Raw genomic sequence first — 57,671 nt, 5'->3', positions numbered from 1 at the left:
AAATGCCGGGCATGGACGGCATCGAGCTGACCTGCCAGCTGCGCGACCGGCAGCTGGCGCAAAACCTGATCGTGGTCAGCGCGCGCGATCCGCGCCTGCTGGAGATCATCGAGAGCATGAACTTCGACGACGCCTGCATGGACCTGCTGGGCACGCTGCTCAAGCCGGTGCAGCTGGACGCGCTGGCGATGCTGCTCGACCGCGCCGGCAAGAAGGCGGTGCCCCGGCCGGCCTGCGCGCAGCCGGACCTGCCCACTGCGGACGACCTGGCGCAAGCGGTGGAACGCCAGGAATTCCTGCCCTACTTCCAGCCCAAGGTGACCATCCAGAACGGCCACCTGAAAGGCCTGGAAGCGCTGGCGCGCTGGCAGCACCCGAGCCGCGGGCTGCTGGCGCCGGCGCACTTCATCGACGCCATGGAGGGCACGCCGCTGATGGCGGAGTTCACGCTGAGCATGGTGCGCCAGGTGCTGGACCGGCTGCTGGAGTGGACCCAGAACGGCCTGCCGACGTTGACGGTGTCGATCAACCTGTCGGCCGACAACCTGGCCGAACGCGCCTTCATCGACCGCCTGATGGCGCTGGTGATGGCCTCCGGCGTACCGCCGTCGGCGCTGGTGTGGGAGGTGACCGAGACCAGCGTGATGCGCCAGCTGTCGCAGGCGCTGACCAATATGGGGCGCTTGCGGCTGATGGGCTTCGGCCTGGCGATGGACGATTTCGGCATCGGCTATTCGTCGATGCAGCAGTTCGCGCGCTGCCCCTTCACCGAGCTGAAGATCGACCGCGCCTTCGTCCACGGCGCCTCGCAATGGCCGAACCGCCATGTGGTGCTGAAAAGCGCGCTGGACCTGGGCCAGAGCCTGGGCGTGGCCACCGTGGCCGAGGGTGTGGAAACGCTGGCGGACTGGAAGCTGCTGCGCGAACTGGGCTGCGACATGGCGCAGGGCTACCTGCTGGCCAAGCCGATGCCGGCCGAAGAACTGGTGACCTGGATCAGGCAGGACCGGCGCCGCTTGCGCGCGCTGGCGGAACAACCGTAGTCCAGTAGTTAAAAATAAAATCCGATCGGTGTCATCTCTGGGGGTATCACTATGTTGTCAACATTAACGGTCCGGGCCAAGATCCTCATCCTGCTGGCGGTGGCGGTGCTTGCGCTGGTGGTGGTGGTGCTGATCGCCTTCGCGGGCCTGAAGCAGGAAGGCGCGATGCTCGTGCAGATCGGCAAGAACCGCATGCCTTCGGTGCAGGCGCTGTTGCAGATCAGCGAGGGTCAGACGGCGCTGCGCTCGGCCAGCCGCTCCATCGATACGACGGCGGCCTTCCCGGAGGAGGCGAACGAAGTCGCGCATGAAATCAAGCGCAAGCAGGAGATCTGGGCCAACATCGACAAGGCCTGGAAGACCTACGACGCGCTGCCGCAGGAAACCGAGGAAGCGGCGGTGTGGAAGACCTTTGTCAAGCAGTGGGAGATCTGGAAGGCGCGCGATGTCCTCATCAACGAGCTGGCCGCCCAGATCGTGCGGGCCGACCCCGCCAAGCGCAAGGAACTGTTCATCACCGTGCACAAGACCTTGCAGGAAAACCGCCCCGCCTTCCATGACGCCGAGGAGAGCCTGAACAAGCTGGTGGCGCTCAACATCGGCTACGGCGAAGGCGATGTCAAGGATGCCGACGAAGCGTCCGCCCATTCGCTCAGCCTGATGTACACGGCCTCCGGCGTGGCGCTGGCGTTGCTGGTGGCGCTGGGCCTGTTGATCCTGAACGGCATCATGAAGCAGCTGGGCGGCGATCCGTCCTACGCGGCCGAGATCGTGCGCCTGGTGGCGGACGGCGACCTCAGCGCGGACGTCGCGCTGAAGAACGGCGACACCACCAGCCTGCTGGCGGCGATGAAGGGCATGATCGAAAAACTGTCGCATGTGGTGCAGGAGGTGAACAACGGCGCCGAGTCGCTGGCCAGCGCCTCCGAAGAAGTCAGCGCGACCGCGCAATCGCTGTCGCAGGCGGCCAGCGAGCAGGCCGCCGGCACGGAGGAAACCAGCGCCTCGGTGGAGCAGATGACGGCGTCGATTTCGCAGAACACGGAAAACGCCAAGGTCACCGACGGCATCGCCAGCAAGGCGGCGCTGGAGGCGGCCGAGGGCGGCGAGGCGGTCGAATCGACGGTGGCGGCGATGCGCCAGATCGCGAAAAAAATCGGCATTATCGACGACATCGCTTACCAGACCAACCTGCTGGCGCTGAACGCGGCGATCGAGGCGGCGCGCGCCGGCGAACACGGCAAGGGCTTCGCGGTGGTGGCGGCCGAGGTGCGCAAGCTGGCCGAGCGCAGCCAGGTGGCGGCGCAGGAAATCGAGCAGGTGGCGACCAGCAGCGTGCAGCTGGCGGAAAAAGCCGGCCGCCTGCTGAGCGAAATGGTGCCCAACATCCGCCGCACCTCCAACCTGGTGCAGGAGATCACGGCGGCGTCGGAGGAACAGTCGGCCGGGGTCGGCCAGATCAACTCGGCGGTCACGCAGCTGAGCCAGACCACCCAGCAGAACGCCTCCAGTTCCGAAGAGCTGGCCGCCACCGCCGAAGAGATGAGCGGCCAGGCCGAACAGCTGCAACAGACCATGTCCTTCTTCAAGCTGGCCGGCGCGTCGCGGCCGATCCGCACGGTGGTGACGGCGCGCCAGCCGGGCAAGCCGGGCAAGCCGAAGCCGCGTCCGGCCGGCGGCATGGCCGGCAACCGCCGCATGGCGGAAATGCAGGAACCGGACGAATCGCATTTTGTTAAATTCTGAGCGAGGCAGCGATGAATACTCTGACAGTATCCGAAACCAGGCAACTGGCCGCCGGCGGCCCCGCGCAATACCTCAGTTTCATGCTGGGCCAGGACATGTTCGCGATCGGCATCCTGGCGGTGCGCGAGATTCTTGAGTATGCCGGCGTGACGCCGGTGCCGCAGATGCCGGCCTGTATCAGCGGCGTGATCAACCTGCGCGGCACCGCCGTGCCGGTGCTGGACCTGGCGCGCCGGCTGGAGCGCGAGCCGTCGCCGATCGGCAAGCGCACCTGCATCATCGTGGTCGAAGTCGACAGCGACGAGGGCGCCTTCGTGATCGGCATCCTGGTCGACGCCGTCAATGCGGTGCTCGACATTCCGCCGGCCGACGTCGAGCCGGCGCCCAGCTTCGGCGCCCAGGTGCGCGCCGAAATGCTGCAGGGGATAGGCAAGGTGCAGGGACGCTTCGTGCTGCTGCTGAACGTGCAGCACGTGGTGGCGGCCAGCGAGCTGGCCGCACTGGCTTCGGGCGGCGCGCTGCCGCTGACTTCTTAACGCATACAACCGGGAGTTGCATATGTTTTCCACGATAACAGTCAGGACCAAGATCCTGACGCTGATCGCTGTCGCCGTGCTGGCGCTGTTGCTGGTGATGCTGATTGCCTTCCAGGGCTTGCAAAAAGAAAGCGCCATGTTGTCGGAGATCGGCAAGAACCGCCTGCCGTCGGTGCAGGCGCTGATGACCATCAACGAAGGCAAGACCGCGATCCGTTCGGCCAATCGCGGCGCCGACGTGGTCGCGATGACGCCGGAGGACACGACGGAAATCTCCCAGCAGATCAAGCGCCGCGAGGTGGTCTTCGCCGACATCGACAAGGCCTGGAAGATTTACGACGCCTTGCCGCAGAGCAGCGAGGAGGCGGCGCTGTGGAAGATCTTCGTCAAGCAGTGGGATGGCTGGAAACAGAAGGACGCGCAGTTCGGCGAACAGCTGAAGCAAATCCACGACGCCGATACGGCCAAGCGCAAGGAGTTGTTCCTGGTGCTGCACCGCACGCTGGTCGATAACCGGCCGGCCTTCCGCGAGGTCGAGGAGAGCCTGGACAAACTGGTGGCGATGAACGTCAAATACGGCGCCGACGCCGTGACCGAGGCCGACGCGGCGTCGGCCAGCGCGTCGCGCAGCATGTACGTGGCTTCCGGCGTGGCGCTGGCGCTGCTGGTGGCGCTGGGCATGCTGATCCTGAGCGGCATCCTCAAGCAGCTGGGCGGCGACCCGGGCTATGCGGCCGAGATCGTGCGCCAGGTGGCCGACGGCGACCTGAGCGCCGAGGTCGCGCTCAAGCCCGGCGACACCACCAGCCTGCTGGCGGCGATGAAGGGCATGATCGACAAGCTGTCGCAGGTGGTGCAGGAAGTGAACAACGGCGCCGAGTCGCTGGCCAGCGCCTCCGAGGAAGTGAGCGCGACGGCGCAATCGCTGTCGCAGGCGGCCAGCGAGCAGGCCGCCGGTACCGAAGAAACCAGCGCCTCGGTGGAGCAGATGACGGCGTCGATTTCGCAGAACACGGAAAACGCCAAGGTCACCGACAGCATCGCCAGCAAGGCGGCAGTGGAGGCGGCCGAGGGCGGCGAGGCGGTCAAGTCGACGGTGGCGGCGATGCAGCAGATCGCCAAGAAGATCAGCATCATCGACGACATCGCTTATCAAACCAATCTGCTGGCGCTGAACGCGGCGATCGAGGCGGCGCGCGCCGGCGAACACGGCAAGGGCTTCGCGGTGGTGGCGGCCGAGGTGCGCAAGCTGGCCGAGCGCAGCCAGGTGGCGGCGCAGGAAATCGAACAGGTGGCGTCGAGCAGCGTGCAATTGGCGGAAAAGGCCGGCAACCTGCTCGATGCGATGGTGCCGAATATCCGCCGCACTTCCGACCTGGTGCAGGAGATCACGGCGGCGTCGGAGGAGCAGTCGGCCGGGGTCGGCCAGATCAACTCGGCCGTCACGCAGCTGAGCCAGACCACCCAGCAGAACGCCTCCAGTTCCGAGGAGCTGGCCGCCACCGCCGAGGAGATGAGCGGCCAGGCCGAACAGCTGCAGCAGACCATGTCCTTCTTCAAGCTGGCCGGCGCCTCGCGGCCGATCCGCACGGTGGTGGCGCCCAGGCCCGCCAAGCCGCGCAAGCCGCAGGGCCGGTCGGGCGCCAACCCCGCCGGCGTGACCAGCAGCCGCACCATGACGGAGATGAGCGAACCCGACGAATCGCATTTCGTTAAATTCTGAACCTTGGGCGCGGGCCGCTAGCGACGTGGGGTGTACGCCACAAGTGAGTATTGGTGAGAATTGCGGCGGTGGATTGGTTCACAATGACTCGTGCCCCACCCCGCCGATTGGAGAATTCCCTCATGTTCAAGCAGATGAAAATGGAAACCCGGCTGCATGCCGGCTTTGGCGGCATCGTGCTGCTGGTGATCTTGCTGGGGGTGGTAGCCTTCGCCAAGCTGAGCTCGCTGCATGAACACTGGAGCGACTTCGAGGCCATCACCCTGGTGCGCAAGAACGCCGTGCTGGAAGGCGTTACCGCCCATGGCCAGGCAGTCCATCATTTTAAGAACTACATCCTGCGCGGCGGCGAAAACAACAGCAAATTCCGCGCCGACCTGGCGGTCATCGACAAGGAGATGACCGACTACAAGGCCGCGGGTAGCGTGACTCCGGAGGAGCAAGCCCTGCTCGCCGAAATTTCGACCGCCACCCGCAGCTACGGCGAGAGCATGATCCAGCTGGAGGCGATGCACGACAAAGGCATGACGCCGCAGGAGATGGACAAGGCCATCAAGGGCGCCGACGAGGCCATCTCCTCCGCTTTCCGCAAGCTGCTCAAAGTCAACGACAGCGAAACCAAGGGCGAATCGGCCGCCATGACGGAAGTGACCGACTCCGCCAAGAAACTGATACTGGGTATCGACATTGTGATCGCCGTGCTCGGTTGCGTGCTGGCGGTGTGGCTGGCGCGCAGCCTGTCGGGCATCGTGCGCGAAGTGCAGGCGGTGGTGGGCAGCCTGGCCGGTGCCTCCGAGGAAGTCAGCTCGACCGCGCAATCGCTGTCGCAGGCGGCCAGCGAGCAGGCCGCGGGCGTGGAAGAGACCAGCGCCTCGATCGAGCAGATGACGGCGTCGATCGCGCAGAATACGGAAAACGCCAAGGTCACCGACGGCATCGCCACCCAGGCGGCGGTGGATGCGGCGCGCGGCGCCGAAGTGGTCAAGGCCACGGCGGCGGCGATGAAGCAGATCGCCAGCAAGATCGGCATCATCGACGACATCGCCTATCAAACCAATTTGCTGGCGCTGAACGCGGCGATCGAGGCGGCGCGCGCACACGAACACGGCAAGGGCTTCGCGGTGGTGGCGGCCGAGGTGCGCAAGCTGGCCGAGCGCAGCCAGGTGGCGGCGCAGGAAATCAGCAAGGTGGCGTCGGACAGCGTGGAGCTGGCCGAGCAGGCCGGCCATATGTTCGATGCGCTGGTGCCGAACATCCGCAAGACGTCGGACCTGGTGCAGGAGATTTCGGCGGCGTCGGAAGAGCAGAGCTCCGGCGTGCGGCAGATTAACAGCGCGGTGGGTCAGCTCAGCCAGACCACCCAGGTCAACGCGGCCAGCTCGGAAGAACTGGCGGCGACGTCGGAAGAGATGAGCGCGCAGGCCGAGCAACTGACCCGGCTGATGGCGGTGTTCAAGCAGTATGCGGCCGAGGAAGCGCCGCGCGCCGGATCGGCGCGCCGGCCGGTGGTGCTGAAGACGGGCGCCAAGCTTGCGCGCCCGGCGCGCAAGCTCGACCTCGTCGCCGACGGCGCGCCCGACGAGAACAAGTTCACGCGCTTTTAGACTACGGCTTGACGAACTTCAGCGTCATGCGGTCGCTCTCGCCGATGGCCTTGTACATGGCGCGGTCCTCGTCCTTGTTGGCGTAGGTCGGCGGCAGCGCCCAGACGCCGCCTTTGTGCTCGGCGTTGTCCTTGGCATTGGCGTTGACTTCCGACTTGTCCGCCAGCTTGAAGCCTGCCGCCTCGGCCAGGCCGATCACATACTTCTCGTGCATATAGCCGCTGCTGGCATCCTTGTCCTGCACCTTCGAGACCGGCAGGCGGTGCTCGACCACGCCGAACACGCCGCCTTTCTTCAGGCTGGTGTAGACGCTGCCGAACAGCGTCTTCAGGTTGTCCGGGCCGTCTTCCATCCAGTTGTGGACGTTGCGGAAGGTAAGCACCATGTCGACGCTGCCGGCCGGCGCGAACTCATACTTGCGCGGCGATGAGAACACGCCCAGCGCCACCTTGTTGTACACCTCCGGCTTGGTGTTCAGGCGCGCGATGAAACGCTCGGCGGCCTTGCGCTCGTTGGCGTCGGGCGCGGCCAGGTCGTTGCCGGCGGCGATCAGCTTGCCGTGGTCGCGCAGGTAGGGCGCCAGGATCTCGGTGTACCAGCCGCCGCCTGGCGACAGCTCGACCACCGTCATGGTCGGCTTGATGCCGAAGAAGTTCAGCGTTTCATACGGATGGCGGTAGACGTCGCGCTCGACGTTGGCCGGCGTGCGCGACGGCGCGGCGATGGCGGCCTTCAGCGCGGCATCTTCGGCGGCGATGGCGCCGCCTGCGATCAACATGGTGGTGGCCAGGACGGCAAGTACGGTTCGTTTCATGCGAAGTCTCCTGAGGATTCGTTGGTGGTGGCGATGCGCAGCCGCTCGCCCTGCGCGATCATGGTGCAGGCTTGTCTGAAGGTCAAGCGAATTGGGACGGCGCTCCGCCCAACCGTGACGGCCGCCCCGGCGGACACCCGGCGGACACTTTCGGACACTGGCGGACAGTCGAGCGGACAGATAGGCGGACACTTCACCCCTGAAGATCCTGTCCGCCACACCAACTTGCAACATGAATACCCGTGGCACACATTTTGCCTATCTCGTTCCTTAATCCGGCGCTAATATTGCTAAACCGGCGGAAACGGCGGCGGATATTCAGGTGTAGTGCAAAGCAACGAGCGGTAACGAAGTAGTTCCAGCTAGAAAAGCAAATAAAAAGCAGAACCCCGGGCGACCGGCCCGCAATCTAATCCTTGCTGTTACGTTTTTGGAGATACGATGGAACGACGTGCATTCCTCAATGTTAGTAGTCTGGCCCTGGGCACGATGCTGCTGCCCGCCTTCGGTCGCGCAATCGCGGCGGAAGAGCTGCTCAAGCCAGTCGCCCTGCAATTCAAGAAAATGCTGGCCGATACCGCGCTGACCGCGGCGACCCAGGCCGGCGCCTCCTACTGCGACGTGCGCGTAGGCCGCTACCTGAACCAGTTCATCACCACCCGCGACCTGAACGTCGAAAACGTGGTCAACACGGAATCGGCCGGCGTCGGCGTGCGCGTGATCGCCGGCGGCGCCTACGGCTTTGCCGCCACCAACGACATGAGCCCGGATGGCGTCGCCGCCGCCGCGCGCCAGGCGGTCGCCATCGCCAAGGCCAACGCCAAGCTGCAGACCGAGCCGGTCATCCTGGCCCCGGTCAAGGGCGTCGGCGAAGTGTCGTGGGCCACGCCCATCGTCAAGGACTGGCGCACCGTCGCCATCAAGGACAAGGCCGAGCTGCTGATCGCCGCCAACAAGGCCGGCATGGAGGGCGGCGCCAGCTTCATGCAGTCGCTGCTGTTCCAGGTCAACCAGCAGAAGTACTTCGCCTCCACCGACGGCTCCTACATCGACCAGGACGTGCATCGCCTGTGGATGCCGGTGTTCGCCACCGCCGTCGACCAGAAGACCAACAAGTTCCGCTCGCGCCAGGGCCTGTCGTCGCCGGTCGGCATGGGCTACGAATACCTGGACGCCCGTCCCGAGCACAAGATCAAGGCGGCCGGCGGCGTGACCACGCTGTACACCAAGTCCTACGATTTGATCGAAGATGCGCGCGCGGCCGGCAAGCAGGCCAAGCAGAAGCTGACCGCCAAGTCGGTCGAGCCGGGCAAGTACGACCTGGTGCTGTCGCCGGAACACCTGTGGCTGACCATCCACGAATCGGTCGGCCACCCGACCGAGCTCGATCGCGTGCTGGGCTACGAGGCCAACTTCGCCGGCACCAGCTTCGCCACGCTCGATAAATGGCAGTCCAAGAAGTTCAAGTACGGCTCGGACCTGGTCAACATCGTCGCCGACAAGACCACCCCGGGTTCGCTGGCCAACGTCGGCTACGACGACGAAGGCGTCAAGTGCAAGCGCTGGGACATCATCAAGGACGGCATCCTGGTCAACTACCAGGCCACCCGCGACCAGGCCCACATCATCGGCGAGAAGGAATCGCACGGCTGCTCGTATGCGGACAACTGGAGCAGCGTGCAGTTCCAGCGCATGCCCAACGTCTCGCTGCAAGCGGGCAAGAAGAAGATGACCCCGGACGAAATGGTCAAGGACGTCAAGAAGGGTATCTACATCGTCGGCGACGGTTCCTTCTCGATCGACCAGCAGCGCTACAACTTCCAGTTCGGCGGCCAGCTGTTCTACGAAATCAAGAACGGCAAGATCGGCGAGATGCTGGAAGACGTGGCGTATCAATCGAACACCCAGGAGTTCTGGAATGCCTGCGCCGGTCTGTGCGACGAACGCGATTGGCGCATGGGCGGTTCCTTCTTTGACGGTAAAGGCCAGCCTTCGCAGGTGTCGGTGGTGTCGCATGGCGCCAGCACGGCGCGCTTCAACGGCATCAACGTCATCAACACCGCACGCAAAATCGGCTAAGCCCTGGAGACCACGAGATGAAGAATTTGAGTCAAGACGAAGCAAAACGCATCAGCGACAAAGTGCTGTCCTTTTCCAAGGGCGACCAGTGCGAAGTGAACATCACCGGCAGCCGCAAGGGCAACATCCGCTATGCCCGCAACGCCGTATCGACCGCCGGTTTGATCGAGGACACGCAGCTGGTGGTGTCGGTCGCCTTCGGCAAGAAGCAGGGCACGGCCACCATCAACGAGTTTGACGACAAGTCGCTGGAAAAAGTGGTGCGCCGCGCCGAAGACCTGGCCCGCCTGGCGCCGGAAAATCCGGAGTTCATGCCGACGCCGACCAAGCAGCAATACAAGGCCAGCGAGACCTTCTTCCAGAAGACCGCCGACATCGATCCTGAATTCCGCGCGCAGGTGGCGGCCTACAGCATCGAGAACAGCAAGAAGAACAAGCTGGTGGCGGCTGGCTTCTTCAGCGACAGCACCAAGTTCAACACCGTCGCCAACTCGAACGGCGTGTTCGGCTACCAGCAGGACACGGGGCTGGACTTCACCGTGACCGTGCGCACCGAAGACGGCCGCGGTTCGGGCTGGGTCAAGCGCAGCGTGGGCGACGTCAGCAAGTTCGACGCGCGCGAAGCGTCCAACGTGGCGATTGAAAAAGCGCTGCGTTCGGTGGACGCCAAGGCGCTGGAACCGGGCCGCTACACCGTGATCCTGGAACCGGCGGCGACCTCGGACCTGCTGGGCTTCATGTTCAACGGCTTCGACGCGCGCCAGGCCGACGAGGGCCGCAGCTTCCTGTCGAAAAAGGGCGGTGGCAACCGCATGGGCGAGAAGCTGTTCGACGAACAGGTCAACGTCTGGGCCGATCCATGGGACAAGGACGTGGCGGTGCTGCCGTGGGACGGCCAGAACATGCTGGCCCGCGAACGCCAGGACATCATCAAGGGCGGCAAGGTCGCCAACCTCGATTACTCGACCTACTGGGCCAAGAAGCAGGGCATGCGCGCTGTCGGCTCGCCGGGCAACATCATCATGGCCGGCACCAACAAGTCGACCGAGGAGCTGATCGCCAACACCAAGAAGGGCGTGCTGGTCACCCGTACCTGGTACATCCGCATGGTCGATCCGCAGTCGGTGCTGCTGACCGGCCTGACGCGCGACGGCACTTTCTACATCGAGAACGGCAAGATCAAGCATCCGATCAAGAACTTCCGCTTCAACGAAAGCCCGGTGACGATGTTGAACAACATCGAGGAGCTGGGGCGGCCGGAGATCCTGGCGGGTGACGAGTCGCAGTTCCAGCTGCTGATCCCGGCGATGCGGGTGCGGGACTTCAACTTTACCTCGCTGTCGGACGCGGTTTAAAGCATCAGGGGCCGGACTCAGTTCCGGCCCTGTTACATTTTTCAGGGAGTTAATGTGGAACGACGTTCATTTCTAAAAGTTAGTGCGGCCGCCGGTGGCAGCCTGCTGATACCGGTCTTCGGCAACGCCATCGCGGCCGAAGAGCTGCTCAACCCCATGGCCGTGCAGTTCAAGAAATCGCTGGCCGACGCCGCGATGAACGCCGCCACCAAGGCCGGCGCCAGCTACTGCGACGTGCGCATCGGCCGCTACCTGAACCAGTTCCTCACCACGCGCGACCTGAACGTGGAAAACATCGTCAACACCGAATCCTCCGGCGTCGGCGTGCGCGTGATCGCCAACGGCGCCTACGGCTTCTGCTCGACCAACGTCATGACGCTGGACTCGGTGGCCGCCGCCGCGCGCCAGGCGGTCGCCATCGCGCGCGCCAACGCCAAGCTGCAAACCGAGCCTGTGGTGCTGGCCCCCGTCAAAGGCGTCGGCGAAGTGGCATGGGCCACGCCGTTCAAGAAGGACTGGCGCACCGTGGCGATCAAGGAAAAGGCCGAGATGCTGATCGCCGCCAACAAGGCAGGACTGGACGCGGGCGCCAGCTTCATGTCGTCCAACCTGTTCCAGGTGAACCAGCAGAAGTACTTCGCCTCCACCGACGGCTCCTACATCGACCAGGACATTCACCGTCTGTGGTCGCCGCTGACCGCCACCGCCGTCGACAAGGCCACCAACCGCTTCCGCACTCGCGACGGTTTGTCGTCGCCGGCCAGCATGGGTTATGAATTCTTCGATGCGAAGGAAGCCAACAAGGTCAAGGCCGCCGGCAACGTCACCACGCTGTACAAGGGCGCCTACGATTTGATCGAGGACGCGCGCGCCGCCGGCCGCCAGGCCCGCGAAAAGCTGACCGCGAAAACCGTCGAACCGGGCAAGTACGACCTGGTGCTGTCGCCGGAACACCTGTTCCTGACCATCCACGAGTCGGTCGGCCACGCCACCGAACTCGATCGCGTGCTGGGCTACGAGGCCAACTACGCCGGCACCAGCTTCGCCACGCTGGACAAGTGGAAGAGCAAAAACTTCAAATACGGTTCGGACCTGGTCAACATCGTCGCCGACAAGACCACGCCAGGCTCGCTGGGCTGCGTGGGCTACGACGACGAAGGCGTGGCCTCCAAGCGCTGGGACCTGATCCGCAACGGCATCCTGGTCAACTACCAGGCCACGCGCGACCAGGCGGCCATCATCGGCGAGAAGGAATCGCACGGCTGCTCGTACGCGGACAGCTGGAGCAGCGTGCAGTTCCAGCGCATGCCGAACGTGTCGCTGGAAGCGGGCAAGAAGCCGCTGACGCCGGACGACATGGTCAAGGACGTCAAGAAGGGCATCTACATTCTGGGCCGCGGCTCGTACTCGATCGACCAGCAGCGCTACAACTTCCAGTTCGGCGGCCAGCTGTACTTCGAGATCAAGAACGGCAAGATCACCAACCAGCTGGAAGATGTGGCCTACCAGTCCAATACCCAGGAGTTCTGGAACGCCTGCTCGGCGCTGTGCGATGAACGCGACTGGCGCATGGGCGGCTCCTTCTTCGACGGCAAGGGCCAGCCTTCGCAGGTCAGCGCCGTATCGCACGGGTCGCCGACCACGCGCTTCAACGGCATCAACGTCATCAACACCGCTCGCAAGATAGGATAATCAATGAAGATGCTGAACCAGGAAGAAGCAAAACGCATTAGCGACAAGGTGATGTCGCTGTCCAAGGCCGACGAATGCCGCGTGCAGATCAGCGGTAGCCGCAACGGCAATATCCGCTACGCGCGCAACGCCGTGTCGACCGCCGGCCTGACCGAGAATACGCAGCTGACCGTCAGCGTCGCCTTCGGCAAGCGCCAGGGAACGGCCTCGATCAACGAGTTCGACGACAAGGCGCTGGAGCGCGCGGTACGCCGCGCCGAAGACGTGGCCCGACTGGCGCCTGAGAATCCGGAGTTCCAGCCGGCGATCAAGAAGCAGGACTACAAGTCTTCCGCCACCTACAACGAGGCCAACGCCGCCATCGATCCGGAATACCGTGCCGAAGTGGCGGCCGTCAGCATCAACGCCTGCCGCAAGCAGGGCCTGGTCGCGGCGGGCTTCTTCAGCGACACCACCGGCTTTGAAACGGTGGCCAACTCGAACGGCGTGTTCGGCTACCAGACCTTGAGCAATCTGGGCTTCACCATCACCACCCGTACCGAAGACGGGCGCGGTTCCGGCTGGGCCACCCGCTCGGCCACCGATGCCAAGAAGTTCGACGCGCGCGAAGCGTCCGAGATCGCGATCGAGAAAGCGCTTAAATCGGTGGAGGCCAAGGCGCTGGAGCCGGGCCGCTACACGGTGATCCTGGAGCCGGCGGCGACGTCGGAAATCATCGGCCGCATGTTCGGCGCCTTCGATGCGCGCCGCGCCGACGAGGGGCGCAGCTTCCTGTCGAAAAAGGGCGGCGGCAACCGCCTGGGCGAAAAGCTGTTCGACGAGCAGGTCAACGTCTGGGCCGATCCGTGGGACAAGGACGTGCCGGTGCTGGCGTGGGACGACTCGTCGATGCTGGCGCGCGAGCGCACGGACGTCATCAAGGGCGGCAAGGTGGCCTCGCTGGACTACACCCGCTACTGGGCCGAGAAGCAGGGCCAGCGCGCCGCCGGCCGTCACGGCAACATGATCATGGCGGGCGGCGGCAAGTCGACCGAGGAGTTGATCGCGTCGACCAAGAAGGGCGTACTGGTCACCCGCACCTGGTACATCCGCATGGTCGATCCGCAGTCGCTGCTGCTGACCGGCTTGACGCGCGACGGCACCTTCTACATCGAGAACGGCAAGATCAAGCATCCGATCAAGAACTTCCGCTTCAACGAAAGCCCGGTATCGATGCTGAACAATATCGATGAACTGGGCAAGCCGGTGGTGATCGGCGGCGACGAGGTGCGTTACCAGATGCTGATCCCGCCGATGAAGGTACGCGACTTTAACTTCACCTCCTTGTCGGACGCCGTATAAAGGTAGGGTTGTGGCCAACTACGATTTTTACTTCACCCGCCTGACTTACGAGTCGGGCGACTGGGATGTCGATATCCGCATGCCGAGCAACGTACTCAACTCGCTGGTCGAATACACGACCTTGCGGGTTGATCCCGTCGAACGCATCGTCGCGCTGTCAGATCCGAAGATGCTGGAGGCGCCGTTCTGCTATTTCGCCGGCCACAAGCTGGTGCAGTTCACGCCGGCCGAGCGCAAGAACCTGGAGCGCTACATCAAGGGTGGCGGCTTCCTGTTCGTGGACGACTGCAACCACGATATCGACGGCCTGTTCGCCAAATCGTTCGAGGCCGAAATCGCCCGTATCTTCGGGCCGAAGGCGCTGCACAAGATCCCGAATACGCATCCGGTGTATTCGAGCTTCTTCCATTTCGACGGCCCGCCCAACACCAGCGTGGAGCTCAACGGCTGGGGCGACGATCTGGTGCACGACTACCTGAAGGCGGTGGAAGTCGGCGGCCGCGTGCGGCTTTTGTACAGCAACAAGGACTACGGCTGCGAGTGGGACTACGACTTCCGCAACAAGCGCTGGCTGGTGGTCGACAATACCCGCTTTGCGGTCAATATCATTCAATATGCGTTGGGAGCTTGATCTTGGATAGTGCAATCGCCTGGAGCGAAAATGAAATCGGCGCGCTGAGCGCCAAGGTGGCGGCGCTGAAGGCGAGCATGTCCCGTGTGATCATCGGCCAGGAAAACGTGATCGATTCGCTGATCATCTGCCTGCTGGCCGGCGGCCACGCATTGGTGGAAGGCGTGCCGGGACTGGGCAAGACGTTGCTGGTGAAATCGCTGTCGCAGGCGACGGACATGGACTTCCATCGCGTGCAGTTCACGCCGGACCTGATGCCGTCCGATATCGTCGGCACCGAGATCCTGGAAGAAGACCATGCGACGCGCAAGCGCGAGTTCCGCTTCCAGCAAGGGCCGGTGTTCACGCAGGTGCTGCTGGCCGACGAGATCAACCGCGCGCCGCCGAAGACGCAATCGGCGCTACTGGAGGCGATGCAGGAGCGCAGCGTCACCTTCGCCGGCCAGACGCACAAGCTGCCCAAGCCTTTCTTCGTGCTGGCGACGCAGAACCCGATCGAGCAGGCCGGCACCTATCCGCTGCCGGAAGCGCAGCTGGACCGCTTCCTGCTGCGTATTGACGTGGTCTATCCGACCGAGGAAGAGGAGATCGCGATGGTCTCCGCCACCACCCACGCCGGCCTGAAAGACGCAGACCCGGTGATGGACGTGGCGACCTTGCTGCGCTTGCAGCAGCTGGTGCGCGACATCGAAATCGGCGACCACCTGCTGGCGTATGCGACGCGGCTGGTGCGCGCTACCCGTCCGGCGCTGACGACAGTGCCGGCGGTGAAAAAGCATGTGGGCTGGGGCGCGGGTCCGCGCGCGGGGCAGGCGCTGGTGCTGGCCTCCAAGGCGCGCGCGCTGATGCACAACCGCCTGGCTGTCACCCGCGAAGACATCGGCGAGATGCTGCTGCCGGTGCTGGCGCATCGCGTGATCCGCAACTTCGAGGCGGAAGCCGATGGCGTCGCGATCGCCGACATCCTGCTGGCGCTGCGCGAGCATATCCGCCCAGATTAAGCCGCGATGCAATCGACCTTTAAACCGTCCGCGCCGGGGACGTCCGCCACCTCCATGACGGCGATGATGGCGCAGACCAAGGATCTGGAGCTGGTGATACGCCACGTGCTGGCGGGGCTGGGCCACGGCCTGCACGCGGGCCGCGAGCGCGGCGCCGGCGTCGAGTTCTCCGAGTACCGGGCTTACGCGCCGGGCGACGAGTGGCGCCGTGTCGACTGGAAGCTGCTGGCGCGCGCGGACCGCTACTTCGTCCGCGAGGCGGAGCGTGACAGCCACGTCGCCACCTGGTTGTGGCTGGACGCCAGCGCCTCGATGGCGGAGCCCAGCCGCGAGATCAACGGCGTCGACAAGCTGTGGTTCGCGCGCACCGTGCTGGCCTGCGTGGCGGCCATCGCGCAGCGGCAGGGCGACGCGTTTGGGCTGGTGGTGTGCAGCGGCGGCAAAGTCGAATTCACGCAAGCCTCGCGCGGGCCACGCCAGCTGCAGCGCGTGCTGGCGCAGCTGGCCAAGGCCAAGCCGGAAGGCAGCCTGCCCAGCGCCGAGGTACTGAAGGCCAACCTGCACTTCGCCCGTTCGCCGAGTTTGATTTTCGCCGCCAGTGATTTCCTCGACTGGCCGTCGCCGTTGAGCGAAGCGCTGCTGCGCCTGCGCAGCCTGCGGCACGACGTGCGCCTGCTGACCTTGCGCACGCAGGCGGAGGTGGACGCCAGCTTCAAGGCCGGCGCGGCCTACCGCGATCCCGAACAGAGCGACGGCTTGCACCGCATGAGCAATGCCGACCGCGAAAGCTACAGGCAGCAGAGCCGCGCGCACTTCGATGCGGTGGCGACCAGCTGCCGTCAAAACAATATCGTCCACTACGAGGCGCGTATCGAGCAGCCTCTGGGCGGCGTGCTGCGCAGCTGGTTGCAGCTGGCCGGAGCGCGCGCAAAATGAAGATGGGTTGTCGATGCTGAGTTCTTATCCCTTGTGGTGGCTTGCGCTGCCGGTGCTGTTGCTGCCGGTGTGGTGGCATCGCCAGAAACGCCAGCGCCTGAAGGCCGAACCGCTGGCGACGGCGCGCTTCCTGCCGTCGGCCGCGCCGGAGCAGCTGCGCGTCTGGCAGTGGCGCGACCGCCTGCTGTTGCTGGTGCGTTGCCTGATGTTGGTGGCGCTGATCGCCTGGCTGGCCGCGACCATTTTCCCGTGGCGCGGCGATACCGTGCTGCTGGACGCCGGCGCCGACAAGGCTTGGGCGGAGCAGCAGATCGCCGCCGCCGGCATGGGGCCAGCGCAGCGCATCGAGCTGCCGTCGAACGGCTTGCAATGGCTGCGCCAACACGAACGCGACTGGCGTCCCAGCGCGCGCCTGCTGATCGTCGCCCGCGCCGACCAGGTGGCGATGCCGGCCCGCGTGCCGCAATTCAGCCATCAGGTGGAACTGCGCACCAAGCCGCCGTCCGCCCCTGCTGCTGCCACCGCGTCACCGACCGAACATCACATCGTGCTGGCGGGCGCGCAGGAGCAGGGCGCCGCCTGGCGTTCGCTGTTCGCCGCCTTCAGCCGCGCCGGCGATGGCGCCAACCGCTACACGCCCGCTGCCGAACCAGACGCAAAAACCGAGTTGATCGTCTGGGAGTCCGCCGCCGCGCCGCCTGCCAACTGGCGCGCCCCGCACTGGTGGATCGCCGCGCCAACCGGCTTCCCCGAACTGGCAAACGCCTCTACGCTGAACATCAACGGCGTCACGCTGAAATACGCCGACTCGCCGCGCGGCCGTCTCTGGACCTCCGACGCCATGCCGCCACGCGACGCCGACACCGCGCGCGCCCTCTACGAAGCCTGGCAGCAGCTTGGCCCGGCCCCCGCACCTGCCTACCCGATGCCATCGCAAGCGCTGTCCGCCGCGCGCAGCGCGCTGCCCGCCATCACCGACGCCAAGCCGGCCGCCTGGCTCGCCCTTGCCCTGCTGGCGCTGTTTTTACTCGAACGGATACTGACCCATGCACGGCGAAACTGACATCCTACGCCGCCACCTGTGGGCCGCCGTCCTGCGCCGCCGCGTGCCGCAATGGCTGGCCGCGCTGGCGCCGTTGGCGATCGCACTGGTTCTGCTGCACGCAGCCCGTCCACTGGTGATCGCGGCCATACTGCCGTGGGCCATCTGGCTGGCGATCGACATCTACCGCTGGCGCCTGCGCATCAAGCGGGAATGGACCTCGTGGCTGAACGCCGCCATCCCCGCGCTGGAAGACAGCAGCACGCTGCTGGCCGCCGACGCCATTACGCCCATCGCCAAGCTCCAGCAGCAACGCCTGCAAGCCCGACTGGCCTCCGTACTGGGCGAGAATGACTACCGCAGCATCGCCCGCAGCCGGGTGCGCATCAGCATCCTGCCCATCCTGCTCAGCCTTGCCGCCGCAGGCGCCGCATGGGGCTACCATGGCAAGCAGACCGCCATCGTCGCAACCACCGCCGCCAGCCAGGCGGCCAAGCCCATCGTCGACGGCGAGATCTACCTGCGCGTCACGCCGCCGGCCTACACCGGCGTTCAGTCATTCGAGACCGCCGCCCGCGACATCCAGGTACCGCAATTCTCCGAAGTGCGCTGGTGCGTGCGCAATCCGAGCGGCCCGCAGCCGGCGGTGGAACTGGGCGATGGACTCAGCCTGCCCGTCACAGAAGCCTGCGCGATGAAGCGCGTCGAAGAATCGCTGTTCTGGCGCGCGCGCGGCAAGAACGGCACGCGCTACAACATCCGCGTCACGCCGGACCAGGCGCCGCAAGTGACCATCGTCGAGCCGAGCGAATTGATACACATCCTCGTCAAAGACGCGAAGACCGTGCAGATCTCCGTCACCGCCCGCGACGACTACGCCATCGTCCGCGCCAGTTTGCACATGACGCTGGCGCGCGGCAGCGGCGAGAACATCCGCTTCAGCGACCGCGAAGTGCCGCTGCCGCAATCGTCCGATCCCAAAGTCCGCAACTGGAAAAAGCAGTGGACGCTGGCGGAGCTGGGCATGGAGCCCGGTGACGAGTTGTACTTCTTCGTACGCGCCACCGACAACTCGCCGGACAATCCGCACACCACCCAGTCGCCGACCTACACGCTGCGCCTGCCCGCGCCGGAAGCGGAGAGCCTGGACTCGACCGCGCTGCCGTCGATCGCCAAGCCTGAAAACCTGCGCAGCCAGCGCCAGATCATCATCGACACCGAGCAACTGGTGGCCGACATGCAGGCCCACCCCAGCATGCCGGCGGCCACGCTGCGCGAGCGCAGCGAAACCATCGCCTCCGACCAGGCCAAGCTGCGGCTGCGCTACGGCCAGTTCCTCGGCGAGGAATCCAGCCTGTTCGGCGACGAGCACGAACACGAAGGCGAGGAACACCACGGCGGCAAGCCGGGCTTCGGCAGCGAGATGTCGGTGCTGAAGGAGTTCGGCCACGCGCACGACCAGGAAGACAACGCCACCATCTTCGATCCCAAGACCAAGGCGGTATTGAAGCGCGCGCTGTCGGCCATGTGGGATGCGGAAAAATCGCTGCGCGCCATCTCGCCCAAACCCGCGCTGCCGCCCGAGTACAAGGCGCTGGACGCGATCAAGGAATTGCAGGCGGCGGAGCGCATCTACCTGCACCGCACCGCCTTCGTGCCGCCCGCGCTGAAGGAAGAAAAACGCATGAGCGGCGACATCGTCGGCGTGTTGAGCTACAAGCGCGCGCAGGGCTCCGCCGGCGACACCGTGCCGGCCGAAGTGCGCGAACTGGTGCAAGCCCTGTCGCAGGACGGCGCGCTGCCGGCCCTGTGGAGCAAGGCCGCGCGCGACACCATCGCCGCCCGCATCACCGACCAGGAACAGAAACTGAGCGCCCAGCGCGCGGTGCAGGATGTGCAGGATGGCTGCGTCGCCTGTCGCGGCGAGCTGCGCGCTTGGCTGCGCGGCACGCTGGCGGATGCGCCGGTGCTGCTGCAAGCGCGGCCTTCGACGGATACGCCGTTCCGCCAGGCGTGGAACGGCAAGGAGCAGCCGAAATGATCAACATGGATCTCACCGCAATCGCCGCGCCTGCGACAGTGCTGGCCGTCGGCGCAGTCAGCGCCGTGCTGTATGGCCGCAAGCGCAATTGGATCAACGCGTCGCTGATCGCTGTGGCATCGGCATCGCTGGCGGTTTCGCTGGCCGACATACGTTTGCCGCAGGCTGGCGAGAACATCGTGGCGGTAGCGACCGGCGCTGACGGCGGCATCAGCGAGACGTCATTGATGGCGATACCGCGCGCGCAGGCTATCAGCTTGAGCGGCGACGGCCTGCGTGCAGCGGAGTGGGGCGACCTGCCTGCACGCCGCGTGCAGTGGCAGCCAGCCGCCGCCGACATGCTGTGGCTGGACTTCCCCCGTTCGATGTCGCTGGGCCGGATCTTCACCTTGACGGTGCGGCGCGCGCAGGCGCAGGCGGGCTGGCGCCTACAGCTGCTGGCCGAGAACAAGCAGGTGCTGGCGGATTCGAATCTCGCCGGCGCCGCCACGTCGCAGCTGAGCGTGCAATGGCTGCCGCCGGTGGCGGAGGCGATGGTGTTGCAGGCGCGCTTGCTGGACGCCGCAGGAAAAACGATCGCGCAAGGTCCGGTGCCGTTGCACGTCAAGGACGCCTTGCCCTTGCAGATACAGGGCCGCTTCGACGCGCCGTCGTTCGATGCCCGCGCGCTGAATCAGCTGCTGGCCGACGGCAACGCGATACTCGACTGGAACGTCGCGCTGGGCAAGGCGGTGGCGCGCAGCGAAACCGCCCGCGCTCCGTTGACGGCCCCGAACGCGGTGTTTGTCGATGCCGCCTACGTGGAGCATATGAATCCGTCGGCGCGCAGCGCGCTGCTGGCACAGACGCGGCAAGGCGTGCCGCTGGTGGTATTGGGCGCGAACGCCGCCGACGCCGCCATGTGGCAGCGTGAGTTCGGCCTGCGCCTGCATCCGCAATCGCCGACCACGGAGAAGGAGGACACGCGCCAGTTCACCGTCGCCGGCGCCGCGTTGGCGATGCCGCCGGCCGGCTTGAACCCCGACGACAACGCGGCCGCGCCGTGGTCCGTCGTGGCGCGCGACGGCAAGAAGCTGCCGTGGTTGTGGCAGCGCGATGTGCAGCATGGGCGCGTGGTGTGGATAGGCGTCTCGGACTGGCACCGCTATGCGATCAGCGCGCCGCAAGCCCTGGCCTTGTGGTGGCAGGGCGCAATGGACAAGATCGCATTGACCAGCGCGCAGAAAACCAGCTGGCGGCTGCCGGACCCGATGCCGATTCCCGGCCTGCGCAGCGAGGTGTGCGTGGAAGGCGGCGCCGTGGCGAGCGTGCAGCCGGCCGACGGCGGCCCCGCGCTGCCGTTGCAGGCGCGCGCCGACAAGGCCGATGCGCGATGCGGCGCCTGGTGGCCGCAGCGTGCCGGCTGGGCGAAGTTCAACGCGGCGGGCATGGAAGCGCCGGCGTTCGAGTATGTGTATGACGTGAAGGATTGGCCGGCCTGGCAGCGGGCCTTGCGGCGCGATGCGACGGCGGTGTATGCGGCGCGGGCCGCTGGTGCTGACGGCAAGGGCAGCGGCGCGGCAGTGGAACGTCCACTGCCGGCTGTGCCTTTTGCGCTGGTGTTCGCCCTGTGCATGCTGGGCTTGTGGTATCGCGAGTCGGCGCAACGCCGGTAAAAAAGATCCTGCAACCGCGATTGCAGGATCAAAACCGGCCTGGTACTTTGGCCGGCATCCTTGGAACTGACATCAGAACTTGTAGTTCAGTCCAAACAGAACCGTGCGGCCATACTTCGCATACTCCAGCTGGCGGTCCTTGCTGTTGGCGTAGGTTTCATACGCCTCGTTGGTCAGGTTGTTCACCTGCAGCAGCACGCCCAGGCCCTTGTAGGCGCCGTCGTTGAAGGTGTAGCCGATCTGGAAATCGACCGGGCTGTCGCCCACCACGTAACGCAGCTGGCGATCGCCGGCGAAGTTGCCGATCTCACCCACGTAGTCCGAACGGCGGCGCGTGCTCACGCGCGTCGAGAAGCCGTTCTTTTCGTAGTACATCGTCAGGTTGGTGACGTTGCGCGACAGGCCAGGCAGCTGGATCTTGCCGATGGTCGCGTTGATCTGCTTGATGTCGATGCCGCTCTCGGTGTACGAGCTGCTGGCCAGCACGCCGAAGCCGTCCAGCGCAGGCGTGAGCAATTCCAGCGGTACCGACACGGACACTTCGGCGCCTTTCAGCATGCCGCCGCCGCCGTTGTAGGACGTGGTGTACTGGCCCATGTTGCTGATGGCATTGGTGCCCGGCGTGTACTGCGAGAAGTCGCGGGTTTCCGAGAAGGTGTAGATGTAGGTGTCGAGCTTTTTGTAGAAGCCCGCCAGCGCCACATAGCCCTTCTTGGCGAAGTACTTTTCCCACGAAATGTCGAAGGCCTTGGCGCGCCATGGATCGAGGCGCGCGTTGCCGCCGCTGCCGCTCGGCAGGCGGGTGCCGGCGTCGACGGTGAAGTTAAAGCCGGCGTTGAGCTGGTCGACGCGGGCGCGGGCGATCTGCTTGGCCACCGACAGGCGCAACGTCTGCTCGTTCGGCAGGCCGAAGGCCAGGTTCATGCTCGGCAGGATGTCGTTGTAGGCCTTGCCGTCCTCGATAGGATGGGCCGCGCCGCCGTTGTCGGCGTACAGCGACTGCGAGGACTGGTCGGTGTGCACCAGTTGCGCGCCGAAGTTGCCGCGCACGGTCACGCCGCCCCAATCGCTGTCGATGTTGGCGCGGGCGTAGCCGGTGCTGATTTTTTCGGTCACGTCCCAGGCGCGGCTGATGGTGCCGGCGTTGTTGGCCAGGCTGTAGTCGATCGGGTTGAAGTACTTGGCGATCACGCCCGGCACGTTCCACGACGGGACGATGCCGGAGCCGGCGAAGCCCAGGTCGACCGGCGCGTACAGCAGGTCGCTGGAGATGGTCGGATTGCCCTTGGCGAACAGCTGGCCGGACGGCTGGCGCTTGGTCTTGGTACGGTCGCTGTAGTTCATGCCGATGTCGAAGCCGGACAGATATTTGTCCAGCATTTCCGGCGCCGGCAGCGTGGCGGCCAGCTTGAAGCTCTTCAGCGTGTCCTTCAGGTGCGGCGAGTAGGTGCTGCCGTAGCCGTAGATCGAGTTGCCGGTATAGAGCTTGGTCGGATCGCTGTAATCGAGCTTGCCGGCGATGGTGGCGAAGTGGCCGGGCGTCCAGCCCACCGTCATCAGCGGGTCGTTGAAGGCGCCGCCGCCGGCGCTTTGCAGCTGCAGGTTGTTTTCGAGGTAGGTCTCGTCGCGCTTGGCTTCCGAGTAGTTGGCGTCGGCCAGCAGCGACCAGCCGCCGAAGTTGAATTTGTTGGCCCAGCCGGCGGTGCGGATCTCATCCTTGCGGTTGTTGTACTGGCCGCGCACCAGCGGGTAGGCGCCGGTGGCGGTGCCGCCCAGCAGCGTGCCGTTGACGATGTTGGTGCTGTTGTAGTTGAAGCCGACCGGGTTGTTGCTGCCGTTGTAGCCGCCCAGGTTGACCTCGAACTGGTTGTTGGTGTCGACCTGCTTGAACTCGGAGGCGAAGATGTCCAGGGTGCTGGTCCACATCTTGTTCGGACGGTATTCCAGCACGCCGATCAGGCCGGTGCGCTTGAGGGTGCCGCTCTTGGCCAGCGACTTGACGCCGGCGGTGACGTAGGTGCCGGCCGGTACGCCGGAGACCTTGCTCTGGTCGAAAGGCTCGTAGGTGCCGGTCTCGTTGTCGAGGATCGGCGATTCCATGTTGGCGATGCCGAGCGCGACGCCGACCGTGCGGTTGGCGAACTGGTCGATGTAGCTGGCGCTGAAGCGGTGGCCGGTGTCCTTGGTGTTGGCGATCTTGCCCATCGAGTTTTGTTCGCCGCGCACGTTGACCGACAGCGTGCGGCCGGGGAAGGCCAGCGGACGCACGGTCTGCATGTCGATGGTGCCCGACAGGCCCTGGCCGACCAGGCCGGCGTCCGGGGTTTTGTAGACGGTCACGCCGCTCAGCAATTCGGACGGGTACTGGTCGAATTCCACGCTGCGGTTGTCGCCGGTGCTGACCTGTTCGCGGCCGTTGAGCAGGGTGGTGGCGAAGTCCGGCGACAGGCCGCGGATGCTGATCACCTGCGCGCGGCCGGCCACGCGCTGCGCCGCCAGGCCCGGCAGGCGGGCGATCGATTCGGCGATGCTGACGTCGGGCAGTTTGCCGATGTCTTCGGCGGAGATGGATTCGACGATGGAGGTCGCATCCCGTTTGACCGAAATCGCGTCCTCGATGCCGCGGCGGATGCCCGACACCACCACGGTCGACATCGGCGCGTCGGCCGCTTGCGGCGCGGCGCTGGCTTCCGCCGCGTGCAGCGGCGCGGCCAGCGCCGAGATCAGGACCGCGCAGGCGGCGGCCACCGGGGTCAGAGGAAGGGCGGCACGGACGCCGGACGGGTGCGTATTCAACTTCATTTGGAGGTCTCCTGGTGTTGTAAAAGGTCGTTTCTGAACGGCGTTCTGAGGCCGCTTGGAAACGATCTTGTATTAAAACTAGAAACCAAGTCAAACGAATATTGGTGCATTGATATCAATAATGAGTATGTTTAGCCATAAATCCCCTGAGGAAGCGCTTCCATGTTGTATTTTTGTGTAGGTAAACTACATCGATAGTCGCGACGCCCACAACACGATGCGCTCCGCGACCGCCGCATCGCTGACGGTGTCGAGCGCCATCGATTGCATCGGCGTGATGCCGGGCGGGGCGACCTTGTAGAAATGGGTCAGGGCGGGGAAGCGGGCCAGTTCCGTCGGCAAATTGATCCGCCCCTCGGCGAGACGGTCCGCATGCGCCGGCGGCACCGAGGCATCCTGTCCGCCCTGGACGATCAGCACCGGCTGGCGCACGCGCGCCAGCTCGGCCACGGGATCGACGCGGTCCGTGCTGCGCAGATAGTCGAGGCTGAAGGCCGGCATATTCGCCAGCATCGCCGTCTGCGGATCGGCCTGGGCGCCGGCCGGCAGCGGCTCGCCGGCGCGCAGGGCGGCGATGGTCCGGTCGTACATCGCCAGATTGGCGCCCGGCGGCATCATCGCCGCCAGCTGCTCGCGCATCAGGGTGAGCAGCGGCGTGGCCGGACCGGACAGCTCGACCACGCCGTCTACGGCCGGCGCATCGGGGCCGCTGGCCAGCAACGACGCCACCAGCGCGCCTTCGCTGTGCCCGGCCACGATGAGGGGATGCGCCGGCGCGGCCTTGCGCAGCAACGCCAGGCCGGCCGAGGCGACCTCGGCCCGGGTGGCGAAGGCCGCGTGGCGGGCCGCCGCCTGCGGGTCCAGCGTGCGGGAGCCGGTGCCCGGACCGATCTTCGCCATCCGCAGCACGGCGTAGCCACGCTCGCCCAGCTGCGCGGCCAGGTCCGCATACAGATGCGGCTTGAGGTTCATGGAGGGATAGTTGCCGTCGACATCGCTGAAGAGCGAGCCGGGCAGCAGCAACACCGCGCCCTGCGGCTTCCCGGCAGGGAGGGTGAGGCGGCAGGCGATTTCCACGCCGGCGACGGTGACAGTGTCGTCCTGCTCGCGCAGTTGGGCGGCGCTGGCGATGGACAGGGTGAGCGCGCCGACGGCGACCATGGCAATCTGTTGGAGCGTACGCATGATCTTCCTTTCCTGGTAAAGCACCAAGACTGAAGTATCACGCTACGTGAATGTCAAACAGATCTTGCCGGCGGCGCTACCACTTCTGCCAGCCGACCACGTAGGCCGGCGCGGCATGGTTGCACACCGGATCGACGATGGGCTTCATCTGCATGCGCGCGAACGGCAGCACACCCGCCCACACCGGCCAGCTCATGTCGTCCTCGTCGTCCTCCGGGCCGCCGGCGCGCACCTTGCAGGCCGCCTCGGCTAGCGTGATGCGCATGATGGTGGTGGCCGCGAACTCCTTGTCCGAGCCGGGACGGATATCGGCCTGGCGGCCCGGCACCAGCTTCTCCATGAACGCCTCCATCGTGCGGCGCCGCTCGCCCTCGTCCGCCACCACTTCGAAGCGGCCGTAGATCATCGCCGAACGGTAGTTCATCGAATGATTGAACGCCGAACGCGCCATCACCAGGCCGTCGAGGTGCGTGATGGTCACGCAGATCTCGCTCTCCGTCAAACGCTTGAGCATGCGGCTGCCGTTGGAGCCGTGGATGTACAGGTGATCCCCCTCGCGCCAGCAGGCGGTGGGAATGCAGTGCGATCCCTTGTCGTCGGCGAAGGCGATGTGGCACAGGTAGGCGTCGTCGATGATGGCATGCAGCGTGGCGGTATCGTAATGCGCGTTGGTCGGAATGCGGCGGACGCGGGTGCGTTCGCTCGGTGCGGCGTGGTTTGCTGGTTCGGTCATGATCTCCATCCAAAAAGGTTGAAGCCGCAATATAATGGCTGGCTGGCTCCTGTAACAGGTCCAGAAATATTCATTTTCATGGAGCCACGAATGGACTTTGCCTTGCTGATCGACGGCTATGCCGCGCAGAACCGCCATCGCGGCTGGCCGCGCCAGCGTTTGCTGCACGAATGCCTGCGCGCCGCCATCCGCAACGGCACGCTGGCGGCGGGCACGCGGCTGGCCGCTTCGCGCGCGCTGGCCGAGGAATTGGGCCTGGCCCGCAACACCGTGTTGTACGCCTACGAGCAGTTGGCCAGCGAAGGCTTCGTCACCACCGACCGGCGCGGCACCGTGGTGGCCGCCGTGGCGCCGGACCGCAAGCCGGCCGCGCTGCAGGCGGCGGCGCAGCCGCAGGCCGGCCTGTCGCAGCGTGCGCGCGCCTTGCGCCCGCAGCAGGGACCGGCCGAGATGATGGGCGCCTTCGTGCCCGGCGTGCCGGCGCTCGACCATTTTCCGCTCACCTTGTGGCGCCGCATGCTGGAACGGGCCTGGCGCGCGCTGACGGTGGAGCAGCTCAACTACGGCGACCCGGCCGGCGAGCCGCAGCTGCGCGAAGCCATCGCCGACCACCTGCGCGCCGCGCGCGGCGTGGTGTGCGAGGCGGCGCAGGTGTTCATCACCGACGGTACGCAAAGCAGCCTGGATCTGTGCGTGCGCGCGCTGGCCGACGTCGGCGACACCATCTGGATCGAGAACCCCGGCTACGGCGGCGCGCTGGCGGCGGCGCGCGCGGCCAGCCTGAATGTGGCCGGCATCGATATCGACGACGACGGCATCGCGCCCACCGGCGACGACTGGCTGCTGCGGCCGCCGCGCCTGGTCTACACCACGCCCTCGCACCAGTACCCGGTGGGCAGCGTGCTCAGTCTGCGCCGCCGGCTGGCGCTGATCGCCGCCGCGCGCGAGGCCGGCGCGCTGATCATCGAGGACGACTACGACAGCGAATTCCGCCACGACGGCGCGCCGCTGTCGGCCATGCAGGGCCTGGCGCCGGACGCGCCGGTGGTCTACCTGGGCACCTTCAGCAAGACCATGTTCCCGTCGCTGCGGATCGGCTTCGTGGTGGTGCCGCCGTGGCTGGCCGAGTCCTTCGCGCAGATGCGCGCGCAGTCGTCCGCGCGCGGGCGCGTGGCCGAGCAGCTGGCGCTGGCGGAGTTCCTGCGCAGCGGCCAGTTCGCGCTGCACCTGCGGCGCATGCGGCGGCTGTACCGGCAGCGGCGCGACGCGCTGGTGGCGGCGCTGGAAAAACATCTGGGATCGGTGGCGACGGTGTATGGCGGTTCGGCCGGCATGCACCTGGCGCTGCGCTTCACGCATGCCGACATGGACGACCACGCGATCAGCGCGCAGGCGCTGGAGCACGGCATCGTGGCCGAGGCGCTGAGCGGCAAGGACACGCAGGGGACGTCGGGCTGGAGGGGATTGATGCTCGGCTACGCACAAGTGCCGGCCGAGCAGATGGAAGGACTGGTCAAACAGTTGGCGGCGATATTGCACCTGGCGGCGTTCGCCGCCAACCGTTCAAGACGACATTAAAACGCGGTGTCGGCGCGGATGTACATCGAGCGGCCGTTGACGCCGATCGGGCAGGTTTCCCAGCAGCGGGTGAAGCCCAGTTTCGGGAACGCGCCGCCGTTGGTCCACTCCGACGGCAGCTGGTTGAACATATTGTTCACGCCGACGCTGAAGAAGGTGCGCTTGGTGTAGGCATAACGCACCGAGGCGTCGACCAGCCACTTGGCATCCCACTTTTGCAGCGGGCTGAAGTTTTCCGCTTCCACTTCGCCGTAGTAGTTGGCGCGGGTGTTCAGGTTCCACTGGCCGGCGCTGTAGTCGGCCGCCACCACGTGGTGCTTGCGCGGCTGGCCGTGTTCGATCAGGGTCACTTGCGACTTGTCGAACAGCTGCTCGCCGGTCAGCACCGACGACGTCGAATGACGCTTGGTGACTTCGGTCTTGTTGAAGCCCAGCTGGCCGGACAGCACCAAGGTCGACGCCGCGAACTTCGAGGTGTGCTCGGCCACGATGTCCAGGCCGCGGGTGCGGGTGTCGACCGCGTTGGTGAAGAACTGCGCCTGGCCCACGCCCAGCGGCTTGAGGATGTTGGCGATCGGGCCGCCGCCGGCTTCCGGTGCGATCTCGCTCGAGAACACGATGCGGTCCTTGATCTTGATCTCATACAGGTCGGCGGTCAGCGACATATTCTTCGCCGGACGCAGCACCATGCCGACGCTGCCGCTGGTCGAGGTTTCCTCTTTCAGCGGCGCGATGCCGAAGGCCTGGGTGACGGCGCTGCCCTGGCGCGCGGTCAGGGTTTCGGTCAGCACGCCGTTGTTCAGGTTGGTCGACACGGAGCTGTAGAACTCCTGCTGCACGCTCGGCGCGCGGAAGCCGGTGGACAGGCTGCCACGGAAGCCGATTTCCTTGGTCGGGTCGAAACGGGCGCTCAGCTTGCCGGTGACGGTGCTGCCGAAGTCCGAGTATTTTTCGTAGCGCACGGCGCCGGCCAGGGTCAGGTTGTCGAGCGGCTTGTGCTCGGCGTCGAGGAACAGGGCGATGTTGTGGCGGCCCGAATCGACGGCGGTGGCCGGCGTGTAGCCAGGGAAGCCCTGGATGCCGGAGGCGGCGGTGGCGCCGCTCGGCGTGGTGATGGCGATGGCCGGGTTGTTGGTGCGGCCGTACTGGTAGGAGACCGGGTCGCCGGCGACGATCTGGTAATTGTCGGCGCGGTATTCGAAGCCGGTGGCTAGGAAGATGCTGCTGTCGCCAAACTTGACCGGGCCCTTGACGTCGGCGTTGAAGGTCAGCTGGTTGAACTTCAGCGTGCCGGTGTTGGCGTCGCGCGGCGATTCGCCGTAGATGCTGCCGTCGGCTTTTTTCTCGTACCAGTAGCTGACGTTGACGCTGTCCGATTCATGGAAGCCCAGCTCGCTGGCGCCGTAGTTGATGCTGACGTCGGCCTTCCAGTCGTTGGCCAGGTCGCGGCGGTAGCCGAAGGCGAACGAGGCGTCCTTGATGTCGGTGCGGATCGCCGGCAGGTAGCCGTTCGGCGCGATCGCCGGGATGGTGCGGTCGTCGCCGGCCGAGCGGAAGAAGCCGAAGGAATCGCTCTTGCGCTTGGAGATGCCGCCGAAGGCGTAGAACTCGCTGGCCTTGTCGATCGGCAGCGCGGCGTTCCACCACAGGTAGCCGTCCTTGGTGTTGCTGTCGCCGATGTGCTGGGTCACGCGCGGCGGGTTGACGCGCAGCGAATCGGGGCCGGCGCGGTTGGTCTCGCCGCGCTTGCGCGCTTCGGCGGTCAGGTTGATGAAGCCGCCGTCCTGGCCCAGCGCGAAGCCGGTGTTGGCGGTGCCCGAGTAGAGGTCGCCGTCGCCTTCGGAGGTGGTGCCGTAGCTGCCGCTGACCTGGGTCTCGTTGACCTGCGACTTCAGCACGATGTTGATCACGCCGGCGATCGCGTCGGAGCCGTATTGGGCGGCGGCGCCGTCGCGCAGCACTTCGATGTGGTGGATGGCGCCCAGCGGAATGGCGTTGATGTCGGTGCCGGCCGAGCCGCGACCGATGGTCTGCTGCACGTTCACCAGCGCCTGCTGGTGGCGGCGCTTGCCGTTGACCAGTACCAGCACCTGGTCAGGTCCCAGCGAGCGCAGCGTGGCCGGGCGGATCGAGTCGGTGCCGTCGCTGATGAAGGTGCTGGAGAAGTTGAACGATGGGTCCAGCGTCTGCAGCAGCTTGCCCAGTTCCAGCGGGCCGGCGGTCTGCATGTCTTTCAGGCTGATCAGTCCGACCGGGGCCGAGGTGTCCAGCGCGGTCTTGGCGACCGAGCGCGAGCCCAGCACGACCACGGTTTGTTCCTGGGCCGGTGCGGCGTCGGCGGCGGCGGTTTGGGCGCTGCCCTGGCCGGCGGCCAGCAGCAGGATCGCGCTGGCGACCAGCGTGCGTTTGAAGTGCGGTGCTCTTGTCATGTATCTCTCTCGTTGTTGTGGACACGCGCGGATAGCACGGTCGAGAAAAATACTATCGTGGCCGCTAACTGTGCGGCAACGCGGCTTGCACCATATTGTTGCGAAATATGCACATTTGATAATATTGCGTGCGTTATACGACGACTTGGCGTAATCTGACCGACGGGCTGCCGCAAAATGGTGCAAAACTGTGGTGCGCACGCATCAGTAAACTGTTTATTGCTGATCCAACATCCAGCCCTTCAAACCGTTGACCCAGGACTTGGCCGGCAGGTTCAGGCTCTTCTTGATGGCGCCGGCGCGCTCGTACAGCACGCTGAAGTCCAGCACCGGCGACTGCTTGAAGGCGATCACCACGATGTTGGCGTCGTGCACCTCCGGCAGCCAGACCACGGCGTCGAACACCTGTTCCATCGCGTGCAGGTTCTTGTCGTAGTTGGCGAAATCGCCGAACACATTGGTGGTCATCATGCCGCCGTCGCGCAGGCAGTCGAAGCAGGCCTGGTAGAACTCGGGCGAGTCCAGCACCGGGCCGCGCGCCTCCTCGTCGTACAAGTCCACCTGCAGGATGTCGACGCTGCCATGGTTGGCCGGGTCGAGCACGAAATCCATGGCGTTCATTTCCAGCACGTTGAGGCGCTCGTCGTTGGACGGCAGGCCGAACTGCGCGTTGCAGATGGCGATCACGTTGGGATTGAGCTCGACCGCCGTCACGCGCGCGCCGGGCAGGCGGCGGTAGCAGAACTTGGTCAGCGCGGCGCTGCCCAGGCCCAGCTGCACGATGTGGCGCGGCTGGTCGTTGAAGAGCAGCCACATCATCATCATCTGCACGTACTCGAGTTCGATGTTGTCCGGCTTGGCCAGGCGCATCGCGCCCTGCACCCAGGAGGTGCCGAGGTGCAGGCTGCGCACGCCCTCGAATTCGGTGGTGGTGGCCGGCGGGTGGCCGGGCGCGTCGTAGCGGGCGGGAGAGGCAGGAATCTTGGACATGGCGGCAGTTTACCAGCCCGTCAGGCTTTGCGCGCGGCGTAAAAAAAGACGCCGCGGCGTCTTTTGGGGGATAGGGCTCAGGATTTGCGGCGGCGCGCCATCCATCCCATCAATGCCAGGCCGCCCAGCAGCATGCCGTAGGTGGCCGGTTCCGGCACGGCCGAGGTGATGTCCAGCGTGCCGGCGTAGCTGGCGGTGCCGGTGTCGGTGCCGATGATGGTCAGCTTGACCAGGCCGCTCACCGGCACGCTGAAGAACACGCTGCCCGATGCGGTGCCACCGATGAACGGGATGGGCACGCCGTTATAGACCGTCAGTGGCACGCCGTTGATGTCGGCCCAGCTGAAGTTCAGCACGCTCGTTGGCGAAGCTGAAACGTTGGTAATGTTGGCGAAGTAGCCCTGCGCCGAGCCCGGCAGGCCGGAATACGAGAAAGTGTAGGTATCGACGAAAGGCAGCCCGTCGCTATGCGACGTGCCGAACGGCGTGGTCCAGACACTTGGGCCGCCCGTCATGGCGATGACCGCCGGCGCATAGTTGTTCGCCATAGCGCTTCCCGCTGCTACGGCCAATAGCCCGGCTGCCAATATTAATTTTAATTTCATATTATCCCCGCGAAAAATCAGACAAAATTCACGAAACCCCGTGCTGCCCATGCAAAGTACGCTTGGGAATTTTCGATGTCAATTCGATATTTTTTGATCGCGGTGGAAAGGCTGATAGGGCGCAGCTAATACACGGGCTGAACATTAAGAAATTTCCAATGATCAATTTCCGTTGTGCAAATTATCAACTTAATTTCAATTCAGTAATGACGTTTTAGTTGCTGCTTGCCGACACTGGCAGGATCAAAGTGACGGTCAGGCCGCCGCCGTCGCGGTTGGCCAGGGTGATGCGGCCGCCGTGGGCTTCGGCGATTTCGCGCGCCAGCGCCAGGCCCAGGCCGGTGCCGCTGCGCTTGGTGGAGTAGAACGGCACCAGCGCGTTGGTCAGCACGGTGTCGCTCATGCCGGGGCCGCGGTCCTGCACGTCGATCCGCACCGCGCCGTGCAGGCGCCGCACCTCCAGGCTGACCTCGTTGGCCGGCGAGCCCGATTCATGGGCGTTCTTGAGCAGGTTCAGCAGCGCCTGCTCCAGCTGCGAGGGATCGAAGGCGCAGGGTTCGTCGGGCGGCTCGCCGGCGATGCTGAAATCGACCTGGGCCGCCAGCTGGGCCAGGAAGGCCGGCCACGCCTGCAGCTCCAGCCGCGGCGTCGGCAGCTTGGCGAAGCGCGCGTAGCCGAGGATGAAACTTTCCAGGTGGCGGGTGCGCTCCTCGATGGTGGCGAGGATTTGCGGCAGGCGCTCGGTCTGGCCGCGCCGCACCAGCTCGGCACCGGAATGGGCCAGCGAGGTCAGCGGCGCGAGCGAGTTGTTCAGCTCGTGGCTGATGACGCGGATGACTTTTTTCCAGGTCTGCACTTCCTGCCGGCGCAACTCCATGGTCAGCTGGCGCAGCAGCAGCAACTCGTGCTTGCGGCCGTTGAGGTTGAAGCTGCGGCGCGCCAGGTGGTAGACCTCTTCCTCGTCCACCTCGGCGCCGGCCTCCCTGGTGGTGAACAGGCCGTCGCCGCCGCGCGCCAGCGCCTCCAGCAGCGCCGGCGAGGCGTGCGCCAGGATGTCGTCGAGCCGGTGGCCCTCCAGCTTGCGGCCCTGGTTGAGCAACTGGCGCGCCGCCACGTTGGCGTAGACCACCGGGCCGGCCTCGTTGACCAGCAGCATCGCCACCGGCGTGTTCTGCACCATGGTGTCGAGCAGCAGCTCGCGCTGCACCAGGTCCAGCCGCTGCTGGCGCAGCACGTCGCCCAGCGCGTTGTGGGCCGCCACCAGGTCGCTCAGTTCGTCGTTCTGCGGCCAGTGCAGGCTGAACGAGAAATCGCCGTCCTTGTAGCTGGTGACGGTGCCGGTCAGCGCGCGGAACAGCGACAGCATGTATTCCAGCTGGGCGCGGATGGTGATGATGGAGATCGGCAGCACGCACAGCAGGCAGACCGCCAGCACCAGGCCCGGATGGTCGGGGAAGAAATGGGTCAGGGTCAGCGCGATCAGGATGCCGACCGTCAGCAGCGTGCCGACCATCGCGGTCCAGCGCGTCAACAGGGATAAGCGTGGAGCGGACGGGCGGGAGGCGCCCTGGCGGCGGCCGGCGTCGTCCATCAGGGGCGGGCGATGCCCAGCCGCTCCATGCGGCGGTACAGCGCCTGGCGCGACAGGCCCAGCTCGGCGGCGGCCTGCGCCACCACGCCGCCGGCGCGGCTCAGCGCCAGGCCGATGCTGTCGCGGTCGGGCTCGCGCGCGCCGTCGTCGGCGATGGCGTTGGCGGCGACCGGCAGGCCGAGGTCGCCGGCTTTGATGACGTCGCCGGCGGCCAGCAGGCCGGCGCGCGCCATGACGTTTTTCAGCTCGCGCACATTGCCCGGCCACGGGTGGGCCAGCAGCGCCGCCTGCGCCGACGGGTGCAGCTGTTTGCCGGCGCCGAGGAAGTGCAGCGCCAGCGGCAGGATGTCGGCCGGACGGCCGGCCAGCGGCGGCAGCCGCAGCTCGATCACGTTGAGGCGGTAGAACAAGTCTTCGCGGAAGCTGCCGGCCCGTATCATCGCCTGCAGGTCGGCGTTGGTGGCGCTGACCACGCGCACCTTGACCTGGCGCTCGCGATTGGAGCCGAGCCGCTCGAAGCGGCCGGTCTCCAGCACCCGCAGCAGTTTCATCTGTCCGGCCAGCGGCAGGTTGCCGATCTCGTCGAGGAACAGGGTGCCGCCGTCGGCCGCCTCGAACTTGCCTTCGCGCGCCTTGGAGGCGCCGGTGTAGGCGCCGGCGTCGGCGCCGAACAGTTCGGCCTCGATCAGCTCGGCGGGCAGCGCGCCGCAGTTGAGCACCACGAAGGGGCCGTCGCGCACGGCGGAGTTGGCCTGGATGATCTCGGCGATGCGTTCCTTGCCGGTGCCGTTCGGGCCGCTGATCAGGACCGGGACGTCGGCGCGCGCCACCTGGCAGGCCAGGTGCACCACGCGCTCGGTGGCCGGGTCTTGCCACACCATGCCGCGCAAGTCGTAGCCGCGCTCGAGCTCGCGCCGCTGGCGCAGCTCGGTCTGCAGGCGCTGCTGCAGGGCCCGCTTGGCCTGGCCCAGCTCGATCAGATTGTGCACCGTGGCGATCAGGCGGTTGTCGTCCCACGGCTTGGCCAGGTAGTCGGCGGCGCCGGCCTTGACCAGGTCGACCGCCGCGTCCAGGTGGGTCCAGGCGGTCAGCAGGATCACCGGCAGCTCGGGGTGGCGCTCGCGGATGGCGCGGAACAGCGCCGTGCCTTCCTCGCCCGAGGTGGTGTCGGCGGAAAAGTTCATGTCCTGGAGCACCAGGTCGACGCTGTGGCGTTCCAGCAGCGCCAGTCCGGCTTCGGGGGAGGCGGCGCGCAGCGCGTCGATGTCGTGCAGCGAGAACAGCACTTCAAGCGCGATGGTGACGGCGGTGTTGTCGTCGATGATCAATACGGTAGGCATGCCGTAAGCATAACATTGTCGCGGCATGCCCGGTACAGCAAACATCGCTTCGGCCACCCTAGGCGCTGCGGGTGGCGGTGGCCGGCGAAATCGAGGCCGCGCGCCAGGCCGGACCGTACACGGCGGCCACGCCCAGCGCCCAGAACACGGCGGCGCCGGCGATCAGGTAGCCGGCCGGCAGGCGCGCCATCTCCAGCTGGCTCACCAGCAGCTGGTTCAGACCCAGCGCCAGCAGCACCCCGGCCGCCACGCCGACGCTGGTGATCATGAAGTTCTCGGTGACGAAGTAGCGCAGGATGTCGACCCGGCGCGCCCCCAGTGCGCGCCGCACGCCGATCTGCTTGCGGCGCTGCGTGACCCACAGGCTGGCCATGCCGACGATGCCGCTGGCGGTGATCAACAGCAGCAGCACGCTGACCGTCACCAGCATCCACGCCAGCGCGTTGTCGGCGCGGTAGCGGTTGGTGCGCATTTCCACCATGGTGCGGGTCTTGACGACGACCGGGATCGGCGAGGCCGCGCGCAAGGCTGCTTCGGCCTCCTTGATCACGCGGTCCAGCTGGCCCGGTTCGGCGCGCAGCGTGTAGCTGTCGGCGTCGTCGCCGGTCAGGCGCACCGGCACGATGGTCGAGAACTCGCCGGTCTCGTCGATCTGGGCGCCCGGCGTCTGCAGTTGTTCCACCACACCGACCACGCGCGCGCCCTTGGCCCCTTCGCCGGTGCCGAAGTAGACGGTCTTGCCGATGAAGCTGGCCTGGCCCGGCCACAGCTTCTCGCCCAGCTTGCGGCTGATCTGTAGCACCTTGGGCATTTCATCGCTGGTGTTCTGGTCGACTTCCGGCGTTTCGCCGGCGACGAAATCGCGGCCTTCGACCAGCCGCAGCCCCCAGGTCTGGACCAGCGAATCGGCCGCGTAGTAGGTGGTGGACTGCGCGGTCGGCTTGATCTGCTTGCGGTCGATCGCCATGCCGGTGTAGTTGCCCGAGCGCGACAGCGGCATCTGCGACACGTTGGCGACCGCCAGCACGCCCGGCACGGCGCGCAGCAGCGCCGTCTCGCGGCGCTGCACCGCCAGCTGGTCCTGGTGGCCGCCGTTCTTCAGGTGGCGCACTTGCAGGGCGAACACGTCCTGCTCGTTGGCGAGGCCGCTGGTGCGGGCCGACACGGCCTGGCGCACCTGCACGATGTGCAGCGCGTTGGCCAGGATCGCCAGGCTCAGCGCGACCTGGACGGCGACCAGCACCGGGCCGGTCTTGTTGCGCAACAGCGCGGAAAGGATGGGGCGGATTTCCATGATGCGGGTCCTTATTGAGATTTGAGTTGCAGCGCCGGCGTCACCTGGCAGGCGCGCCAGGTCGGCAGCAGGCCGGCCAGCACCGCCGCCAGCACCGCCAGCGCGAAGGTGGTCAGCAGCATGATCCAGTCCATGTGCGCGACCACCGTCAGCGCCTTCGACTGCATGGCGATCAGCGCCAGCGCGCCGAAGGCCAGCAGCAGGCCGAGCGCGCCGCCGACCAGGCCGACCACGGTGGTCTCGATCAGGAACTGGTTGAAGATTTCGCGGCGCGAGGCGCCCAGCGCGCGGCGGATGCCGACCTCGGCGGCGCGCACCGAGAACTTGGCCAGCAGCAGGCCGATGGTGTTGACCAGGCACAGCACCAGGAAGCCGAACGCCAGCCAGGCCGACAGCTTGTTGTCGTTGCCGACCACCTTCATGTAGTCCAGCCATTCGCGCACGTCGTACAGCTTGTTGGGGGCGTTGCGCTTGAGGCGGCCCAGCTTGCGCTGTTCGATGGCGTAGCTGTCGAGGAAGCTTTGCAGCTCGGCGCGGTCGGCGCCGCTGCGGGTTTCGATCCACGCCTGCACCCAGGTGCATTCGGAGTTGATGAAAGTCTGGAAGCCGGGACCGACGTCGTCGGTGCAGCTGGTGCTGCCGTTGCGCTGCATCTCGTGGCGGATGGCGCTGGTGAACGGAATGAACAGCTCGTCCTCCTCGCTGAAGGCGCCGTCCTGGCTGCCGATGATGCGGTGGAAACGCGGCACCACGGTCCAAGTGTCGAGCACGCCGACGATCTGGTACTGGAAGCCGGCCACCGTCATGCGCTGGCCGACCGGGTCGGTGCTGCCATACAGTTTTTCCGCCAGCTTGCGGCTCAGCACGATGACGTCGGCGCCGGCCTTGTCGTCGGCCGGGCTCCAGCCCTGGCCGTGCAGGAGGGGGGCATCGAACATGTTGAAGAAGTCGCCATACAGCGCCAGGCCGCGCGCGGTGAACACGCCGACGTCCTTGCGCTGCGGCTCGATCGGCACGGCGACGCCGTAGATCGCGGTGCGGCGTTCGCCGGCCTTGCTGTTCATCAGGTTGACGGCGTCGCGATAGCTGAGCTGGCGGTCGTTGGGCTTGTCGCCGGCCTTGTAGCCTCCGAGCGGGCCGTTGTCGATCAGCGGCACGAACAGGCGCTCGCTCTTGGACGGGATAGGGTCGCCCGACATCACGTGCAGGATGGTCAAGGTGGCCACGCTGGCGGCCACGCCGATGGCCAGGGTCAGCACCATCAGCGCGGTCAGGGCCGGGTTGCGGCGCAGGCTGCGCAGGCCCAGCAGGAAGTAGTATTGGAACATGTTGCGCTCCTTATGCGACATGGGATTTGCCGTCGGCGTGGGCGTTGGCGTCGAACAGCGTCGGCGCCTTGCGCACCAGGTCCGACACCTGGCCGTCGATGATGTGGACGTTGCGCTGCGAGCGCACCGCCAGTTCCGGATCGTGGGTCACCATCAGGATGGTGGTGCCCTGGGCGTTGATTTCCTCCAGCAGCTCCATCACGCCGCGCGCCATCTGGGTGTCCAGGTTGCCGGTCGGTTCATCGGCCAGCAGCAATTTGGGCGAGCCGGCCAGCGCGCGCGCGATCGCCACGCGCTGTTGCTGGCCGCCGGACAGCTCGGCCGGGTAGTGCTTCATGCGCGAGGCCAGGCCGACCTTGGACAGCGCGTCCTCGATGCGCTCCTTGCGCTCGGCGGCGTTGAAGCCGCGGTAGCGCAGCGGCACGTCGACATTGTCGAACAGCGACAGGTCGGGGATCAGGTTGAAGCCCTGGAAGATGAAGCCCAGCTTTTCGTTGCGCAGGCGCGAGCGGGCGTTGTCGTCCATGCCCTTGACGTTGATGCCGTCGAGGATGTACTCGCCGTCGGTGAATTCTTCCAGCAGGCCGGCGATGTTGAGGAAGCTGGTCTTGCCGGAGCCGGAAGGACCGGTCACGGTGACGAATTCGCCTTGCTTGACGTTGATCTCGAAGCCGCGCAGCGCGTGGGTTTCGATCATGTGGGTACGATAGACTTTGCTCAGGTTTTGCATGCGCAGCATGGAGGGCCTCTTCAAAAAAGTTATTGATTGATCGAGACGCGTTCGGCGTTCTCGAAGGTTTCGGTACCGGAGATGACGACCTTGTCGCCCTGTTTCAAACCGCCGAGGATCTCCACCGCGGAGACGCTGGTGGCGCCCATCTTGATCGGGGTGCGGATGGCGATGCCGTCCCGGACTACATAAGCGTAGCGGCCGCCTTCGGATTCCACGAACGGGCCGCGCTGGATCATCAGCGTGTTGGGTTTTTCGTCGATCAGCAGGCGCGCGGTGACGCGCTGGTTCTGGCGCAGGCCGGCCGGCTGGGCGGCGGTGAAGCGCACCCGCGCCAACACCTGGTTCTTGACCACTTCCGGCGACAGCGCCGACAGCTTGGCGTTGGCGGTGCCGGTGCCGTAGTTGACTTCGGCGTTCATGCCCAGGCCGATGTCGGACACATAGGTCTCCGGCACTTCCAGCTCCACTTCCAGGCGCGACAGGTCGACCAGCGTCATCAGCGGCGCATTGGCCGGCACCACGCTGCGGTTGGCCACCGACAGGGTGCCGATGAAGCCGTCCACCGGCGCGCGCACGGTCAGCTCGTCGACGCGGCGCTGGGCGTTGGCCAGCGACAGGCGTTGGCGGTCCAGCTCGTTGATCTTGGTCTTCAGCTCCAGCGCGACGTTGTCGCTTTCCAGCTCGGCCGCCTGGCCGGCGTGCTTGGCGCGGATCTCGGCCGAGTTCAGCGCGTCCTTGGCCTTCTGGTATTCGATCTTGGCGATGATGCCTTCGTTGGAGACGGCGTTGTAGCGCTCCAGCGTGCGCAGCGCCGACAGGCGGTCGATCTCGGCGGTGTCGGCGTCGCGGCGGGCCAGCAGTTTCTGCTTGCGGGCCAGGATCTTCTGGCGCTCGACTTCGGCCTCCAGTTGCAGGAAGCTCGATTGCTCGCGCTTCAGCGCGTCGGTCAGGTCGGGCGATTCCAGCACCGCCAGCACGTCGCCCTTCTTGACGGTGTCGCCGGCGGCGGCCTTCAAGGTCACGGTGGCCGGCGAGGCCGAATACAGCGTTGGGCTGATGGCGGCGACGATGCGGCCGTTGACGGCGGCGTCGCGGATCAGCGTGCCGCGGCCCACTTCGGCGATGCGCAGGCGCGACAGGTTGACCGAATGGTCGCTGCCGCGCCAGGAGTGGACCAGCGAGTAAGCCGCCGCCACCAGGGCGATGGCGCCGGCGGCGATGATGAGGCGGCGCTTGGTGGCTTGCCCCTTGGGGGCGGCGATGACGGCGTCTTGATTGGAGGTGTCGCGTATCATGATCGTGTAAGTGTGTGTAGATATGCAACGTTATGCAGAAACTGTGCCAGCGCTTAAGTGCTTGATTTGATTGATGTTGGCCGCCGCCGTCCGTTGTCCGTGCGCTGTCCGGTCGTCCGCCCTGTCCGGCCTGACTTGATAAAGTGGCAAGCGTGACCATCTGTGACGCTGTCGCCCCCACCTGAGTACCGTATGAGCTTGTTCGACCGTTTGACCCGCCTGCTGCTGCCCGCCGAAACCCCGATAGTCGACTATCCCTTCGTTCCCAGCGACGTCGCGCTGTACCAGCGCACCGCCCACGCCGACGCCAGCGCGCTGGACGCGCAAACCTGGGACGACATGCTGCTGCCGCAGTACAGCGCGCAGCTGGCGCGCGAGACCAGCATCTTCGGCCAGCAGGAGCTGCACCGCCGCCTGCATGCGGACGGCGGTGCAGTGGCCGCGTCCGCCGTCCGCGTGCGGACACTGGCGCGGGACGCCGGACTGCGGGAGCGCCTGCACGCCGCCTGCTCCGGATTGCGCGGCGCCGATCGCGAAGTCAGCGAAAGCCTGTTCGGCGCCGCCTTGCCGCCGGCGCCGCGCTGGAGAGGGCTGCTGCCGTGGCTGCCGCTGGGCTTGCTGCTGTCGGTGGTGCTGGCGCTGGTCACCGGCGTGGTGGCGCTGTGGGGCGTGGTGGTGGTGCTGTGGATGGTGCTGCTGGCGGTGCAGATGCACTATCACGAAGCGGTCGAGGAGTGGCGCCGCATCCTGGCCACGCTGCAGCAAATGCTGCGCGCCCACAGCCTGCTGGCCGCGCTGGACGATCCGCTGACGGCCGGCCTGCGCGATGACGCGGCGCAGGCGGGCAAGCTCAATCGCAAGATCGGCCAGTCGGCGGCCGGCAACCTGCCTGGCATGCGCGAGTACCGCGACTGGCTGTGGCAGATGAATGTGCGTCACTATTTCGACAGCCGCGAGGCGGTGCGCAGCCATCTTGAATTCCTGCGCAGCAGTTTCCAGCGCGTGGCCACGCTGGAAGCCGACCTGGCGCTGGCGCGGCACCTGGCGCAGACGGAGCGCTATTGCTGGGCGGAGCAGGGCGGCGCCGTCACGCTGGAGCGGGTGGTGCATCCGCTGCTGGCGCAGGCAGAGCCGCTGTCGTTCGCGCTGGCGGGGCGGGGCGCCTTTATCTCCGGGCAGAACGGCATCGGCAAGAGCACCTTGCTGCGCACGGTGGGGCTGAACCTGATCGTCGCCCGCGCGTTCTGCTTCTGCTATGCGGAGCAGGCGGTCACGCCGCTGCTGCCGGTGTATTCCAGCATGCAGAGCGAGGATGCGCTGGAAGGCGGCGAGAGCCTGTACATCGCCGAGCTGCGGCGGGCGCGCGAGCTGCTGGCGCTGGCCGAGCGCGCGCCGGCCCTGTTCATCATCGACGAGATATTCCGCGGCACCAATCACCTGGAATCGATCTCGGCGGCGACGGCGGTGCTGCATACCTTGTCGCAGCAGGGCACGGTGATCGTCTCCTCGCACAACCTGGTGCTGGCGCCGTTGCTGGAGGAGCGCTTGACGCCGTGGTGCGTCAGCCGCGTGGGCGACGGCCTGCAGGTGGCGCCCGGCGTGCTGCGCGAGACCAACGGCATCGCCCTGCTTGCCGCGCGCGGCTTCGACGCCGCCATCTCGGCCAAGGCCAACCGCGTGTTCGACTGGCTCAGCGACTACATGGCGCATCCCGCCGATTGCGAGGGCATACGGAATAGTCTTTGACATTTGCAGGCTGCAGTTCTATTATTTCTGTAATGACAGAAATTAAGGAAATACCATGACGCTCGCACCGACGATCCAGAAGTACATCCTGCACTGGGGGGAGATGGGCACGCGCTGGGGCGTCAACCGTACGGTGGCGCAGATCCATGCGCTGCTGTTCCTGGTCAACCGCCCGCTGCCGGCCGAGGAAATCGCCGACACGCTGACCGTGGCGCGTTCCAACGTCAGCAACAGCCTGAAGGAGTTGCAAGGCTGGGGGCTGGTGCGCATCACCCACATCGCGGGCGACCGCCGCGACCATTTCGTCGCCTTGCAGGATGTGTGGGAAATCTTCCGCGTCATCGTCGAAGAGCGCAAGAAGCGCGAAATCGACCCCACGCTGACCGTGCTGCGCGAATGCGCGCTGGAGGCCGAGAGCGATCCCGAGCTGGAGGCGGCCACCAAGGTCAAGATGGACCAGGTGCTGGACTTCCTCGAAATGCTCACCACCACCTACGGCGACTACAAACACCTGCCGCCCGCCACCATGCAGCGCTTCCTGAAGATGGGCGGCAAGGTGGCGCGTCTGCTCGGAGGGGACTGACATGAGCGCGCTGACGCTGTACTACGACGGCCACTGCGGCTTTTGCCGCGCCGAAATCGCGCGCCTGCGCGGCTGGGACCGCGCGCATTGCCTGGCTTATGCCGACATCGCCGCAGCGGACTTTGTGCCGCCGCCGGGTACCAGCATGCAGGCGCTGAACAGCGAGATGCATGCGCTGGCAGCAGACGGCCGTCTGCTGGTGGGCATCGACAGCCTGCTGGCCGCCTACACGCTGGTGGGACGCGGCTGGATGATGGCGCCGCTGCGCGTGCGCATGCTGCGGCCGCTGTTTGCTGCTTTGTACCGCGGCTTCGCCCGCAACCGCTATCGCATCTCCGGCTGGCTGGGGCGTCCGGCTTGTGCCGATGGCGTGTGCGCCTATAAACATCCTTTGCGCTAATTTTTTCACTTGATATTTCTGTTTTTACAGAAATCACGGACAACATCATGACGACGAGAGCCTGGCTGGTGCGGTGGATCTACCTGACGGTGGCGGCCCACCTGGTGGTCGGCGTGCTGCTGCCGCTGTGCGCCGGGGCGGCCGCCACGGATGGCTATCGTCGCGGCATCGAGGACTTCTTCTTCGGCGCGGATGCACCGGCCGCCGGCAAGGCGCTGCATGTGTGGTGGATCTCGCTGTTCGGCCCGACGGTGCAGGCGGCGGCGATCTGGATGGCCGGCCTGGCGGTCATCGGCGACAAGCAGCGCAACGCCTTCGCCTGGACCATGCTGATCCTCGGCCTGCTGGTGTGGGCGCCGCAAGACATGCTGATCTCGGCGCACGCGCATTGCTGGATCAACCTGTGGATCGATACGCTGGCGCTGGCGGTCATGCTGCCGCCGTTGCTGTGGCTGTGCAAGCTCGACCTGGCATTCAAACAAAGAAAGGCAGCGTCATGAATACCCATTTGCTGGCCTTGCAGTTGATGGCCTTCCAAGGTTGCCTGGGGGCGTACGATACCCTTTACCACCACGAGCTGACCGAGGCGTTGCCCGGCCGCGCCACGGCCCGCCGTGAGCTGGCGATTCACGCGGTGCGGGCGATGATCTACAGCGCCTTGTTCATCGGCCTGGCTGGCTGGGCATTCCACGGCGTGTGGGCGTGGGTGCTGCTGGTCGTGTTCTCGATTGAGATCGTGTTGACCCTGTGGGACTTCGTGGTCGAGGACCGCACCCGCCTGCTGCCGGCGACCGAGCGTGTCACCCATACCGTGCTGGCCATGAACGGTGGCGCCTTCATCGCGCTGCTGGCGTTGAACACACCGCAGTGGCTGGACATGCCGACCGCGCTGGTTTGGCAACCGCAAGGCGCATTGAGCGTGTTCCTGGCGTTGTGCGGCGTGGGCGTCGGCCTGTCCGGCGTGCGGGATGCGTTTGCCTCGAGGGCGATCGGCAAGCTGGCGCTGCGTGATGGTGTCGCAGCCGAGGTGAGTTTCGGCCCGCCGGGACGCAGCTTCCTGGTGACCGGCGCCACCGGCTTTATCGGCCAGCGCCTGGTGCGCGCGCTGCTGCGTGACGGCCACCGCGTGACAGTGCTGACCCGGCAAGCGCGCCAGGCCGCCTGGTTGTTCGACGGCCGTGTTGATTGCGTGGACAGCATGGCGCAATTGCCGCCGTCGCGCCGCATCGATGTGGTGATCAATCTGGCGGGGGCGCGCATCCTGGGCTGGCGCTGGACGGCGGCGCGGCAAGTGGCACTGCGCGCCAGTCGCGTCGAGCTGACCAATAAATTGGTAGCCTGGATCGCCAAGGCCGAGCACAAGCCGGCGATGCTGGTGTCGGCTTCCGCGATCGGCTACTACGGCATACAGCGCCGGGGCGACTGCACGGTGCTGACCGAGGGTGACGGCCCGCAGGCCATGTTCATGTCCGACCTGTGCCGCGAATGGGAGCAGGCGGCGCAAGGCGCGGCGACCCACGGCGTGCGCGTGGCATGCACGCGTTTCGGGCTGGTGCTGGGCACGCAGGGTGCGCTGCCGATGATGCTGTTGCCGATCAAGCTGGGGCTGGGCGGACCGCTGGGCGGCGGCGCGCAATGGCTGTCGTGGATCCATGTGGACGACGTGATCGGCGGCATCGCCCATCTGTGCCGCTCGGGCGCGGCGGGCGCCTACAACTTCACGGCGCCGGAAAGCCTGACGCAGGCGCAGTTCAGCCACGTCGCGGCGGGCGTGCTGCGGCGTCCTTTCGGCTTCCCCACGCCAGGCTGGCCGATGCGGCTGATGTTGGGCGAGCAAGCGGATTTGCTACTGGAAGGCCAGCGGGTTGCTCCAGCGAGGCTGGTGGAGAGCGGATATGCATTCCGCTACTCTCATTTGGACGGCGCGCTGCGCAGCCTCGCCTAAACCGGGGCGGGGTACCCCCGATTCAATTGAATCACTCTTGCTTGAAATGAACTTCTCAGGTGTAATGCGAGGCCAAAGCATAGCAAATCAATAACCTCGCCCCCATGTTAGATCTTCTCACCAGTTTCACTCAAGAAACGCGCCTGTTGCGCCTGGCCACACCGCTGGGGGCGGACGCGCTCGTCGTCGAATGCCTGCGCGGCGAAGAAGGCGTCAGCCAGTGCTATGCGCTGCATGTGACGGCGCTGTCGAGCGACGCCGATATCCCGCTGAAGTCGCTGCTGGGTCAGCCGGCGCTGCTGGAGCTCGATACCGCGCTGGTCGGCGGGCCGCGCTACTTTCACGGCCACATCACCGACGTCGCCCTGCTGGGCGCCGACGGCGGCCTGGCGCGCTATGCGCTGACCATCGGCCCGTGGTACAGCTTCCTGCGCCATGGCCGCGACAGCCGGGTGTTCCAGGACAAAAATGTGCTCGATATCCTGTCGGCCCTGTTTCAAAGCTGGGAGAGCGTGGGCAAGCTGGTGCCGGACTGGCGCTTCGACGTTCAGGACCCGGGCGCCTATCCGGTGCGCTCGCTGACCTGCCAGTACCAGGAATCCAACCTCGACTTCGCCGAACGGTTGATGCGCGAAGAGGGGCTGTTCTATTACTTCGAACACAGCGGGGCGCCCGACAGCGAGACCTTCGGCAGTCACGTCATGGTGATCGCCGACCACAACGGCAGCTTCCAGCCGAATGCGCAGCCGGTGGTGCGCTTCAGCCAGCCCGGCGCCGTGATGCGCGAGGACAGCATGGACCGCTGGCGCACCGAGGCCCGCTGGACGCCGGACACGCTGGAAGTGGCCAGCTGGGATTACCGCACCAACAGCACGCGGCCGGTGGGCGCGGCCGGCGAGGTGATCGGCGGGCAGTCGCACAGCAGCCGCGACACGCCGGGCGCCTACGCCTACCAGTCGCGCGAGCACGGCCAGCGCATCGCCGACCAGCAGTTGCAGGCGCTGGAAGTGACGCGCGAAACCCATGTGGGCGCGGGCACGGTGCGCACGCTGGCGCCCGGCACGACCTTCACGCTGAGCGGCCAGGCGCAGCTGGACCTGGCGACCGGCGACAGCGACCGCACCTTCGTCGCCCTGCGCGTGCTGCATCTGGCGCACAACAATCTGAGCACGGACATCAAGCACCAGGTCAGCGGCCTGCTGGGGCTGAGCGCGCTGGCGCAGACCATCGCCAAGGAGCAGGCCGGCAGCTTGCACGCGGTGGGCCAGGACAAGGGCGAACGTCCGCTGTACCGCAACCGCGTCGACGCCATCCGCAGCAGCGTGCCTTACCGCAGCAGCGATGTCGACGGCCACGGCCGCGTGCTGCATCCCAAGCCGACCGTGCACGGCCAGCAGACCGCCGTCGTGGTGGGGCCGGCCGGCGCCGTCATCCATACCGACCGCGACCACCGCATCAAGGTGCAGTTCCACTGGCAGCGCGGCGGCCAGAGCCACAGCCGCCTGAACCATCCGGCGCCGGACGGCCATACCGGCGCGCCCGGCGACGACCAGGCCGGCACGTGGGTGCGCATCGCCACTTCGCTGGCGGCGGTGGCCGGCGCCAACTGGGGCGCGGTGGCGGTGCCGCGCATCGGCAGCGAAGTGCTGATCGATTTCATCGACGGCAATATCGACCGGCCGGTGGTGATCGGCAGCGTGTACAACGGCAAGGGGCAGGGCGATGCCCAGCACAACCAGGTCAGCCAGGGCGCCGGCGCGGCGACCGGCAATGCGCCGGCCTGGTTCCCCGGCGACGGCGGCGCGCATGCGCATCCGGCGGTGCTGTCGGGCATCAAGTCGCAGGCCATGGGCAGCAGCCAGGGTGGCAGCGGCGCCTACAGCCAGATGGTGTTCGACGATACGCCAGGTGAGTCGCGCGTGGCGTTGCAGCGGCATGCGGCGGCGTATCTGGGCACCGATGAATTGAATCTCGGCCACCTGCGTCATCAGACCGATAACCAGCGCCTGCAGACGGCAGGCTTCGGCGCCGAACTGAAGACGGAACACAGCGCCGCATTGCGCGCCGGCCAAGGCATGTTGTTGTCGACCGATGCCCGCAACGGCGGCAACGGCCAGCAGATCGACAGCCGCGAGGCGCGGGCGCAGATCGACGCCGCCCTGCAGTTGCAGCAGAGCGTGGCCGAAACGGCGCAGAAGCATAACGCCAGGATGAAGGATGGCAAGGGCGCCGACGAACCGGCAGCAGAGAAGCTGCCGGCGATCGCGGCCATGGCCGATGCGGCCAAGGTCGTCGCCAGCGTGCAGACCGGCGGTGGCGGCGATGCAGGCGGCGCCGGTCAGGTGACGGCGTACAGCGAGCCGCATCTGCAGTTGTCCAGCCCGGCAGGCATCGCGGCCACCACGCCGGCCAGCGCGATCGTGCGCGCGGGCGGGACGTCGAGCATCAGCGCCGGGCAGGATGTGAACTTCGCGGCGCAGGGCAACAGCATGCATCTGGTGAAGGACGGCATCAGCCTGTTCACCTACGGCAAGGCCAGCAGCGCGGACAAGCCGAACCAGGAAACCGGCATTAAATTGCACGCGGCCAGCGGCAAGGTCAGCGTGCAGAGCCAGTCGGACGTTACCAAGGTTACGGCGGACAAGCTGATCACCGTGGCCAGCGTGAGCAAGAGCGTGACCGTGGCCGCCAAGGAGCATGTGATGCTGACGGCGCAGGGCGCGTTCCTGAAGCTGGAGGGCGGCAACATCATGATCCACGGGCCGGGGACGATGACGTTCAAGGCGTCGATGAAGGAGTTGACGGGGCCGGCCAAGGGCGCCCCAGAGTTGCCGCATCTGCCGAGTCTCGCGCCGGTGACCTTGGCCCCTGGAGAAAAGGTCTTCAGCACCCGGGTTGACGCGGCGGGACTGTTTGAGGATGCGGCGTCGGCGGCCGGCGCCGCCTATGTCATTCAGCGGCAGGACGGTACGCTGCTGAAAGGTAATTTGGATCAGTACGGCCGTACGGCACGCCTGTTTACTCCGGCGTCAGAAGAGGTGACGGTGCTGGTCGGCGAAGGCGAATGGGAAATTTTAGAGGATTCCGAATATGACTAAGAATAAGTTTGTGCTGGCAGCGGTATTGAGTGTCAGCCTGTCCCTGGCGGCATTGACCGCGTGTACCGCAGCAGAATCGGGCGGCGCTGATACGGCTGCGGACCAGGCGGCGCTCGCTTCATACAATACGCAATTATTTAGCCTGTTGATGAACAAGAAAAGTCTGATAGACGGGAAAAACCACTATCAAAAAGAATTTGATCTTGCTTTCGATTCCCTGCTAGCCAAGTCGGTGCTGGCGAAATCAGCGAAACCAGCGGTCCCTTTGAAGAAACGCTTGCTTAGCGGCCCACAACCTGAGCCGGCAGTCGTGCAGGACAAGCGCAGCGGCCGTCAATATGTTTATTACGAAGCCTGCCAGGCGCACGCCTGCGACGAGACCAATCTGGCGTTGTTGTATGCGCCGGTCTCGAAAACCATGCTGGCCCGCTTGCACCTGGATGGCAAGGACGAGTACCTGGGCGATCCATCGCCGGCAGAAAAGACGCTGCTGGACCATACAAAAAATGCACCTTAAAGACGGTCTATCATGAGCAAGGGCGATATCGACGGATTCCTTAAAGCGTTATTTCAGCGTGAAGCGGGAAAAAACACCCAGGTGATCAACTACGCTGGTTATATCGGCAAATATCAATTTGGCGAGAGCGCGCTGGTGGACCTGGGCTATTACACCGCCGACGGCACCAAGGAGAACGATTGGGCCGGCAAATGGACCGGTAAGCATGGTGTCAAGCAGCGCAGCGATTTCCTTGGCAGCGAACAGGCCCAGGATGTGGCGGCGAAAGAGTGGGTGGAGCTGCTGTGCAAGCGTATGAAGAAAATGAAGCTCGATGCCTATATCGGCAAGACGATCAAAGGCATCAAGATCACCGAGTCGGGCATCATCGCAGGCGCGCATTTGAAAGGGTTTGGCAACGACAAGCACCCAGGGGTTGCACAATTCCTGCGCTCGAACGGCGCTATTGACGCGCAGGATGGATTGAAGACCTGCGTGTCTCATTACGTCGAGCTGCTGGCCGATTATGATCTGGGATGCTGCAATAAGCTGAACGTGGCGTTCGCTGAAAAGAAAACGGGCGCACCGATCCCTGGCCTTGATGTTCTCGTGCAGAAGAACGGTAAACCTCATGCATCCGCCAAGACTGACGACAATGGCGTGTTGCCGGCCGTGCACGGGTTCAGCGCCGGCGACCAGTATCAGATATTCGTTGCCAAGCTGTCTGGTGGATACAAGTTGTTGAAGGCCGGCGTGATGAGAGATGTGGACGCCACGTTGGCTTTTCTGAGCCCCAAGGCGAAGACGACCACCTCGACCGACGAACACAAAGGTCCTCCCGCTGAAAAAAAAGCGCCACCTGCGCCCGCTGCGCCGAAACCTGCAGCTGCGCCTGCGCCTGCACCTGCATCGGCGGGTGAGAAGCCAAAGGAACGTCCCGAATTTACCAGTATCAAGCCGATCGAACCCGATCAACTCGACAAAAATTCAGCCTTGTGGGACAGGCTGCAAACGCTGCCGCCCGTGGCCGTGACGCCATCCAGCGCGCCTTCAGAAACCTCGGCTGCGGAGCCGGCGCCTGTTGCGCCAGCGGAGGCCGCAGCGCCAGCCGCAGATAGTGCTCCGCAGACGCCAGCCCAGCCGGCAGAGGTGAAGGCACCGGAGACCATGCCATCGGCCGGCTTGTCGCCTTTCGCCCCTGCTCAAGTACCTGCGGCGTCGCCTGCGTCCTCAGCTACACCGCCACCCGCTCCGGCACCTGCGGCGCCGGTGCCTGCCGCAAAGCCGCCTGCCGCCAAGTCGGCAGGAGCAAAAGCTACGGTCGAAGCCGAAAAAACTCGCAGTGAAAGTGGGCATCCCAAGGCGGTGGCAAAAAAAACGCCGCCACCGCCGCCGCCTCCACCGCCTGCGACCAAGATGCAAAAGACCATCCCCGGCTTACTTTTCCCGTTCGAGAAGCGGCCCGAACAGTCCTATCACGACGGCGCGCGGCAATTCGGCTCCAGCCGCAGCGGCGGAACGCGCAGGCATGCGGGCATCGATTTGTATGCGCCGGTCGGCACACCGGTGCGTGCGATGGCGGATGGGGTAGTTTTGCAAGTCTATGCGTTTTATGAAGGCACCTGGGTCATCGAGGTGGACCATGGAACGTTTATCGCTCGCTATGGCGAGGTCTCCAAAAAAGGCATCGCAGTGAAAGCGCTCGACGACGTGAAGCGTGGACAGAACCTGGGTACGGTTGGAAAACTAAACAACCTGGACATATCGATGCTGCATCTGGAGTTGTATGGCACGAATGCGGACCCGACTGAGAAGGGTAAAGCGTTGACGCAAAAGACGCGGCAACCGTTTCAACGGCGGGATGATCTGATCAACCCAACGGCAAGCATCGACTTGGCAGTATTGGAATAATAATGAAACTTAGCTCTTTTAAATCGCTACGCACCGGTGTGCTTTTAGTGTTAGCCGTTGGCGCCGTGCAGGTTGCTTGCGCACGGCAGGAATCGCCTGCGGCGGCGGAACAGGCGCAGCAGGCGCCCCTTGGCATCGTAGTCGGCGCCTTGGCAGACTATAAGACGTTTCGCCTGAAAAGCGCGGACCTTGCTTCCATCATCGCGCCATATTGCACGAGGGTGCGCGATAAAGCCCGGAAGACGATGATACTTTGGGAATATACATGTTCGCCGGATTCCGGCATCACGGCCATTCGCATGGATTCCCGCGAGGGACTTGGCGAGCCGCTTCCAAACTACATGATGTCAATCGTCGTGGACTTCTCTGCCAACAGTTTCCCGGCGATGAAGGCGCTGGTAGAGAAGAAGCTGGGCCGCCCGAAGAAAGGCGGAAGTGACTATTCGGAATGGCGGTACTCCCTCGACAAGGCCTTGAACCAGAGCGGTAATCCAGTAATCAATCTGTCTCGCGCCGATACCCAGAGCGCCTCGCTGCAAATCGCATTGGAGCAGGGGCCATGACGCGTGCCCGTGAGTGGCGATTTTTTCGGTAGCAAAAGATACGTCGGTCGTTAGGCCTGAGACGGATCTGGCTTTGTCGGCGGTCGTGGCGGGAAAGGTGGCTGACATTAAATCGCTGAAGGCATACCTAACTGAACGGGACGCGAAGCGATGAAACGACCTGATGTGGAAGCCGCAACGTCATCCCACCCATCCTGCGAAAGTCTTAGCTCAATGCGTAAATTAGTGAATGTTATCGTCCTCTGGCTGCTGTGCATGACCGTCTGCCATGCGGGGAATTCGGTCGTCTCGTCGGTGTGCGCCATTAACGAGCAAGACCTGCTTCGGTCGTGGACGCGATCCCAAGGCGGTGATTTTGAGGAGTTCAAGCTGGCGCGTGAAGGTGGTGTCCGGTCATTTTCGTCCTGGTTGCATCATCGGCCTGAAATGATGGGTAGCTGGACCTTCAAGGAGTGCAGTCTTCACGTTTTCAATGATAGCAACGATAAAATCTCGTTCGACTATAAGGTGCTGGGTTTGTCCAAAGGGATCTTAACCCTGCAAGATCGCGACTCTGGTGAGACCTCTGTTTATAAGAGCGTGCGCTAAGAGCATCACGTTGGCGCAACAATGCGCGCTTTGCCCTCCCTGTCGATGACCAGCAGGGCGCTGCCCGGTCCGCCCACCTCTGCCGAGAGTACGCCGCCCGGACTCCACCAGGCGCTGCGGCCCGCGGCCGCATAACCGCCCGACGGCGCGGCGTGATTCGCCATCAGCACGCCCATGCCGAAGTCGCTGGCGTAGCGCTGCAGCTTGGCCGCGTCGCTAGCGTAACCCGCTGCGGAAATCAGTACCCCCGCCAGATAGATCGATGCGCCGTCCGCCGCTGCATCCGCCGCGTGCTGGTCATGCGTGGCGTCGGCGCAGATCGCCTGCGCGTAGCGTTGCCCGTTCAGCTGCTGGCAGTGCGCGCCCATCGGCCCCGGCCGTGCGTACAGTTCTTCGCCCGGATGCAGGTACTGCTTGCGGTAGACGGTAGTCGTGCCGTCGGGCAGGAAGCTGAACGCGGCGATGCAGGGTCGGGCGTCGTCGCCGTCGCCGAGCGGGGCGCCGGCGATGACGCGCATGCCGGTCGCCATGGCGGCGTTGCGCAGCGGCGCCAGGCGCGCATCGTCCGGCGTCAGCAGGCAGTCGCGCAGCAGCGGCAATTCATAGCCGCACAGCGACAGTTCGGGAAACAGCAGCAGCTCCACGCCCTCCGCGTGCGCGGCCTCGATGAAGCGCAGGTGAATGCGGACGTTGGCGTCGATGTCGCCGGCGATGGACGGCGACTGCGCGGCGGCGATGCAAATGCCCATTACTTCTCCTGCTTCAGCGGCTTGCCCTTGTCGATCACCTCGCGGCAGTCGCCCTTGAAGCTGGCGTTGTCGTAGTTGCTCCAGCCGTAGCTGTCGACGTAGCGCTTATGCTGCTTGAACTGCTTGTTGATGAAGCTCCACTCCAGCCGCTCGTCGTCGTACTCGATGTCGCCCAGGTCCAGCAGCGTGTGGAAGATGTTTTCCGTCGCCAGCCGCGCCTTGCGGTGACGTACCAGCTGCTTCACCTTCTCCGGGTAGCGCGCCTTGTATTCGTCCGAGTACCACACCAGCGCCGGCACATGGAATTCAAACTGCGTATTGTGGCCGTGGAAGGCGAGGTTGCAGCTGTTGTCGTACAGCGTCTGGCCATGGTCGGCCACGTAGACCATCGAGGTCAGCTGCTGCGTATCCTTCAACTGATGGATCACCTGCGACAGGAACCAGTCGGTGTACAGGATGGAATTGTCGTAGCTGTTGTTGAGCTGCGGCTTGATCTTGGTGTCGGTGTAGACCGGCTTGTCGACGCCGAACAGCGACGGCTGCCATTTGTCGAATTCCTTCGGATAGCGCTGGCTGTAGTTCCAGTGATTGCCCAGCGTGTGCAGCACGATCAGCTTTTTCGGCGCCGGGTCGGCGATGGCGTGCTGCAGGGGTTCCAGCAGGATCTGGTCGAAGTTGGAGTTGTTGGTGAAGCCGCCCAGGTTCATGAACTGGATCACGTTCGCCTCCTTGGCGAACACCGACACTGGCGTGTCGAACTGGCCGAACGAGATCTGGTTGGACAGCCACCAGGTCTTGAAGCCGGCCTCCTTGTAGGCGGTGAGGAAGGATTTTTCCGAGAAGCCGTCCTTCAGGCTTTGCATCGCCGGCTTGCGCGAGATGATCACCGGCACCGACAGCCGCGTCGCCGACACCGCCGTGATGACGTCCGGCAGCGTGACCAGGTTGGCTTCCTGCTTGAGCAGCGGCGTGGTGTCGCGTTCGTAGCCGTTGATGCCCCAGCGGTCGTAGCGCGACGATTCGCCGATCACCATGATGACGATTTCCGGCGCGTCGTTCGGCTCCGGCTGGTGCGCCTTGAAGGTGAAGCTGCTGCTGCGCTGGCCCAGGTCGGCCAGGTATTCGCGCTCCTTGACGAAGTCGACCCCGCGCGCGGTCAGGCCGAACGGCCACGACGAGGCGAAGTTGTCGAAGCCCAGCGGCGAGCGCATCCACCACGGCAGCTGCGCCAGCTGCCAGCCGCTGCGGCCGGCGCCGGCGATGGCGGCGTGCTCGGGCGAGCTGTCCTCTTCGGCGTCTTCCTCCTCTTCCTCCTCGGAGGCGGCGTCGCTGGCGGCGACCGGGGCGGTGATGCCGACATGGCTGAGCGCGGAACTGAGCGCCGAGCCGATGGCCGAACCCAGCGCCGAGCCGGCCGGATTGGCGCTGGCTGGCTTGAGAGGGCTGGCCGCGGCGGCGGCTGATGCAGAGGCCTTCTGCGCCGGCTTCGCGCGGATGCCGAATTCCCAGCCGTAGACCCACAGCGCGGACAGCGCCACTAATATAAGCAGCGCGCTCCAGCGCGACTTGCCGCGCCAGGCCAGCTGCGGGCTGCGGCGCGCGGCCAGCTGCACCGCGATCCACCAGGCGATCACCGCCAGCATCACCGCGCCCATCAGCCAGACTTTGCGGCCGAGGAATTCCAGTGCCTCCTTGGGGCTGGTCTCGGCGATGATGCCCAGGTGGTGGGTGGAGATGCCCTGGCCGTAGTACATGAACAGGTAGAGCTCGGTCGGCAGCGCCAGGAAGGCCGGGATCAGCAGCCAGTGGAACCAGGCCGGGCGCTGCAATACGCTCCACACCGCGACCCAGGCCAGCAGCTCGACCAGCAGGATGTGCGTCAGCTCCGGCACTTGCCGTCCCAGCAGGATGGGCACGCAGGGCACCAGCGACAGCAGCAGGTAGCTGGACAGCACGAACAGGGGAGCGGGGCGCAACAAAGATCGCATAGACAGGGAATGTTGGAAATTGTCTGCTATTATCAAGTGTTTCTTGACCTTTCAGCTAGTGTTTGCGTGCCCGCCGCGGCCGCATTCCGCCGCGAAATAGATTGACTGGTGTTCCAACCACGTCTATACTCGCGAGTTCTCAATTTATTCTGCACATCGTATACGCTGTTTCAGGCCGCTCCTCGCGAGTGGCTATTCGCGCCTCCGTTGTTCCTGTAGATCGAGACGAGGTTTTAGTCGCCGGACAGTCGTCCGGGTTATTAATGTTGTAATTTTGTTGGGTTTATAACGATGCCAACCATCAATCAACTGATTCGCAATCCACGCGTCGCTCTGACCGTGAAAAGCAAATCGCCGGCGCTGGAAAACAGCCCGCAAAAGCGCGGTGTTTGCACCCGTGTGTACACCACCACTCCAAAGAAGCCTAACTCGGCTCTGCGTAAAGTGGCCAAAGTTCGCCTGACCAACGGTTTCGAAGTCATTTCGTACATCGGCGGTGAAGGCCACAACCTGCAAGAGCACAGCGTTGTCCTGCTGCGCGGCGGTCGTGTAAAGGATTTGCCGGGTGTGCGTTACCACATGGTTCGCGGTGCACTGGATACCCAGGGCGTTAAAGACCGTAAGCAAGCTCGCTCGAAATACGGTACCAAGCGTGCCAAGCAAGCCAAGAAGTAATCTGCATTAAAAGTTTTCGCTCAGTGGCAACTAACTAAGTGAATGTAATCGACCGCAATTGGTCGAGTAAGTGGATGGCTATGATGGCCTCCGCGAGAGTGCGAATCCCATATCTGCGCACCTCAACTGAAGATTGAAAGGAATTGATATGCCACGTCGTCGTGAAGTACCCAAGCGCGAGATTCTGCCGGATCCAAAATTCGGCAACACGGATGTCGCCAAGTTCGTGAACGTTCTGATGCTGTCCGGTAAAAAATCGGTCGCAGAAAACATCATCTACGGTGCCTTCGAGCACATCGCCGCCAAGTCGGGTAAAGACCCGCTGGAAGTGTTCGCTACCGCGATCAACAACGCCAAGCCGCTGGTTGAAGTTAAGTCCCGCCGCGTCGGTGGTGCCAACTACCAGGTGCCGGTTGAAGTGCGCCCAGTGCGTCGTATGGCTCTGTCCATGCGCTGGCTGCGTGAAGCTGCTAACAAGCGCAGCGAAAAATCCATGCCACAACGCCTCGGCGGTGAGCTGATGGAAGCGGCTGAAGGCCGCGGCGGTGCAATGAAGAAGCGTGACGAAGTTCACCGCATGGCTGAAGCGAACAAGGCGTTCTCGCACTTCCGCTTCTAATCAAATCGGCCGGATCCTGCGTGGTCTGGCTGTTATCTGTTGTTCGAGGCCGGGCTCATTTTTGTCAGCAAAAATGGCGCTCGGTTTTGTCCATTCAAAGATTTAGGAATAATTATGGCCCGCAAGACCCCCATCGAGCGCTACCGCAATATCGGTATCTCCGCTCACATCGATGCAGGTAAGACCACCACCACCGAACGCGTCCTGTTCTACACGGGCGTGAACCACAAGATCGGTGAAGTTCACGATGGCGCCGCCACCATGGACTGGATGGAACAGGAACAAGAGCGCGGCATTACCATTACCTCGGCAGCGACGACCTGCTTCTGGAAAGGTATGGCTAACAACTTCCCTGAGCACCACATCAACATCATCGACACGCCAGGCCACGTTGACTTCACCATTGAAGTTGAACGTTCGATGCGCGTGCTGGATGGTGCTTGCATGGTTTACTGCGCAGTGGGCGGTGTACAGCCACAGTCGGAAACCGTATGGCGTCAGGCTAACAAATACAAAGTGCCACGTCTGGCCTTCGTCAACAAGATGGACCGTACCGGCGCCAACTTCTTCAAGGTCTACGAGCAGATGCGCGCTCGCCTGAAGGCGAACCCGGTCCTGATCCAGATCCCTATCGGCGCTGAAGAAAACTTCAAAGGCGTGATCGATCTGGTCAAGATGAAAGCCATCCTGTGGGACGAAGCGTCCCAGGGCATGAAGTTCGACTACGTCGACATCCCTGCAGAGCTGGCCGAGTCGGCCGCCGAGTGGCGCGAGAAGATGGTTGAAGTCGCTGCTGAAGCGTCCGAAGACCTGATGAACAAGTACCTGGAAGAAGGCGACCTGTCGGAAGCCGAGATCAAGAAAGCGCTGCGCGAACGCACCATCGCTTCCGAAATCGTTCCTATGATGTGCGGTACCGCCTTCAAGAACAAGGGCGTACAGGCCATGCTGGACGCGGTCATCGAATACCTGCCGTCGCCACTGGACATCGACGACGTCGGCGGTACCGACGAGGACGAACAGCCAACCACCCGTAAAGCATCGGACGACGAGAAGTTCTCGGCGCTGGCTTTCAAGATCATGACCGACCCGTTCGTCGGCCAGCTGGCCTTCTTCCGCGTGTACTCGGGCGCCATCAATTCGGGCGACACCGTGTACAACTCGGTCAAAGGCCGTAAAGAGCGTCTGGGTCGTATTCTGCAGATGCACGCTAACCAGCGCGAAGAGATCAAAGAAGTGCGCGCCGGCGACATCGCCGCCGCAGTTGGTCTGAAAGACGTGACCACCGGCGAAACCCTGTGCGATCCGACCGCGATCATCGTGCTGGAGCGCATGGTCTTCCCTGAGCCGGTGATTCAACAGGCTGTGGAACCAAAGACCAAGGCTGACCAGGAAAAAATGGGTCTGGCACTGAACCGTCTGGCTCAGGAAGATCCTTCGTTCCGCGTGAAAACCGACGAAGAGTCGGGCCAGACCATCATCGGTGGTATGGGCGAGCTGCACCTGGAAATTATCGTTGACCGTATGAAGCGCGAATTCGGCGTGGAAGCGACCGTCGGTAAGCCGCAGGTTGCATACCGCGAAACGATCCGCAAGGTTTGCGAAGAATCCGAAGGCAAGTTCGTCAAGCAATCGGGTGGTCGTGGTCAATACGGTCACGTGGTTCTGAAGATCGAACCGCAAGAACCAGGCAAGGGCTTCGAATTCGTTGACGCGATCAAGGGCGGTACCGTTCCTCGCGAATACATCCCTGCGGTGGAAAAAGGCGTGCGCGGCACCCTGAACACCGGTGTTCTGGCTGGCTACCCAGTGGTCGACGTCAAGGTCACGCTGTTCTTCGGTTCGTACCACGATGTGGACTCGAACGAAAACGCGTTCCAGATGGCCGCTTCGATGGCGTTCAAAGAAGGCTGCCGCAAAGCGTCGCCAGTTATTCTGGAGCCGATGATGGCTGTGGAAGTGGAAACGCCGGAAGACTACGCCGGTACCGTGATGGGCGATCTGTCGTCCCGCCGCGGTATGGTGCAGGGCATGGACGAGATCCCAGGCGGCGGTGGCAAGATCATCAAAGCTGAAGTGCCTCTGTCGGAAATGTTCGGTTACTCGACCACCCTGCGTTCCGCAACGCAAGGTCGTGCTACCTACACGATGGAATTCAAGCACTACTCGGAAGCGCCTAAGCACGTTATCGACGCGATCGTTACCGCTAAAGCTAAGTAATTTTTGTATTTTTGCTGCCGGGGAGATCCTCCGGCAGCATATTTAAAACATTGTTCTAAGGAAGAATAAAATGGCAAAAGAGAAATTCGAACGGACCAAGCCGCACGTCAACGTCGGTACCATTGGCCACGTCGACCACGGCAAGACCACCCTGACCGCAGCGATCGCTACCGTTCTGTCGAAGAAATTCGGCGGCGAAGCTAAAGCCTACGACCAGATCGATGCAGCACCAGAAGAAAAAGCACGCGGCATTACCATCAACACCGCGCACGTCGAGTACGAAACCGCTACCCGTCACTACGCTCACGTTGACTGCCCAGGCCACGCCGACTACATCAAAAACATGATTACCGGTGCTGCGCAGATGGACGGCGCGATCCTGGTTTGCTCCGCAGCCGACGGCCCAATGCCACAGACCCGCGAGCACATCCTGCTGGCCCGTCAAGTTGGCGTTCCATACATCGTCGTGTTCCTGAACAAGTGCGATCTGGTCGATGACGAAGAGCTGCTGGAACTGGTTGAAATGGAAGTTCGCGAGCTGTTGTCGAAGTACGAATTCCCAGGCGACGACCTGCCGATCATCAAAGGTTCGGCACGTAAAGCGCTGGACGGCGACACCGGTCCTCTGGGTGAAGTAGCCATCATGGCTCTGGCCGACGCACTGGACAGCTACATCCCTACGCCAGAGCGCGCAGTGGACGGCGCCTTCCTGATGCCAGTAGAAGACGTGTTCTCGATCTCGGGTCGCGGTACCGTTGTTACCGGTCGTATCGAGCGCGGCATCATCAAGGTCGGCGAAGAGATCGAAATCGTTGGTATCACCGACACCGTCAAAACCATCTGCACCGGCGTGGAAATGTTCCGCAAGCTGCTGGACCAGGGTATGGCTGGCGACAACGTCGGTCTGCTGCTGCGCGGCACCAAGCGTGAAGACGTACAGCGTGGTCA

45 protein-coding genes (1 of these 45 running past the window's edge) are annotated in these 57,671 nt (G+C 64.8%); 30 read left to right on the top strand and 15 right to left on the bottom strand.

Translation table 11 applies throughout. The features are described 5' to 3' along the window. The 5 genes from D0T21_RS29970 to D0T21_RS29950 all read left to right on the top strand — a co-directional run. Positions 1–1,043 carry the 3' portion of an EAL domain-containing protein gene (locus D0T21_RS29970; RefSeq protein ID WP_229211698.1) on the top strand. The gene continues 226 nt to the left of window position 1, outside the view, so only the last 1,043 of its 1,269 coding nucleotides appear in the window; its start codon lies beyond the left edge, outside the window; the stop codon is at positions 1,041–1,043. A gap of 51 nt (positions 1,044–1,094) precedes the next feature. Beyond that, positions 1,095–2,789 (top strand): methyl-accepting chemotaxis protein, encoded by a 1,695-nt coding sequence (locus D0T21_RS29965; protein WP_116993651.1) that lies wholly within the window; start codon positions 1,095–1,097, stop codon positions 2,787–2,789. Between the two features lie 11 nt (positions 2,790–2,800). Beyond that, a complete protein-coding gene (locus tag D0T21_RS29960; protein ID WP_116993650.1) occupies positions 2,801–3,325 on the top strand; it encodes a chemotaxis protein CheW in 525 nt (174 codons plus the stop codon). Positions 3,326–3,347: 22 nt separating this feature from the next. Next, positions 3,348–5,048: a methyl-accepting chemotaxis protein gene (locus tag D0T21_RS29955; protein ID WP_116993649.1), complete on the top strand. Its 1,701-nt coding sequence runs from the start codon at positions 3,348–3,350 to the stop codon at positions 5,046–5,048. A 122-nt stretch (positions 5,049–5,170) separates the two neighbouring features. Continuing rightward, positions 5,171–6,652 (top strand): methyl-accepting chemotaxis protein, encoded by a 1,482-nt coding sequence (locus tag D0T21_RS29950; protein WP_116993648.1) that lies wholly within the window; start codon positions 5,171–5,173, stop codon positions 6,650–6,652. 1 nt (position 6,653) lies between these two features. Here D0T21_RS29950 and D0T21_RS29945 read toward each other — a convergent pair whose 3' ends face one another. Then, positions 6,654–7,466, bottom strand: a complete 813-nt coding sequence (locus D0T21_RS29945) for a class I SAM-dependent methyltransferase (RefSeq protein WP_116993647.1) — start codon at positions 7,464–7,466, stop codon at positions 6,654–6,656. 441 nt (positions 7,467–7,907) lie between these two features. Here D0T21_RS29945 and D0T21_RS29940 point away from each other — a divergent pair, with 441 nt between their 5' ends. Genes D0T21_RS29940 through D0T21_RS29895 form a run of 10 tightly spaced genes read left to right on the top strand, consistent with a single transcriptional unit; the run spans position 7,908 to position 21,239 of the window. Next, the gene (locus D0T21_RS29940) at positions 7,908–9,545 is read left to right on the top strand and encodes a TldD/PmbA family protein (protein ID WP_116993646.1); all 1,638 of its coding nucleotides are present in this window, start codon (positions 7,908–7,910) and stop codon (positions 9,543–9,545) included. 17 nt (positions 9,546–9,562) lie between these two features. Beyond that, complete coding sequence (locus tag D0T21_RS29935) at positions 9,563–10,900, top strand: TldD/PmbA family protein (protein ID WP_116993645.1); 1,338 nt, start codon at positions 9,563–9,565, stop codon at positions 10,898–10,900. Between the two features lie 54 nt (positions 10,901–10,954). Then, on the top strand, positions 10,955–12,592 hold the full coding sequence (locus tag D0T21_RS29930) for a TldD/PmbA family protein (RefSeq protein ID WP_116993644.1): 1,638 nt from the start codon (positions 10,955–10,957) through the stop codon (positions 12,590–12,592). 3 nt (positions 12,593–12,595) lie between these two features. Continuing rightward, positions 12,596–13,933, top strand: coding sequence for a TldD/PmbA family protein (locus D0T21_RS29925; RefSeq protein WP_116993643.1), 1,338 nt, complete (start codon positions 12,596–12,598; stop codon positions 13,931–13,933). A gap of 10 nt (positions 13,934–13,943) precedes the next feature. After that, positions 13,944–14,564, top strand: a complete 621-nt coding sequence (locus D0T21_RS29920) for a DUF4159 domain-containing protein (RefSeq protein ID WP_008444191.1) — start codon at positions 13,944–13,946, stop codon at positions 14,562–14,564. A gap of 2 nt (positions 14,565–14,566) precedes the next feature. Beyond that, positions 14,567–15,565 (top strand): MoxR family ATPase, encoded by a 999-nt coding sequence (locus tag D0T21_RS29915; RefSeq protein WP_116993642.1) that lies wholly within the window; start codon positions 14,567–14,569, stop codon positions 15,563–15,565. 6 nt (positions 15,566–15,571) lie between these two features. Beyond that, the gene (locus tag D0T21_RS29910) at positions 15,572–16,501 is read left to right on the top strand and encodes a DUF58 domain-containing protein (RefSeq protein WP_116993641.1); all 930 of its coding nucleotides are present in this window, start codon (positions 15,572–15,574) and stop codon (positions 16,499–16,501) included. Positions 16,502–16,514: 13 nt separating this feature from the next. Beyond that, entirely contained in the window at positions 16,515–17,564 is a 1,050-nt protein-coding gene (locus D0T21_RS29905; protein ID WP_116993685.1) for a BatA domain-containing protein, read from the top strand. Then, positions 17,548–19,584 carry a DUF4175 family protein gene (locus tag D0T21_RS29900; protein WP_116993640.1) on the top strand — a complete coding sequence of 679 codons (2,037 nt, stop codon included), beginning with the start codon at positions 17,548–17,550 and terminating at the stop codon, positions 19,582–19,584. The genes D0T21_RS29905 and D0T21_RS29900 overlap by 17 nt, the downstream gene beginning before the upstream one ends. Before the next feature lie 5 nt (positions 19,585–19,589). Next, positions 19,590–21,239, top strand: a complete 1,650-nt coding sequence (locus D0T21_RS29895; RefSeq protein ID WP_229211697.1) for a hypothetical protein — start codon at positions 19,590–19,592, stop codon at positions 21,237–21,239. A 72-nt stretch (positions 21,240–21,311) separates the two neighbouring features. Here the strand turns inward: D0T21_RS29895 and D0T21_RS29890 are convergent, their stop codons facing one another. The 3 genes from D0T21_RS29890 to D0T21_RS29880 all read right to left on the bottom strand — a co-directional run bounded on the left by D0T21_RS29890 (position 21,312) and on the right by D0T21_RS29880 (position 25,959). Further along, positions 21,312–24,041 (bottom strand): TonB-dependent receptor, encoded by a 2,730-nt coding sequence (locus D0T21_RS29890; RefSeq protein ID WP_116993638.1) that lies wholly within the window; start codon positions 24,039–24,041, stop codon positions 21,312–21,314. Positions 24,042–24,227: 186 nt separating this feature from the next. Further along, complete coding sequence (locus tag D0T21_RS29885; RefSeq protein ID WP_229211696.1) at positions 24,228–25,226, bottom strand: alpha/beta hydrolase; 999 nt, start codon at positions 25,224–25,226, stop codon at positions 24,228–24,230. Positions 25,227–25,302: 76 nt separating this feature from the next. After that, complete coding sequence (locus D0T21_RS29880; protein ID WP_116993684.1) at positions 25,303–25,959, bottom strand: pyridoxamine 5'-phosphate oxidase family protein; 657 nt, start codon at positions 25,957–25,959, stop codon at positions 25,303–25,305. 90 nt (positions 25,960–26,049) lie between these two features. Here D0T21_RS29880 and D0T21_RS29875 point away from each other — a divergent pair, with 90 nt between their 5' ends. Further along, positions 26,050–27,537, top strand: coding sequence for a PLP-dependent aminotransferase family protein (locus D0T21_RS29875; protein WP_116993636.1), 1,488 nt, complete (start codon positions 26,050–26,052; stop codon positions 27,535–27,537). Here the strand turns inward: D0T21_RS29875 and D0T21_RS29870 are convergent. The 9 genes from D0T21_RS29870 to D0T21_RS29830 form a co-directional block, all read right to left on the bottom strand. Next, positions 27,534–29,966, bottom strand: coding sequence for a TonB-dependent siderophore receptor (locus D0T21_RS29870; RefSeq protein ID WP_116993635.1), 2,433 nt, complete (start codon positions 29,964–29,966; stop codon positions 27,534–27,536). The genes D0T21_RS29875 and D0T21_RS29870 overlap by 4 nt on opposite strands. 216 nt (positions 29,967–30,182) lie before the next feature. Beyond that, on the bottom strand, positions 30,183–30,956 hold the full coding sequence (locus tag D0T21_RS29865; protein WP_116993634.1) for a spermidine synthase: 774 nt from the start codon (positions 30,954–30,956) through the stop codon (positions 30,183–30,185). 77 nt (positions 30,957–31,033) lie between these two features. Then, positions 31,034–31,561 carry an FxDxF family PEP-CTERM protein gene (locus tag D0T21_RS29860; protein WP_301546352.1) on the bottom strand — a complete coding sequence of 176 codons (528 nt, stop codon included), beginning with the start codon at positions 31,559–31,561 and terminating at the stop codon, positions 31,034–31,036. A 214-nt stretch (positions 31,562–31,775) separates the two neighbouring features. Beyond that, entirely contained in the window at positions 31,776–33,152 is a 1,377-nt protein-coding gene (locus D0T21_RS29855; protein WP_116993632.1) for a PAS domain-containing sensor histidine kinase, read from the bottom strand. Further along, positions 33,152–34,492 carry a sigma-54 dependent transcriptional regulator gene (locus tag D0T21_RS29850; protein WP_116993631.1) on the bottom strand — a complete coding sequence of 447 codons (1,341 nt, stop codon included), beginning with the start codon at positions 34,490–34,492 and terminating at the stop codon, positions 33,152–33,154. The genes D0T21_RS29855 and D0T21_RS29850 overlap by 1 nt, the downstream gene beginning before the upstream one ends. A gap of 58 nt (positions 34,493–34,550) precedes the next feature. Next, positions 34,551–35,786 carry an FtsX-like permease family protein gene (locus D0T21_RS29845; RefSeq protein ID WP_116993630.1) on the bottom strand — a complete coding sequence of 412 codons (1,236 nt, stop codon included), beginning with the start codon at positions 35,784–35,786 and terminating at the stop codon, positions 34,551–34,553. An 11-nt stretch (positions 35,787–35,797) separates the two neighbouring features. Next, positions 35,798–37,114: an ABC transporter permease gene (locus D0T21_RS29840; protein ID WP_116993683.1), complete on the bottom strand. Its 1,317-nt coding sequence runs from the start codon at positions 37,112–37,114 to the stop codon at positions 35,798–35,800. A 10-nt stretch (positions 37,115–37,124) separates the two neighbouring features. Further along, complete coding sequence (locus D0T21_RS29835; RefSeq protein ID WP_116993629.1) at positions 37,125–37,853, bottom strand: ABC transporter ATP-binding protein; 729 nt, start codon at positions 37,851–37,853, stop codon at positions 37,125–37,127. 20 nt (positions 37,854–37,873) lie between these two features. After that, positions 37,874–39,142: an efflux RND transporter periplasmic adaptor subunit gene (locus D0T21_RS29830; RefSeq protein WP_116993628.1), complete on the bottom strand. Its 1,269-nt coding sequence runs from the start codon at positions 39,140–39,142 to the stop codon at positions 37,874–37,876. Positions 39,143–39,334: 192 nt separating this feature from the next. On the opposite strand from D0T21_RS29830, the gene D0T21_RS29825 reads away from it, so the two are divergent. From D0T21_RS29825 to D0T21_RS29780, 10 genes are all read left to right on the top strand, one after another. After that, a complete protein-coding gene (locus D0T21_RS29825; protein WP_116993627.1) occupies positions 39,335–40,888 on the top strand; it encodes a DNA mismatch repair protein MutS in 1,554 nt (517 codons plus the stop codon). Positions 40,889–40,943: 55 nt separating this feature from the next. After that, on the top strand, positions 40,944–41,471 hold the full coding sequence (locus D0T21_RS29820) for a GbsR/MarR family transcriptional regulator (protein WP_116993626.1): 528 nt from the start codon (positions 40,944–40,946) through the stop codon (positions 41,469–41,471). 1 nt (position 41,472) lies between these two features. Beyond that, a complete protein-coding gene (locus D0T21_RS29815) occupies positions 41,473–41,871 on the top strand; it encodes a thiol-disulfide oxidoreductase DCC family protein (protein WP_116993625.1) in 399 nt (132 codons plus the stop codon). Between the two features lie 47 nt (positions 41,872–41,918). Beyond that, on the top strand, positions 41,919–42,371 hold the full coding sequence (locus tag D0T21_RS29810) for a cell division protein (RefSeq protein ID WP_116993624.1): 453 nt from the start codon (positions 41,919–41,921) through the stop codon (positions 42,369–42,371). After that, a complete protein-coding gene (locus D0T21_RS29805; RefSeq protein WP_116993623.1) occupies positions 42,368–43,816 on the top strand; it encodes a TIGR01777 family oxidoreductase in 1,449 nt (482 codons plus the stop codon). Before D0T21_RS29810 ends, D0T21_RS29805 begins: the two co-directional genes overlap by 4 nt. 104 nt (positions 43,817–43,920) lie before the next feature. Beyond that, the gene (locus D0T21_RS29800) at positions 43,921–46,914 is read left to right on the top strand and encodes a type VI secretion system Vgr family protein (protein ID WP_229211694.1); all 2,994 of its coding nucleotides are present in this window, start codon (positions 43,921–43,923) and stop codon (positions 46,912–46,914) included. Further along, entirely contained in the window at positions 46,907–47,431 is a 525-nt protein-coding gene (locus D0T21_RS31925; protein ID WP_147328211.1) for a hypothetical protein, read from the top strand. The genes D0T21_RS29800 and D0T21_RS31925 overlap by 8 nt, the downstream gene beginning before the upstream one ends. Before the next feature lie 12 nt (positions 47,432–47,443). After that, complete coding sequence (locus D0T21_RS29790) at positions 47,444–49,321, top strand: M23 family metallopeptidase (protein WP_116993621.1); 1,878 nt, start codon at positions 47,444–47,446, stop codon at positions 49,319–49,321. Between the two features lie 2 nt (positions 49,322–49,323). Then, positions 49,324–49,884, top strand: a complete 561-nt coding sequence (locus tag D0T21_RS29785; protein WP_116993620.1) for a hypothetical protein — start codon at positions 49,324–49,326, stop codon at positions 49,882–49,884. 150 nt (positions 49,885–50,034) lie between these two features. Further along, a complete protein-coding gene (locus D0T21_RS29780) occupies positions 50,035–50,472 on the top strand; it encodes a hypothetical protein (protein WP_147328210.1) in 438 nt (145 codons plus the stop codon). A 5-nt stretch (positions 50,473–50,477) separates the two neighbouring features. Here D0T21_RS29780 and D0T21_RS29775 read toward each other — a convergent pair whose 3' ends face one another. Both D0T21_RS29775 and D0T21_RS29770 read right to left on the bottom strand, forming a co-directional pair. Beyond that, positions 50,478–51,221, bottom strand: a complete 744-nt coding sequence (locus tag D0T21_RS29775; RefSeq protein WP_229211693.1) for a carbon-nitrogen hydrolase family protein — start codon at positions 51,219–51,221, stop codon at positions 50,478–50,480. Beyond that, positions 51,221–53,209, bottom strand: coding sequence for a phosphoethanolamine transferase (locus D0T21_RS29770; protein ID WP_116993618.1), 1,989 nt, complete (start codon positions 53,207–53,209; stop codon positions 51,221–51,223). Before D0T21_RS29770 ends, D0T21_RS29775 begins: the two co-directional genes overlap by 1 nt. Positions 53,210–53,500: 291 nt before the next feature. Here D0T21_RS29770 and rpsL point away from each other — a divergent pair, with 291 nt between their 5' ends. From rpsL to tuf, 4 genes are all read left to right on the top strand, one after another. After that, positions 53,501–53,884 carry a 30S ribosomal protein S12 gene (rpsL, locus tag D0T21_RS29765; protein WP_008444270.1) on the top strand — a complete coding sequence of 128 codons (384 nt, stop codon included), beginning with the start codon at positions 53,501–53,503 and terminating at the stop codon, positions 53,882–53,884. Positions 53,885–54,032: 148 nt separating this feature from the next. Beyond that, on the top strand, positions 54,033–54,503 hold the full coding sequence (gene rpsG, locus D0T21_RS29760) for a 30S ribosomal protein S7 (protein ID WP_008444271.1): 471 nt from the start codon (positions 54,033–54,035) through the stop codon (positions 54,501–54,503). Between the two features lie 114 nt (positions 54,504–54,617). Then, a complete protein-coding gene (fusA, locus tag D0T21_RS29755) occupies positions 54,618–56,723 on the top strand; it encodes an elongation factor G (RefSeq protein WP_116993617.1) in 2,106 nt (701 codons plus the stop codon). A gap of 70 nt (positions 56,724–56,793) precedes the next feature. Continuing rightward, positions 56,794–57,671, top strand: an 878-nt coding sequence (gene tuf / locus D0T21_RS29750) for an elongation factor Tu (protein ID WP_116993616.1), incomplete at its 3' end; no start/stop codon positions are given.

The organism is Duganella sp. BJB476 (assembly GCF_003416895.1).
GTDB lineage: Bacteria > Pseudomonadota > Gammaproteobacteria > Burkholderiales > Burkholderiaceae_D > Rugamonas.
Note: the sequence above shows the minus strand (reverse complement) of the source record. Positions and strands in the feature narration are given on the sequence as shown.

What these genes read in the sequence shown, in the direction of transcription:
- D0T21_RS29965 (WP_116993651.1), top strand. Translation starts at nt 1,095, where the DNA reads ATGTTGTCAACATTAACGGTCCGGGCCAAGATCCTCATCCTGCTGGCG.
- D0T21_RS29960 (WP_116993650.1), top strand. Translation starts at nt 2,801, where the DNA reads ATGAATACTCTGACAGTATCCGAAACCAGGCAACTGGCCGCCGGCGGC.
- D0T21_RS29955 (WP_116993649.1), top strand. Translation starts at nt 3,348, where the DNA reads ATGTTTTCCACGATAACAGTCAGGACCAAGATCCTGACGCTGATCGCT.
- D0T21_RS29950 (WP_116993648.1), top strand. Translation starts at nt 5,171, where the DNA reads ATGTTCAAGCAGATGAAAATGGAAACCCGGCTGCATGCCGGCTTTGGC.
- D0T21_RS29945 (WP_116993647.1), bottom strand. Translation starts at nt 7,466, where the DNA reads ATGAAACGAACCGTACTTGCCGTCCTGGCCACCACCATGTTGATCGCA.
- D0T21_RS29940 (WP_116993646.1), top strand. Translation starts at nt 7,908, where the DNA reads ATGGAACGACGTGCATTCCTCAATGTTAGTAGTCTGGCCCTGGGCACG.
- D0T21_RS29935 (WP_116993645.1), top strand. Translation starts at nt 9,563, where the DNA reads ATGAAGAATTTGAGTCAAGACGAAGCAAAACGCATCAGCGACAAAGTG.
- D0T21_RS29925 (WP_116993643.1), top strand. Translation starts at nt 12,596, where the DNA reads ATGAAGATGCTGAACCAGGAAGAAGCAAAACGCATTAGCGACAAGGTG.
- D0T21_RS29910 (WP_116993641.1), top strand. Translation starts at nt 15,572, where the DNA reads ATGCAATCGACCTTTAAACCGTCCGCGCCGGGGACGTCCGCCACCTCC.
- D0T21_RS29905 (WP_116993685.1), top strand. Translation starts at nt 16,515, where the DNA reads ATGCTGAGTTCTTATCCCTTGTGGTGGCTTGCGCTGCCGGTGCTGTTG.
- D0T21_RS29900 (WP_116993640.1), top strand. Translation starts at nt 17,548, where the DNA reads ATGCACGGCGAAACTGACATCCTACGCCGCCACCTGTGGGCCGCCGTC.
- D0T21_RS29895 (WP_229211697.1), top strand. Translation starts at nt 19,590, where the DNA reads ATGGATCTCACCGCAATCGCCGCGCCTGCGACAGTGCTGGCCGTCGGC.
- D0T21_RS29890 (WP_116993638.1), bottom strand. Translation starts at nt 24,041, where the DNA reads ATGAAGTTGAATACGCACCCGTCCGGCGTCCGTGCCGCCCTTCCTCTG.
- D0T21_RS29885 (WP_229211696.1), bottom strand. Translation starts at nt 25,226, where the DNA reads ATGCGTACGCTCCAACAGATTGCCATGGTCGCCGTCGGCGCGCTCACC.
- D0T21_RS29880 (WP_116993684.1), bottom strand. Translation starts at nt 25,959, where the DNA reads ATGACCGAACCAGCAAACCACGCCGCACCGAGCGAACGCACCCGCGTC.
- D0T21_RS29875 (WP_116993636.1), top strand. Translation starts at nt 26,050, where the DNA reads ATGGACTTTGCCTTGCTGATCGACGGCTATGCCGCGCAGAACCGCCAT.
- D0T21_RS29870 (WP_116993635.1), bottom strand. Translation starts at nt 29,966, where the DNA reads ATGACAAGAGCACCGCACTTCAAACGCACGCTGGTCGCCAGCGCGATC.
- D0T21_RS29865 (WP_116993634.1), bottom strand. Translation starts at nt 30,956, where the DNA reads ATGTCCAAGATTCCTGCCTCTCCCGCCCGCTACGACGCGCCCGGCCAC.
- D0T21_RS29860 (WP_301546352.1), bottom strand. Translation starts at nt 31,561, where the DNA reads ATGAAATTAAAATTAATATTGGCAGCCGGGCTATTGGCCGTAGCAGCG.
- D0T21_RS29855 (WP_116993632.1), bottom strand. Translation starts at nt 33,152, where the DNA reads ATGGACGACGCCGGCCGCCGCCAGGGCGCCTCCCGCCCGTCCGCTCCA.
- D0T21_RS29850 (WP_116993631.1), bottom strand. Translation starts at nt 34,492, where the DNA reads ATGCCTACCGTATTGATCATCGACGACAACACCGCCGTCACCATCGCG.
- D0T21_RS29845 (WP_116993630.1), bottom strand. Translation starts at nt 35,786, where the DNA reads ATGGAAATCCGCCCCATCCTTTCCGCGCTGTTGCGCAACAAGACCGGC.
- D0T21_RS29840 (WP_116993683.1), bottom strand. Translation starts at nt 37,114, where the DNA reads ATGTTCCAATACTACTTCCTGCTGGGCCTGCGCAGCCTGCGCCGCAAC.
- D0T21_RS29835 (WP_116993629.1), bottom strand. Translation starts at nt 37,853, where the DNA reads ATGCTGCGCATGCAAAACCTGAGCAAAGTCTATCGTACCCACATGATC.
- D0T21_RS29830 (WP_116993628.1), bottom strand. Translation starts at nt 39,142, where the DNA reads ATGATACGCGACACCTCCAATCAAGACGCCGTCATCGCCGCCCCCAAG.
- D0T21_RS29825 (WP_116993627.1), top strand. Translation starts at nt 39,335, where the DNA reads ATGAGCTTGTTCGACCGTTTGACCCGCCTGCTGCTGCCCGCCGAAACC.
- D0T21_RS29820 (WP_116993626.1), top strand. Translation starts at nt 40,944, where the DNA reads ATGACGCTCGCACCGACGATCCAGAAGTACATCCTGCACTGGGGGGAG.
- D0T21_RS29815 (WP_116993625.1), top strand. Translation starts at nt 41,473, where the DNA reads ATGAGCGCGCTGACGCTGTACTACGACGGCCACTGCGGCTTTTGCCGC.
- D0T21_RS29810 (WP_116993624.1), top strand. Translation starts at nt 41,919, where the DNA reads ATGACGACGAGAGCCTGGCTGGTGCGGTGGATCTACCTGACGGTGGCG.
- D0T21_RS29805 (WP_116993623.1), top strand. Translation starts at nt 42,368, where the DNA reads ATGAATACCCATTTGCTGGCCTTGCAGTTGATGGCCTTCCAAGGTTGC.
- D0T21_RS29800 (WP_229211694.1), top strand. Translation starts at nt 43,921, where the DNA reads ATGTTAGATCTTCTCACCAGTTTCACTCAAGAAACGCGCCTGTTGCGC.
- D0T21_RS31925 (WP_147328211.1), top strand. Translation starts at nt 46,907, where the DNA reads ATGACTAAGAATAAGTTTGTGCTGGCAGCGGTATTGAGTGTCAGCCTG.
- D0T21_RS29790 (WP_116993621.1), top strand. Translation starts at nt 47,444, where the DNA reads ATGAGCAAGGGCGATATCGACGGATTCCTTAAAGCGTTATTTCAGCGT.
- D0T21_RS29785 (WP_116993620.1), top strand. Translation starts at nt 49,324, where the DNA reads ATGAAACTTAGCTCTTTTAAATCGCTACGCACCGGTGTGCTTTTAGTG.
- D0T21_RS29780 (WP_147328210.1), top strand. Translation starts at nt 50,035, where the DNA reads ATGAAACGACCTGATGTGGAAGCCGCAACGTCATCCCACCCATCCTGC.
- D0T21_RS29775 (WP_229211693.1), bottom strand. Translation starts at nt 51,221, where the DNA reads ATGGGCATTTGCATCGCCGCCGCGCAGTCGCCGTCCATCGCCGGCGAC.
- D0T21_RS29770 (WP_116993618.1), bottom strand. Translation starts at nt 53,209, where the DNA reads ATGCGATCTTTGTTGCGCCCCGCTCCCCTGTTCGTGCTGTCCAGCTAC.
- rpsL (WP_008444270.1), top strand. Translation starts at nt 53,501, where the DNA reads ATGCCAACCATCAATCAACTGATTCGCAATCCACGCGTCGCTCTGACC.
- rpsG (WP_008444271.1), top strand. Translation starts at nt 54,033, where the DNA reads ATGCCACGTCGTCGTGAAGTACCCAAGCGCGAGATTCTGCCGGATCCA.
- fusA (WP_116993617.1), top strand. Translation starts at nt 54,618, where the DNA reads ATGGCCCGCAAGACCCCCATCGAGCGCTACCGCAATATCGGTATCTCC.